56 protein-coding genes and 2 pseudogenes are annotated in these 54,118 nt (G+C 68.6%); 38 read left to right on the top strand and 20 right to left on the bottom strand.

Annotation, left to right across the window (positions count from 1 at the left end; genetic code table 11):
- Positions 1–378 precede the first annotated feature (378 nt).
- Together CVUC_RS18880 and CVUC_RS18875 are read left to right on the top strand one after the other, a co-directional pair.
- Entirely contained in the window at positions 379–2,094 is a 1,716-nt protein-coding gene (locus CVUC_RS18880) for a M20/M25/M40 family metallo-hydrolase (protein ID WP_096034034.1), read from the top strand.
- A gap of 197 nt (positions 2,095–2,291) precedes the next feature.
- Positions 2,292–2,942 carry a DUF998 domain-containing protein gene (locus tag CVUC_RS18875; RefSeq protein WP_096034035.1) on the top strand — a complete coding sequence of 217 codons (651 nt, stop codon included), beginning with the start codon at positions 2,292–2,294 and terminating at the stop codon, positions 2,940–2,942.
- 129 nt (positions 2,943–3,071) lie between these two features.
- Here CVUC_RS18875 and CVUC_RS18870 read toward each other — a convergent pair whose 3' ends face one another.
- The gene (locus CVUC_RS18870) at positions 3,072–5,285 is read right to left on the bottom strand and encodes a methyl-accepting chemotaxis protein (RefSeq protein WP_164468192.1); all 2,214 of its coding nucleotides are present in this window, start codon (positions 5,283–5,285) and stop codon (positions 3,072–3,074) included.
- A gap of 103 nt (positions 5,286–5,388) precedes the next feature.
- Between CVUC_RS18870 and CVUC_RS18865 the strand changes: the two genes are divergently transcribed.
- The 8 genes and pseudogenes from CVUC_RS18865 to CVUC_RS20615 form a co-directional block, all read left to right on the top strand.
- A complete protein-coding gene (locus CVUC_RS18865) occupies positions 5,389–6,051 on the top strand; it encodes a glutathione S-transferase (RefSeq protein ID WP_010920683.1) in 663 nt (220 codons plus the stop codon).
- Between the two features lie 102 nt (positions 6,052–6,153).
- The gene (locus tag CVUC_RS18860) at positions 6,154–6,816 is read left to right on the top strand and encodes a hypothetical protein (RefSeq protein WP_096034037.1); all 663 of its coding nucleotides are present in this window, start codon (positions 6,154–6,156) and stop codon (positions 6,814–6,816) included.
- On the top strand, positions 6,813–7,388 hold the full coding sequence (locus CVUC_RS18855) for an OmpA family protein (protein ID WP_096034038.1): 576 nt from the start codon (positions 6,813–6,815) through the stop codon (positions 7,386–7,388). The genes CVUC_RS18860 and CVUC_RS18855 overlap by 4 nt, the downstream gene beginning before the upstream one ends.
- Before the next feature lie 156 nt (positions 7,389–7,544).
- Positions 7,545–7,901 carry a hypothetical protein gene (locus CVUC_RS18850; RefSeq protein WP_164468193.1) on the top strand — a complete coding sequence of 119 codons (357 nt, stop codon included), beginning with the start codon at positions 7,545–7,547 and terminating at the stop codon, positions 7,899–7,901.
- Positions 7,898–9,502, top strand: coding sequence for a methyl-accepting chemotaxis protein (locus CVUC_RS18845; RefSeq protein ID WP_096034040.1), 1,605 nt, complete (start codon positions 7,898–7,900; stop codon positions 9,500–9,502). The genes CVUC_RS18850 and CVUC_RS18845 overlap by 4 nt, the downstream gene beginning before the upstream one ends.
- A gap of 154 nt (positions 9,503–9,656) precedes the next feature.
- Complete coding sequence (gene greA, locus CVUC_RS18840) at positions 9,657–10,130, top strand: transcription elongation factor GreA (protein ID WP_010920688.1); 474 nt, start codon at positions 9,657–9,659, stop codon at positions 10,128–10,130.
- Positions 10,131–10,243: 113 nt separating this feature from the next.
- Entirely contained in the window at positions 10,244–11,413 is a 1,170-nt protein-coding gene (locus CVUC_RS18835; RefSeq protein WP_096034041.1) for a mitochondrial fission ELM1 family protein, read from the top strand.
- 24 nt (positions 11,414–11,437) lie between these two features.
- Positions 11,438–11,563 (top strand): annotated as a pseudogene (locus CVUC_RS20615) (hypothetical protein); the annotation flags it as partial.
- A 37-nt stretch (positions 11,564–11,600) separates the two neighbouring features.
- Here the strand turns inward: CVUC_RS20615 and CVUC_RS18830 are convergent.
- A complete protein-coding gene (locus CVUC_RS18830) occupies positions 11,601–13,562 on the bottom strand; it encodes an ATP-binding protein (protein WP_096034042.1) in 1,962 nt (653 codons plus the stop codon).
- Between the two features lie 196 nt (positions 13,563–13,758).
- Between CVUC_RS18830 and CVUC_RS18825 the strand changes: the two genes are divergently transcribed.
- The 8 genes from CVUC_RS18825 to CVUC_RS18790 all read left to right on the top strand — a co-directional run bounded on the left by CVUC_RS18825 (position 13,759) and on the right by CVUC_RS18790 (position 20,955).
- Positions 13,759–14,475 (top strand): cytidylyltransferase domain-containing protein, encoded by a 717-nt coding sequence (locus tag CVUC_RS18825; protein WP_096034043.1) that lies wholly within the window; start codon positions 13,759–13,761, stop codon positions 14,473–14,475.
- On the top strand, positions 14,472–15,455 hold the full coding sequence (gene pseG / locus CVUC_RS18820; RefSeq protein ID WP_096034044.1) for a UDP-2,4-diacetamido-2,4,6-trideoxy-beta-L-altropyranose hydrolase: 984 nt from the start codon (positions 14,472–14,474) through the stop codon (positions 15,453–15,455). Before CVUC_RS18825 ends, pseG begins: the two co-directional genes overlap by 4 nt.
- Positions 15,456–15,745: 290 nt before the next feature.
- Positions 15,746–16,393, top strand: coding sequence for a class I SAM-dependent methyltransferase (locus CVUC_RS18815; protein WP_096034045.1), 648 nt, complete (start codon positions 15,746–15,748; stop codon positions 16,391–16,393).
- Positions 16,390–17,652, top strand: a complete 1,263-nt coding sequence (locus CVUC_RS18810) for a flagellin modification protein FlmF (RefSeq protein WP_096034046.1) — start codon at positions 16,390–16,392, stop codon at positions 17,650–17,652. The genes CVUC_RS18815 and CVUC_RS18810 overlap by 4 nt, the downstream gene beginning before the upstream one ends.
- Positions 17,649–18,356, top strand: a complete 708-nt coding sequence (locus tag CVUC_RS18805; RefSeq protein ID WP_096034047.1) for a WbqC family protein — start codon at positions 17,649–17,651, stop codon at positions 18,354–18,356. Before CVUC_RS18810 ends, CVUC_RS18805 begins: the two co-directional genes overlap by 4 nt.
- 256 nt (positions 18,357–18,612) lie before the next feature.
- On the top strand, positions 18,613–18,738 hold the full coding sequence (locus CVUC_RS18800) for a hypothetical protein (protein ID WP_010920699.1): 126 nt from the start codon (positions 18,613–18,615) through the stop codon (positions 18,736–18,738).
- Positions 18,735–19,703 carry a beta-1,6-N-acetylglucosaminyltransferase gene (locus tag CVUC_RS18795; protein ID WP_096034048.1) on the top strand — a complete coding sequence of 323 codons (969 nt, stop codon included), beginning with the start codon at positions 18,735–18,737 and terminating at the stop codon, positions 19,701–19,703. Before CVUC_RS18800 ends, CVUC_RS18795 begins: the two co-directional genes overlap by 4 nt.
- A gap of 400 nt (positions 19,704–20,103) precedes the next feature.
- Complete coding sequence (locus CVUC_RS18790; protein ID WP_096034050.1) at positions 20,104–20,955, top strand: SDR family NAD(P)-dependent oxidoreductase; 852 nt, start codon at positions 20,104–20,106, stop codon at positions 20,953–20,955.
- Position 20,956: 1 nt separating this feature from the next.
- Here the strand turns inward: CVUC_RS18790 and CVUC_RS18785 are convergent, their stop codons facing one another.
- From CVUC_RS18785 to CVUC_RS18775, 3 genes are read right to left on the bottom strand one after another with little or no spacing between them, the layout of a single operon-like run.
- Positions 20,957–21,730: a sulfite exporter TauE/SafE family protein gene (locus CVUC_RS18785; RefSeq protein WP_096034051.1), complete on the bottom strand. Its 774-nt coding sequence runs from the start codon at positions 21,728–21,730 to the stop codon at positions 20,957–20,959.
- A gap of 4 nt (positions 21,731–21,734) precedes the next feature.
- Positions 21,735–22,271, bottom strand: coding sequence for a rhodanese family protein (locus CVUC_RS18780; protein ID WP_096034052.1), 537 nt, complete (start codon positions 22,269–22,271; stop codon positions 21,735–21,737).
- Positions 22,237–22,599: an ArsR/SmtB family transcription factor gene (locus CVUC_RS18775; RefSeq protein WP_164468283.1), complete on the bottom strand. Its 363-nt coding sequence runs from the start codon at positions 22,597–22,599 to the stop codon at positions 22,237–22,239. Before CVUC_RS18775 ends, CVUC_RS18780 begins: the two co-directional genes overlap by 35 nt.
- Before the next feature lie 73 nt (positions 22,600–22,672).
- Between CVUC_RS18775 and CVUC_RS18770 the strand changes: the two genes are divergently transcribed.
- Positions 22,673–23,533 (top strand): MBL fold metallo-hydrolase, encoded by an 861-nt coding sequence (locus CVUC_RS18770; protein WP_096034054.1) that lies wholly within the window; start codon positions 22,673–22,675, stop codon positions 23,531–23,533.
- Here CVUC_RS18770 and pseI read toward each other — a convergent pair.
- On the bottom strand, positions 23,530–24,600 hold the full coding sequence (gene pseI, locus CVUC_RS18765; RefSeq protein WP_096034055.1) for a pseudaminic acid synthase: 1,071 nt from the start codon (positions 24,598–24,600) through the stop codon (positions 23,530–23,532). The genes CVUC_RS18770 and pseI overlap by 4 nt on opposite strands.
- Positions 24,601–24,723: 123 nt before the next feature.
- On the opposite strand from pseI, the gene CVUC_RS18760 reads away from it, so the two are divergent.
- Both CVUC_RS18760 and CVUC_RS18755 read left to right on the top strand, forming a co-directional pair.
- Positions 24,724–24,984 (top strand): hypothetical protein, encoded by a 261-nt coding sequence (locus CVUC_RS18760; RefSeq protein ID WP_096034056.1) that lies wholly within the window; start codon positions 24,724–24,726, stop codon positions 24,982–24,984.
- A complete protein-coding gene (locus CVUC_RS18755; protein ID WP_010920709.1) occupies positions 24,974–25,201 on the top strand; it encodes a type II toxin-antitoxin system HicB family antitoxin in 228 nt (75 codons plus the stop codon). Before CVUC_RS18760 ends, CVUC_RS18755 begins: the two co-directional genes overlap by 11 nt.
- A 64-nt stretch (positions 25,202–25,265) precedes the next feature.
- Here CVUC_RS18755 and CVUC_RS18750 read toward each other — a convergent pair whose 3' ends face one another.
- Together CVUC_RS18750 and CVUC_RS18745 are read right to left on the bottom strand one after the other, a co-directional pair.
- The gene (locus CVUC_RS18750) at positions 25,266–25,526 is read right to left on the bottom strand and encodes a hypothetical protein (protein WP_010920710.1); all 261 of its coding nucleotides are present in this window, start codon (positions 25,524–25,526) and stop codon (positions 25,266–25,268) included.
- Positions 25,527–25,652: 126 nt separating this feature from the next.
- Positions 25,653–25,841: a hypothetical protein gene (locus CVUC_RS18745; RefSeq protein WP_024265862.1), complete on the bottom strand. Its 189-nt coding sequence runs from the start codon at positions 25,839–25,841 to the stop codon at positions 25,653–25,655.
- Positions 25,842–25,901: 60 nt separating this feature from the next.
- On the opposite strand from CVUC_RS18745, the gene trxB reads away from it, so the two are divergent.
- Positions 25,902–26,909: a thioredoxin-disulfide reductase gene (trxB, locus tag CVUC_RS18740; RefSeq protein ID WP_096034057.1), complete on the top strand. Its 1,008-nt coding sequence runs from the start codon at positions 25,902–25,904 to the stop codon at positions 26,907–26,909.
- Positions 26,910–26,935: 26 nt separating this feature from the next.
- Here the strand turns inward: trxB and CVUC_RS18735 are convergent.
- From CVUC_RS18735 to CVUC_RS18725, 3 genes and pseudogenes are all read right to left on the bottom strand, one after another.
- Positions 26,936–27,049, bottom strand: a pseudogene (locus CVUC_RS18735) (peptidase); the annotation flags it as partial.
- Positions 27,046–28,287 (bottom strand): cell wall hydrolase, encoded by a 1,242-nt coding sequence (locus CVUC_RS18730; RefSeq protein WP_096034058.1) that lies wholly within the window; start codon positions 28,285–28,287, stop codon positions 27,046–27,048. The gene CVUC_RS18730 and the pseudogene CVUC_RS18735, both read right to left, overlap by 4 nt.
- Before the next feature lie 9 nt (positions 28,288–28,296).
- Positions 28,297–28,776 (bottom strand): Dps family protein, encoded by a 480-nt coding sequence (locus CVUC_RS18725; RefSeq protein WP_024265864.1) that lies wholly within the window; start codon positions 28,774–28,776, stop codon positions 28,297–28,299.
- 59 nt (positions 28,777–28,835) lie between these two features.
- Here CVUC_RS18725 and CVUC_RS18720 point away from each other — a divergent pair, with 59 nt between their 5' ends.
- Positions 28,836–31,235: a hybrid sensor histidine kinase/response regulator gene (locus tag CVUC_RS18720; RefSeq protein ID WP_164512743.1), complete on the top strand. Its 2,400-nt coding sequence runs from the start codon at positions 28,836–28,838 to the stop codon at positions 31,233–31,235.
- Between the two features lie 58 nt (positions 31,236–31,293).
- On the opposite strand, the gene CVUC_RS19970 is transcribed toward CVUC_RS18720, so the two are convergent.
- Both CVUC_RS19970 and CVUC_RS19965 read right to left on the bottom strand, forming a co-directional pair.
- Positions 31,294–31,629, bottom strand: a complete 336-nt coding sequence (locus tag CVUC_RS19970; RefSeq protein ID WP_164468194.1) for a hypothetical protein — start codon at positions 31,627–31,629, stop codon at positions 31,294–31,296.
- A complete protein-coding gene (locus tag CVUC_RS19965; RefSeq protein ID WP_164468195.1) occupies positions 31,626–32,042 on the bottom strand; it encodes a hypothetical protein in 417 nt (138 codons plus the stop codon). The genes CVUC_RS19970 and CVUC_RS19965 overlap by 4 nt, the downstream gene beginning before the upstream one ends.
- Positions 32,043–32,110: 68 nt before the next feature.
- Between CVUC_RS19965 and CVUC_RS18710 the strand changes: the two genes are divergently transcribed.
- Positions 32,111–32,665, top strand: a complete 555-nt coding sequence (locus CVUC_RS18710; protein WP_096034060.1) for a TetR/AcrR family transcriptional regulator — start codon at positions 32,111–32,113, stop codon at positions 32,663–32,665.
- Positions 32,666–32,707: 42 nt separating this feature from the next.
- Positions 32,708–33,079: a thiol-disulfide oxidoreductase DCC family protein gene (locus tag CVUC_RS18705; protein ID WP_096034061.1), complete on the top strand. Its 372-nt coding sequence runs from the start codon at positions 32,708–32,710 to the stop codon at positions 33,077–33,079.
- Position 33,080: 1 nt separating this feature from the next.
- Here CVUC_RS18705 and CVUC_RS18700 read toward each other — a convergent pair whose 3' ends face one another.
- Both CVUC_RS18700 and CVUC_RS18695 read right to left on the bottom strand, forming a co-directional pair.
- Complete coding sequence (locus CVUC_RS18700) at positions 33,081–34,109, bottom strand: AI-2E family transporter (protein WP_010920717.1); 1,029 nt, start codon at positions 34,107–34,109, stop codon at positions 33,081–33,083.
- Positions 34,110–34,184: 75 nt separating this feature from the next.
- The gene (locus CVUC_RS18695; protein WP_096034811.1) at positions 34,185–34,805 is read right to left on the bottom strand and encodes a TIGR02466 family protein; all 621 of its coding nucleotides are present in this window, start codon (positions 34,803–34,805) and stop codon (positions 34,185–34,187) included.
- Positions 34,806–34,866: 61 nt separating this feature from the next.
- Between CVUC_RS18695 and CVUC_RS18690 the strand changes: the two genes are divergently transcribed.
- From CVUC_RS18690 to uvrC, 3 genes are read left to right on the top strand one after another with little or no spacing between them, the layout of a single operon-like run.
- Positions 34,867–35,184: a FitA-like ribbon-helix-helix domain-containing protein gene (locus CVUC_RS18690; protein ID WP_125469939.1), complete on the top strand. Its 318-nt coding sequence runs from the start codon at positions 34,867–34,869 to the stop codon at positions 35,182–35,184.
- Positions 35,185–35,187: 3 nt separating this feature from the next.
- Positions 35,188–35,469, top strand: coding sequence for a type II toxin-antitoxin system RelE/ParE family toxin (locus tag CVUC_RS18685; protein ID WP_096034063.1), 282 nt, complete (start codon positions 35,188–35,190; stop codon positions 35,467–35,469).
- Between the two features lie 29 nt (positions 35,470–35,498).
- Positions 35,499–37,421, top strand: coding sequence for an excinuclease ABC subunit UvrC (uvrC, locus tag CVUC_RS18680; protein WP_096034064.1), 1,923 nt, complete (start codon positions 35,499–35,501; stop codon positions 37,419–37,421).
- Positions 37,422–37,571: 150 nt separating this feature from the next.
- On the opposite strand, the gene CVUC_RS18675 is transcribed toward uvrC, so the two are convergent.
- Positions 37,572–37,931, bottom strand: coding sequence for a CZB domain-containing protein (locus CVUC_RS18675; protein WP_096034812.1), 360 nt, complete (start codon positions 37,929–37,931; stop codon positions 37,572–37,574).
- Between the two features lie 232 nt (positions 37,932–38,163).
- On the opposite strand from CVUC_RS18675, the gene CVUC_RS18670 reads away from it, so the two are divergent.
- Together CVUC_RS18670 and CVUC_RS18665 are read left to right on the top strand one after the other, a co-directional pair.
- On the top strand, positions 38,164–38,733 hold the full coding sequence (locus CVUC_RS18670; RefSeq protein ID WP_010920723.1) for a sigma-70 family RNA polymerase sigma factor: 570 nt from the start codon (positions 38,164–38,166) through the stop codon (positions 38,731–38,733).
- A gap of 246 nt (positions 38,734–38,979) precedes the next feature.
- Complete coding sequence (locus CVUC_RS18665; protein WP_010920724.1) at positions 38,980–40,458, top strand: sensor histidine kinase; 1,479 nt, start codon at positions 38,980–38,982, stop codon at positions 40,456–40,458.
- A gap of 63 nt (positions 40,459–40,521) precedes the next feature.
- Here CVUC_RS18665 and CVUC_RS18660 read toward each other — a convergent pair whose 3' ends face one another.
- Entirely contained in the window at positions 40,522–41,706 is a 1,185-nt protein-coding gene (locus CVUC_RS18660) for an aminotransferase class V-fold PLP-dependent enzyme (protein WP_096034065.1), read from the bottom strand.
- The gene (locus tag CVUC_RS18655; RefSeq protein WP_010920726.1) at positions 41,682–42,473 is read right to left on the bottom strand and encodes a tryptophan 2,3-dioxygenase; all 792 of its coding nucleotides are present in this window, start codon (positions 42,471–42,473) and stop codon (positions 41,682–41,684) included. The genes CVUC_RS18660 and CVUC_RS18655 overlap by 25 nt, the downstream gene beginning before the upstream one ends.
- A gap of 103 nt (positions 42,474–42,576) precedes the next feature.
- Between CVUC_RS18655 and CVUC_RS18650 the strand changes: the two genes are divergently transcribed.
- From CVUC_RS18650 to CVUC_RS18630, 5 genes are all read left to right on the top strand, one after another.
- Complete coding sequence (locus CVUC_RS18650; protein WP_024265871.1) at positions 42,577–43,035, top strand: Lrp/AsnC family transcriptional regulator; 459 nt, start codon at positions 42,577–42,579, stop codon at positions 43,033–43,035.
- Between the two features lie 177 nt (positions 43,036–43,212).
- Positions 43,213–44,385 carry a carbohydrate porin gene (locus CVUC_RS18645; protein ID WP_096034067.1) on the top strand — a complete coding sequence of 391 codons (1,173 nt, stop codon included), beginning with the start codon at positions 43,213–43,215 and terminating at the stop codon, positions 44,383–44,385.
- Positions 44,386–44,428: 43 nt separating this feature from the next.
- On the top strand, positions 44,429–45,421 hold the full coding sequence (locus CVUC_RS18640) for a glycosyltransferase family 2 protein (RefSeq protein ID WP_096034068.1): 993 nt from the start codon (positions 44,429–44,431) through the stop codon (positions 45,419–45,421).
- On the top strand, positions 45,418–45,861 hold the full coding sequence (locus CVUC_RS18635; RefSeq protein WP_096034069.1) for a GtrA family protein: 444 nt from the start codon (positions 45,418–45,420) through the stop codon (positions 45,859–45,861). The genes CVUC_RS18640 and CVUC_RS18635 overlap by 4 nt, the downstream gene beginning before the upstream one ends.
- Positions 45,861–46,586, top strand: coding sequence for a class I SAM-dependent methyltransferase (locus CVUC_RS18630; RefSeq protein ID WP_010920731.1), 726 nt, complete (start codon positions 45,861–45,863; stop codon positions 46,584–46,586). Before CVUC_RS18635 ends, CVUC_RS18630 begins: the two co-directional genes overlap by 1 nt.
- A gap of 10 nt (positions 46,587–46,596) precedes the next feature.
- Here CVUC_RS18630 and CVUC_RS18625 read toward each other — a convergent pair whose 3' ends face one another.
- Entirely contained in the window at positions 46,597–48,516 is a 1,920-nt protein-coding gene (locus CVUC_RS18625; protein ID WP_024265872.1) for a hypothetical protein, read from the bottom strand.
- A gap of 127 nt (positions 48,517–48,643) precedes the next feature.
- Here CVUC_RS18625 and CVUC_RS18620 point away from each other — a divergent pair, with 127 nt between their 5' ends.
- The 3 genes from CVUC_RS18620 to CVUC_RS18610 all read left to right on the top strand — a co-directional run bounded on the left by CVUC_RS18620 (position 48,644) and on the right by CVUC_RS18610 (position 50,053).
- Positions 48,644–48,883 (top strand): hypothetical protein, encoded by a 240-nt coding sequence (locus tag CVUC_RS18620; RefSeq protein WP_096034070.1) that lies wholly within the window; start codon positions 48,644–48,646, stop codon positions 48,881–48,883.
- 66 nt (positions 48,884–48,949) lie between these two features.
- Positions 48,950–49,438, top strand: coding sequence for a bleomycin resistance protein (locus tag CVUC_RS18615; protein ID WP_012640613.1), 489 nt, complete (start codon positions 48,950–48,952; stop codon positions 49,436–49,438).
- A gap of 75 nt (positions 49,439–49,513) precedes the next feature.
- Complete coding sequence (locus tag CVUC_RS18610) at positions 49,514–50,053, top strand: hypothetical protein (protein ID WP_096034071.1); 540 nt, start codon at positions 49,514–49,516, stop codon at positions 50,051–50,053.
- Positions 50,054–50,401: 348 nt separating this feature from the next.
- Here CVUC_RS18610 and carB read toward each other — a convergent pair whose 3' ends face one another.
- Positions 50,402–53,701, bottom strand: a complete 3,300-nt coding sequence (gene carB, locus CVUC_RS18605; RefSeq protein WP_096034072.1) for a carbamoyl-phosphate synthase large subunit — start codon at positions 53,699–53,701, stop codon at positions 50,402–50,404.
- Positions 53,702–54,118 lie beyond the last annotated feature (417 nt).

The raw sequence follows: 54,118 nt of genomic DNA, 5'->3' as shown, positions 1-54,118 counted from the left end.
GACAGGTTGGGTTAAGCCCTGGCGAGGAGAGATGGTAAAATTCACGGCTCGGTCATGTTTTTTGCCACGCGTTAACCTCCAGGGCCTTGGATACGCCGCCGCAGAGGGGTGTGATCTGCCGCCGCCCGGGCCTCTGGCGGCCGGGGCGTGCGAGGCTTGCCGCGCGCGCGGAAGCGCCTGGCGATAACGCCGGTCTTCGCGCCAAAACCTGCCCAAGATTACAAAACGTTCAGACTCCCCCGTCTCGACAAGCTGTCACAGGCTCGACATGGTTCGCCGCCGTCGCGGACTTGGGGGTCTGCGGTGCGGGGATTGGGGCGGTCGCGCCTCCAACACCAAACATAATTTTGGCTACACGCCCGAGGAGCGTCTCAAGTCATGTCGTTTATGCGTCGCGCCGCGCTCGCCAGCGCCGCCCTGCTCTTGGTCGCGCAGCCGGTCCTGGCGGCCACGCCGCCCAAGCCGGTCGCCGTCCAGAAGGTGGCCCCGAAGGCGGTCAAGAAGGCCGCGCCGGTTTCGGACTTCACGCCGTCGGCCGACATCATCAAGACGCACATGGCCTTCCTGGCCGACGACCTGCTGGAAGGTCGCGAAGCCGGCACGCGCGGCTATGACATCGCCGCCAAGTACGTGGCCGCTCAGTACGCCCTGCTGGGCGTCAAGCCGGCCGGCGACAACGGAACCTATCAACAGCGCGTGCCGCTGATCTCGTTCCGCCCGGCCGGCGAGGGCGCCATGACGGTGACCGGCGCCGACGGCCAGACCGTGGCCCTGACCTTCGGCGAAGACTTCCTGCCCACGCCCCAGGCCCAGGCCGCCGACCTGACGGTGGAAGCGCCGGTCGTGTTCGTGGGCTATGGCGTGGTCGACGCCACCCGCAACCGCGACGACTATGCGGGCCTGGACGTGAAGGGCAAGATCGTCGTCATGCTGGGCGGCGCCCCGGCCTCGATCCAGACCGAGGAACGTGCCCACCTCAGCAGCCCCAACACCAAGCGCGCCGAGGCCGAAAAGCGCGGCGCGATCGGCGTGATCACCCTGTCGACGCCCAGCGGTGAAAAGCGTCGCCCGTTCAAGGCGGGCGTGGCCGGCATGAAGAGCTGGCGCGTGGTGTGGCGCAACGCCCAGGACGTCGGCGCCATCCGTGCGGCGGGCACGCCGTCGCTGGCCTCGCTGAGCCAGGCCGGCGCGGCCAAGCTGTTCGCCGGCGCGGCGGGCTCGCTGGAAACCGCCATGGCCGAGGCCGAAAAGCCGGAAGGCGCGGTCAAGGGCTTCGACCTGGCCACCAAGGTCAAGATCGAACTCAAGACCGAGATCCAAAAGAGCGAGAGCAGCAACGTCGTCGGCATGATCGAGGGTTCGGACCCGACCCTGAAGGCTCAGACGATCATCCTGTCGGCGCACCTGGACCACATCGGGATCAAGCCGAACGCCAAGCCGGGCGAAGACGCCATCAACAACGGCGCGCTGGACAACGCCTCGGGCATCGCCACCCTGCTGGAGGTCGCGCGCGGCTTCAAGAACAGCAAGGTGCGCCCCAAGCGCTCGATCGTGCTGCTGGCCGTGACCGCCGAGGAAAAGGGCCTGGTGGGCTCGGACTACTTCGCCGTCCACCCGACCGTGAAGAAGGCCGACATCGCGGCCAATGTGAACCTGGACATGCCGGTCCTGCTGTACCCGTTCAGCGACGTGATCGCGTTCGGCTCGGATCGCTCGACGATCGGCGAGGTGGTCAAGCACGCCGCCGGCCGCGTGGGCATCGGCGTCTCCCCCGACCCGCTGCCGGAAGAAGGCTTGTTCACCCGCTCGGACCACTACCGCTTCGTCGAGCAGGGCGTGCCGTCGGTGTTCCTGATGACGGGCTTCCAGAACGGCGGCGAGAAGGCCTTCACGACGTTCCTGAAGACCAACTATCACAACCCCGCCGACGACCTGAAGCAGCCGATCGACTACGCGGCCGCCGCGCGCTTTGCGCTGGTCAACTACGAGATCGCCCGCGAACTGGCCAACACCCCGGTGCGTCCGACCTGGAAGAAGGGCGACTTCTTCGGCGGCGCCTTCGCCCCGGCCGGCCACCCGTCGGCGGCGAAGTAGGCATTTGGTGTGTCATCCCGGAAGCCTCGCAGAGGCTATCCGGGACCCAGGGGTTGCAAGAGCGCTGTGCCCGCCGCCCCTGGGTCCCGGCTCTCCCCCCGGCTTTCGCCGGGGTCCGGCCGGGATGACACGGTGTTTTGGTGGACGAGCTGGATTGACCCCGCCGCCGCCCCGCGCGATTTCTAGTCGCCTCTTCAATCAGGACTGATCTGTTGACCGCCCGCACCGGCGCCTACCTGAAGATCGGCGTGATCGCGCCGGCCCTGATGGTGGCCGACGTGTGGCTGGCCCAGCAGCTGTTCCCCGGCTTCGACGCGGGCGCGCAGTTCATCAGCGAACTGGGCGGACCCGAGGCGCCGATGCCAGAGATCTTCAACTACGGCATGGTCATCGCCGGGATCGCGGGTCTGTTCGCCGGCGCGGGCTTCGCCCATGCGCTGGAGCACGCCGGCGGCCGGCGGGTGGTGTCGGCCTTTGCGGGCCTGTTCGTGGCCCTGACGGGTCTGGGCGCGATCTTCGCCGGCATCTTCCACTGGCCTGATCCGATGCACCGCGCCTGCGGGGTGGGGCTGGGCATCCAGTTCGCCCCGCTGTTCGCCGCCTGGGCGCTGTGGGGTAAGCCCGACTATCGGCGTCTCGCCCAGTTCTCGCTGGGCTGGTTCTTCGGCCTTCTGCTGGTCTTCGCCCTGCTGACCGGGGTGTGGAACGTGCGCACCGGCTACGATGTCGGCTACTGGCAGCGCGGGCACGCGTTCCTGGGCCTGCTCTGGCTGGCCATCGCCGCCTGGACGCTCGAAAGAGGCTGGCGCGCGGCGGTGATGAGCGAGATCGAAACCGCCTCGGCCTGAGGCGGCGTTCGCGCCTTAGAGCCTGTCTGGTTTAGATGGAACCATCTAAACAAGATAAACAGGCTCTAAAATCAAATACTTAGAGCCCTTTCAAGCGCTTTAGATGATTCCATCTAAAGCTAAAGGGCTCTAGGCCGCCCGCCGCGCCGCGCCGCGGCCCAGGCGGAACCGCCCGACCAGCGACATCAGCCGCGCCCCCTGCCCCGCCAGGGCCTCGTCGGCCGCGCGGGCCTTCTGGACCATGGTCAGGTTCTCCTGGGTGAAGCGCTCGATCTCCGAGACCTCGGTGTTGACGGCGGTCAGGTCGCGGGCCTGGTCGCGGAGCGACTCGGCGATCCGGCTAGCGGCGGCGTCGATGCCGACGATCCGGCCCGCCACCCCGTGCAGGGCCGCGCCCGTGCGTTCCACCAGCGCCACGCCGGCCTCGACGCGGGCGCCGGACTCGCTGATCAACCCCTTGATCTGGCGCGCGGAGTCGGCCGAGCGCTGGGCCAGGGCCCGGACCTCTTGCGCCACCACGGCAAAGCCCCGTCCCGCCTCGCCCGCGCGCGCGGCCTCGACCCCGGCGTTCAGGGCCAGCAGGTTGGTCTGGAAGGCGATCTCGTCGATCAGGCCGACAATGTCGCCGATGCGACGCGAGGAGGCGTCGATCTGGCCCATGGTCTGGGCGGCCTCGCCCACCACCGCGCCGCCCTGGTCGGCCTCGCCCCGGGCCGAGGCCACCAGGCGTCGGGTCTCGTCGGCGTCGGCGGCCGCGCCGCCCATGGCGCCGGTCACCGCGTTCAGCGAGCCGGCGGCCCGCTCCAGGCCCTGCGCCTGACGCTGGGTGCGGCGCGCCAGTTCGCTGGAGCTCAGCGACAGCGTGTCAGCGGCCGAGCCGATGGCGTCGGCGGCCTCGGCGATCTCGCCGATCGCCTGCTCCAGACTTTCGACCGCGGTGTTGAAGTCGCGGCGCAGCGGCTCATAGACCGGCGCGAACGGACCGGCGATGCGGCGCGACAGGTCCCCCGCCGCCACGGCCGCCAGGGCCTCGCCGACCTGGCTGACCACGTCGGTCTGCTCGTCGATCGACAGGGTCAGGGCGGCGGCGCGGTCGCGGTCGGCGTCAGCCGCCCGGCGCAGGCTGTCCTGCTCGTCGCGCAGGGCCTGGGCGCGGGCCAGTTCGACCCGCAGGGTCTCCAGCGCCCGGGCGATTGAGCCGATCTCGTCGGCGCGTTCGGTCTCGGCCACCGCGCGGTCATAGCGGTTTTCGGCCAGGCCCTTCACCGTTTCGCGCAGGGCCAGCAGCGGGCGGGCGATAACCGTGCGCGAGACCACCGCCAGCACGCCGAGCGCCGCAGCCAGCAGCAAGAGCCCCCCGACCGCCAGGCCCAGGGCCAGACGATGCGCCGGCGCCAGCAGGGCCGCCTCGCTGACGTCGACGACCATGGCCCAGGTCGCGCCCGAGGCCAGGCGCACCGGCGCGACCAGGCGTTGGGCGGTCCGGCCGTTCAGCGTCACGCCCGACACCACGGCGGGCTTGCCGTCGGCCATCACCTGGCGAACCACGTCCAGGCCGGGGTCAGCATAGGGCTTCATACGCAGCGCCACGTCCGGGTGCGACACCCACAGACCGCCCGGCGAGACCAGCATGGCGCGGCCGTCATTGAAGGGCTTGAGCGCGCTCAGCCGCGCGGCGATGTCGTCCAGGGCCAGGTCCGCGCCCATCACGCCGATCACCCGGCCGTCCGCGATCACCGGATGGGTGATCGAGGTCATCAGGACCTGCTTCTGGCCGCCGCCGTCGGCGACATTGTCGGAATAGGGCTCCATCACGGCCGGGCGGCCGCTGTTGAAGCTGGTCTTGTAGAAGTCCTCGCCGAACTCGCCGTCCTCGCCGCCCGAGATCGCCAGCCCCTGCCCCTCGCGCACCCAGTAGCCGATAAAGCGGCCGCTGGCGGTCGAGCCCAGCGCGGTCTTGCCGGCGAAGGCGGCGTCGTCGCCCAGCACATTCGGCTCGAACATCAGCCAGCCGCCCAGCATGGCGTCGGCGGCGTGGGAGACCGGCTTGAGCTGGGCCATATAGACCGCGCGGTCCCGCTGGCCCGCCTCATAGCTGGCCGCGAACAGCGCCGCTGAGGATCGCACCACCGCGTCGGCGGCGTCGAGGTCGTTCTTGACGCCCTGGGCGCTCTCGCCGGTCATGCTGGCGGCGTAGCGCTCGGCCAGGTCTCGAACAGCGTCATTGCTGCTCCAGGCGATCAGCAGCGAGGCTGCGATCAACAGCGCGCCAAGGGCCCCGCCCCCGGCCGCCATCAGTTTCCCCGCCAGAGATAACCGCTTGAACGCACCGGCCATCTTCACGCCCCCAAACTCTACTGTGGCGAGAGAAGGCATGGTAAATCTTGCTGAACCTTGAACGTCGGGCCATCGTTCAGGGGCGCAGGATAAAAAAGGCTCGCCCTAGATGATCATTGTTCACCATCTTAACAATTCGCGGAGTCAGCGGGTGCTTTGGCTCCTCGAAGAGCTGGGCCTGCCCTACGAGATCAAGCGCTATCAGCGCGACGCCAAGACCATGCTGGCGCCGCCGGAGCTCCGGGCGATCCACCCGCTGGGCAAGTCGCCGGTGATCACCGACGGCGACACGGTGCTGGCCGAGACCGGCGCCATCGTCGAGTACATCATCGCCATGTACGGCGGGGGCCGACTGACGCCGACGGCCGGCACGCCCGAGCGCCTGCGCTACACCTACTGGCTGCACTATGCCGAGGGCTCGGCCATGCCGCCGCTGTTGATGAAGCTGGTGTTCACGGCCCTGCCCGCCCGCGCGCCCGGCCTGATGCGCGGCGTGGTCAAGTCGATCGCCGCTCGGGCCCTGAAGGGCTTCGTCGATCCGCAGCTGAAGGCCCATATGGACTACTGGGAGGCCGAGCTTGCCAAGTCGACCTGGTTCGCCGGCGCGGAGCTGACCGGCGCCGACATCATGATGAGCTTCCCGCTCGAAACCGCCGCCCAGCGCGCCGGGGCCGCCGAGCGGCCAAGGATCAAGGCGTTCCTCGAGCGTATCCACGCCCGCCCCGCCTATCAGCGCGCCCTCCAGCGCGGGGGACCGTACGACTACGCCTGACGCCTGGCCGAGGGCGGGCTGAGCTCAGAAGCAGGCACGACACAGAGTTGCACGGCGCCGAAATTCCCATAACATCGTTCTTCGCGATCGCGCGGGGGCACGATGGATTTCGAGAAAGCGCTCAGCTTCGCGGAGAAGTACTCGCGAGAGTACTTGCTCTATCTGCTCGACTTCTTCCGCCGCAAGCGTGGCGATCTGCGGACAGATGTCGAGCAGCCCGAAGGCAAGATCGTCGTCTATGCGATGATCAGCGCCTCGATCGGCCTGTTTCTCAGCTACAAATTCGTGTCCGGTGTGGACCTTACCGCCCAGGCCTTCTTCATCGAGCTGTTCGTGAAGTTCGCCTACTGGCTGGCGATCGCCCTATTTCTCCACCTGATCCTGCTGGTGACGCGAGCCCAGGCGGCGTTCATGACGGCCTTGCTGGTCACCTTGACCGTAATGCCCGTCGCCTACGCCCTGGGCGGCTATGCCGCGTATCTGATGAACAAGCTGTCGTGGTTCTGGGTCGACCTCGACGCCAACGCCAAGGCCCCGAGCAACGACGCCAATTTCGGCGCCGTGCTCACCCAGCACGACTACGCCTATTTCGGCGCCGTGCTCACCCAGCTGGTCATCGCCTTCATCTATTTTCCCCGCTTGCTCAGCCGCGACGGCGCCTTGGCGCGGTGGCGGGTGGCGGTCGCGTCGGTGGGCGTGTCGCTGTTCATCATCATGGTGCAGCTGGTCGCGCTGGCGGGCCAGATTGAAAGGCACAAGGTATGAAACCCCTCCTCATCACGCTCACTGCCGTGCTGATGGCGGCGACCTTTCCAAGTTCCGCAAGGGCCGAGACCGGGTTTCAGAAGCTGGGCCGATGCTTCGCTGACCTAGTCGCCTGCTTAACGCCGCCGCGACGACCGCCGCCAGCGCCGCCGCCCGCACCGGATAACATCCCGCCGCCGCAACCCCTTCCACCAGCTCCGCTGCCTCCGCCGCCTCCGGCGCCTCCACCGGCGTATGAGGCGCGCGAGTTCATCGTGTACTTCCCGTTCGACAGCGCCGTGTTGGACGAATCTGGCCAGATCGTCCTGGTCGCAGCAGCCAACTACGCCAAGTCTGGCAACGCGACGCGGATCGTGGTTGTCGGCCATGCCGACACCGCAGGACCCGACGCCTATAACATCGGGCTCTCCGAACGCCGCGCCAAGGCCACTGCCGACACGCTGGTCAATCTGGGGATCTCGGCCTCGACCATTGCCGTGGATTGGAAGGGCGAAAGCGCACCCGCCGTGGCCACCGGCGATGGCGTATCCGAGCCGCTGAACCGTCGCGTGACGATCAGCCCCAACTTCTGACGCCCGAACTCTGCGCGCAGGTCCAGCGGTGAAAGCCCCTGGACCTGCGACCAAGCGCCTCCTTTCTACGAAATTAACCGTCCGAAAAGAGTGGCCACCCATAACATCCACATGGACTGTGCGGTTAATCCGTCGGTCCGGTGGAGATCGCGCCCTGTGAGCACGCCAGTCCCAAGGACCCGCCGTTTCGCTGCGGTCGTCGGGCCGCTCGCGTTCTCAACCCTGGGCATCATTCTGAGCCTTTTCGCGGCGGTGGCTGTCGACGCCCAGCCGCGCACACCCGGCCGCGTGGCGGCGGTGTTCCCGCCCTGGTGGGACGACGCACGCGTAGTCGCCAGCGCCGGAACCGCCGGCGACATCGCCGGGGCCGGCGGCGCGTCCTTCATCGTCATCCTGCGCGGCGACCCCGCCACGCTGAACCAGCGCGCCCGGACCGCCGGCGCGTGGCTGTTACTGGATCCCGCCCTCGCCGGCGCGTGCGCGCGTCCGGCTTCGGAGCCTGTATCGTCATGAACGTCACCTTCTCCAACCTCGACGCCCAACGCCAGATCGGCGGCAAGCTGATCATCGCCCTCGCCTGGCTGCTGATCCCGATCGTGCTGGGCGCGCGCCTGGCCGTGCAGGCGCCCATCCTGGGGCTCTCGATCGCCGCGGTGCTGGTCGCCACGGGCGCGACCCTGGCCTGGAAGTTCGCCGGCGGGGGATCTGGCGGACGCGCCATGGTGGGGGTCGCGCTGATGGCGCAGGTCTCGCTGCTGGTCGCGGCCCTGGGCGGTCACGCCTGGCAGGCCGACATGCACATGGCCTATTTCGCGGCCCTGGCCCTGCTGGTCGTCTATTGCGACTGGGTGGTGATCGCCGCCGCCGCCGCGACGGTGGCCGTGCATCACCTGGGCCTGTCCTATCTGGCGCCCAGCCTGGTGTTTCCGGGCTCGGCCAATCTGGGGCGGGTCATCGTCCACGCGGTGATCCTGATCGTCGAGGCCGCCGCCCTGATCGCCGTCGCCGCCAGCGTCAACAACATGTTCGCCATCGCCAATACGGCCCGGTCCAAGGCCGAGGACGCCGTGGGCGAGGCGCGCGCGGCCAATGACGCGGCCGAGGACGCCCGCCGCTCGGAGGAAGAGACCCGCGCCCGCAACGCCGCCGCCCGCGAGCGCGAGGAAGCCCAGCGCGACAACGCCATCGCCGCCCTCGGCCAGGGGCTGTCGCACCTGGCGCGGGGCGACCTGACCCTGCGCCTGACCGATCGCTTCGCCGAGGCCTATGAGCCCCTGCGCGCCGACTTCAACACCGCCGCCGGCAAGCTGGCCGACGCGCTTTCGGTGATCGAGCAACGCGTCAGCGGCGTGCGCGCCGGCGCCGACCAGATCGCCGACGCCGCCCTCAACCTGTCGCGCCGCACCGAGCGTCAGGCCGCCAGCCTGGAAGAGACCGCCGCAGCGATGGACGAAATCACCGCCACCGTCGGCCAGACCGCAACGGGCGCCAACAAGGCCGCCGACGTCGTCAGCCGCGCGCGCGAGGACGCCCGCCGCTCGGGCGAGGTGGTCGAGCAGGCGGTGTCGGCCATGACCGGCATCGAGGAGTCCTCGCAGTCGATCAGCCAGATCATCAGCGTGATCGACGAAATCGCCTTCCAGACCAACCTCCTGGCCCTGAACGCCGGTGTCGAGGCCGCCCGCGCGGGCGAGGCCGGCCGGGGCTTCGCGGTCGTGGCGCAGGAGGTCCGCGCCCTGGCCCAGCGTTCGGCCGAGGCCGCCAAGGAGATCCGCGCCCTGATCTCCAACTCGACCCAGCAGGTCGAGACGGGCGTCAACCTGGTGGGCCGCACCGGCGAGGCGCTGGAGCGCATCGTCGCCCAGATCGCCGAGATCGACGGCCTGGTCCGCACCATCGCCGCCTCGGCCCAGGAACAGGCCAGCGGCCTGGCCCAGATCAACGGCGCGGTGAACCAGATGGATCAGGTGCTGCAGGAGAACGCCGGCATGGTCGAAGAGACCTCGGCCGCCACCCAGACCCTCAACACCGACGCCGCCCAGCTGGCCGATCTGGTGCGCCAGTTCGACCTGCCGCGAGGCCATATCGAGCTGTCCCAGCGGCGGGTCGCCTAGGACGCGGCGCGGCGCCCTTTCGCGCCGCGCCGTCGGATGCTCAAGCTTGGCCCCCTTGCGTTACCGGAACCGGGCGCCTATCCTCCCAGCCCCCGGTTGTGCGCGCCCGCGACTGGAAGATCTTCCTCCCAAGGCGTCCGAGCTAAAATCCGCAATGGAAAAAGTGCCGATGACCGTCGCGGGGTACCAGACCCTCGACGAAGAACTGAAGCGTTTGAAGACCGTCGAACGACCGGCCGTAATCGCCGCGATCGCCGAGGCGCGCTCGCATGGCGACCTGTCGGAAAACGCCGAGTATCATGCCGCCAAGGAGCGTCAGGGCTGGATCGAAGGCCAGATCGCCGAGATCGAGGACAAGATCGCCCGCGCCCAGGTCATCGACGTGACGAAGCTCTCGGGCAAGCAGGTCAAGTTCGGCGCCACCGTCTCGGTGGTCGACGAGGACACCGAGGAAGAGGCGCGCTACCAGATCGTGGGCGACCACGAGGCCGACGTGAAGTCGGGCCGCATCTCGCTGTCCTCGCCGCTGTCGCGCGCGATGATCGGCAAGGAAGTCGGCGAAGTGGTCGAGGTCAACACGCCCGGCGGCGTCAAGGCCTATGAGATCCTCAAGGTGGAGTGGCTGTAAGGCGGTTTCCCGCCTCAGCAACGCCACAAGTTGGGTTCAACGGAGCGAGGCCGCTAGCTTAGCGGCCTTGTTTCGTTTGCTGTTCGCCCTTTCGTGCTTCCGGGACCGATGATTTGACTAAGGCCAACCCGCCCCCGTCGAAGACCTCGCCGCTCAAGGTGTGGGCGGTGTCGGACGGTCGCGCCGGTATCGAGGCCCAGGTCGTGGGCCTGGCCGAAGCCATTTCGCGCCTCGCGCCCTGCGAGGTCACGGTCAAGCGGGTGGGCTGGCAGGGAAACATCGGCCGCCTGCCCTGGTGGCTGAACCTCTTGCCCAAGCGCTGGCTGACGCCGGAAAGCGGCCTGCCCGCCGGTCGCAATCCCGACGACTGGCCCGACCTGTGGATCGCCGCCGGCCGCGCCACCCTGCCCCTGTCGATCCGCGCCAAGCGCTGGTCGGGCGGCAAGAGCTTCGTGGTCCAGATCCAGGACCCGCGCGTGCCGCCGCACATGTTCGACCTCGTGATCCCGCCCAAGCACGACCGGATGTCGGGCGACAACATCCTGCCGATCACCGGCTCGCCGCACCGGGTGACGCAGCAGCGCCTAGCCGCCGAGTACGAGGCCTTCCAGGATCTGATCGAGCCCCTACCCCGGCCGCGCGTGGCGGTGCTGGTGGGCGGCAAGTCCAAGGCGTTCGACCTCTCCAGCGAGCGGGCGGCCCAGATCGCCCATTCGATCCAGATCCCGCTGGAGCAGGACGGCGGCAGCCTCTTGATGACCTTCTCACGCCGCACGCCCGAGACGGCCCGCGCCCTGATGACCGCCCGCCTGCGCCACCTGCCCGGCGTGGTCTGGAACGGCGAGGGCCCCAACCCCTATTTCGCCTTCCTGGCGGCCGCCGACTACATCCTCGTCACCGAGGACTCGACCAATATGGCCACCGAGGCCGCCTCGACCGGCAAGCCGGTGTTCGTGCTGAAGATGGACGGCTCCAGCCTGAAGTTCCGCCTGTTCCACGAGGAGTTGGAACGCCAGGGCGCGGCCCGCCCCTATGGCGGCGCCTTCCACGGCTGGACCTACGAGCCCGTCAACGAAACCGACCGCGCCGCACGCGAGGTGCTGGCCAGGATCGGGGTGGAGGTCGCCGAGCCGGTCGCAGAGCCCGAACCGGCCCCGGTGGAGCAGGCGAAGGCGAAGGCGAAACCCAAGCCCAAGGCGCGCCCCGGCGCCGAGGCCAAGGCGCCGACCGAACCCGCCGCGCCGAAGGTTCGCAAGCCGCGCGCGGCCAAGCCGAAGGCCTGATTTTCTTGTCAGGTCGCGGAGGCGCCCTCGCCCTTCGACAAGCTCAGGGTGAGGACGACTGTTGATCCCGGCTCACTCAAAATCCTCATCCTGAGCCTGTCGAAGGACGAGGATTTCCGCGCCGCATCACGCTTGATTTCAACGCCCTAAGGCAAAGGGAAAGCCGCATTGGGGTGAGGGAGAGACCCTAGCCCTCGCCGCCCGGACGGGTCTCCAGCGCGGCGCCGAGCGTGGCGAACAGGCCCTGGATGCTGACGGGCTTGGCCAGGTGCAGGTCCGCGCCGGCCTCCAGGCAGGCGCGCACCTGATGGGGCATGGCGTTGGCGGTCAGCGAGATGATCGGCGTGCGGCGCGCCTGCGCCTCGCGTTCGCGCCGGCGGATTTCGGCGATGGCGGCCAGGCCGTCCATGACCGGCATCTGGGTGTCCATCAGCACCACGTCATAGGCGTGCTTCTCGAAGGCTTCGACGGCGGCCTGGCCGTCCTCGGCCACCGTGACGTCGGCGGCGTCCGCCAGCATCAGGCCGATCACCTTCTGGTTGGTGGGATGGTCCTCGGCAAGCAGCACCCGCAGGCGGCGATCCAGCGCCAGCTCGCCGGCCGGATCGGCGGACGCCGCCGGCGTGCGCTGACCATCGGCCAGGAACAGGGCCTCGAAGACGAAGGTGGCCCCCTCGCCCGGATGGGCCACGCAGGAGATCTCGCCGTCCATCAGCCGAGCCAGGCGCCGGGCGATCGGCAGGCCAAGCCCGGTGCCGCCGACCTTGCGCGTCACCGAACCATCGGCCTGCTGGAAGCGCTCGAACAACCGGTCGGCGCTGTCCTCGTCAAACCCCTCGCCGGTGTCCTGGACGCTGACGGTCAGGTCGATCCGCCCGTCTTCGGCGACAAGGGTCCGGGCCTCGATGATCACCGAGCCGGCGGTCGTGAACTTGACGGCGTTGCTGGTCAGGTTGGCCACGATCTGGCGCACCCGCAGGGCGTCGCCCAGGACATGGTCGTGGAAGTCGTCGGCGAAGGTCAGCCGGAAGACCAGCCCCTTGCTCTCGGCGACGGCCTTGAACACGGCGACCGCCGCGGTGATCGCCTCGCGCAGGTCCAGAGGGTCGCGCGACAGCTCAAGCCCCCCGGCCTCGATCTTGGACAGGTCGAGAATGTCGCTGAGCAGCAGGTTCAGCGCCCGGCCGGAATTGAGGATCACCTCCATCATCTCGCGCTGGGCGTCGTCCAGGGCGGTGCGGCTCAGCACCTCGGCCATGCCGATCACGCCGTTCAGGGGCGTGCGGATTTCGTGGCTCATATTGGCCAGAAACTCGCTCTTGGCGACGCTGCCCGCCTCGGCCTTCTGCAAGGCCTCGGCCAGGGCCGCAGCGCCGGCCTTGCGCTCGGTGATGTCCTCGCAGATCACCAGCAGGTGGCGGCGGCCGTCCTCGCCCGGGATGGCGATCTTGCGGGTCTGCAACCAGCGGCGACCATTGTGGGGCGTATCCAGCGGCTCTTCGTCGATGGTGACCAGCTTCCCGCTTGCGATCACCCGGCGGTCGTCGGCGGCGAAAGCGTCGGCCTGCTCCTTGGGAAAGAAGTCGTAGTCGCTCTTGCCCAGGAGCTCGGCGCGCGGCACGCCCAGCTGATTCTCGGCGGCCCGATTGACCAGCAGGAAGGCGCCCGTATCGCCGTCCTTGACGAACAGCATGGCCGGCGTGTTCTCGACAATGGTGTCCAGAAAGCTGCGGGCCGCCAGGGCCTGGGCCTCGCGGCGACGCAGGTTGGTGAGGTTGGCGCAGGTGGTGATCAGCCCGCCGGCGGGCGTGCGCCGGCTCTCGAACCGCAGATACTCGCCGAACTCTTGGCGAATCTCTTCGATACGATCCAGCTTGCGCCGGCCCAGCTGGTGGGCGAGCCAGGCCGCGCGATCGCCATTGGCCTCGGGAAAGCGCCCCGCCGCCAGGCCCGCCAGCAGCAGGCTCTCGAACGTGGCCCCCACCGCCAGGGTGACGCCCCACTTGGACCACAGTTCGCCGTACCGGGCGTTCCAGATGACGCAGCGATCCTCGGCGTCGAACAGCGCAAAGCCTTCCGGCGCGGCTTCGAACGCCTCTTGCAGCGCGGTGTCGACGGCGTGTGTGTCCACAAGAGTAGCGGCGTTCATGAAGCCTCACGGAGTGTGCGACCGGCTTAAAAAGCGCACAAAGGAGCTTAACGAGGTTGAACGCAGCGCCTTGAAGCGGACGATGCGGCGATTTGTCCCGCGCCGACGCCCCACCGCACACGCCGCACGCATCGCGCCCGCCACGGCCAAACGGCTCGCCCTTGCCAGCGCCCCCGAACCCGCGCGAAATCAGCGGATGATCCTCGCCATTCTTCAGGCCCGCATGAGCTCCACCCGCTTGCCGGGCAAGGTGCTGATGCCGATCCAGCGCCAGCCGATGATCGTGCGGCAGATCGAGCGGGTGGCCCGCTCCAAGCGTATCGACAAGCTGGTGGTCGCCACCTCCGACCGGCCCGAGGACGACGCCATCGAAGCGGCCGTCCGCCGCGAGGGGATCGCGGTGTTTCGCGGCTCGCTCGACAATGTGCAACAGCGCTTCATCGGCGCGCTGGACGCCCATCCGGCCGACCACGTGGTGCGCCTGACCGCCGACTGCCCGCTGGCTGATCCCACCCTGATCGACGCCACGATCGACCTGTGCCTGTCGAAAGGCGCGGACTACGTCAGCAACACCCCCGAAGGCCACGCCCACCCCAAGGGCACCGATGTCGAGGTGATGACCGCCGCAGCCCTGCGCCGCGCCGCCGCCGAGGCGACCACCAAAGAAGCCTTCGAGCACGTCACCTGGGACCTCTGGAACCAACCCGAGCGCTGGACCTGCGCCTGGCTGCCGTGCTTTCCCGACCAGGGCGCGGTGCGCTGGACGGTCGACCGGCCCGACGACTACGCCTTCGTCGCGGCGGTCTATGACGCCCTCTATCCGACGAACCGCGCCTTCACCTCCGACGACATCCGCGCCTTCGTCGCCGGCCGGCCGGACCTCTTGGACTACGGCGGCGACCGGCGGGCATGAGCTTGCGCATCGTCTTCGTCTGCGCGGCGGGCCCCAGCGTCGGCGGGGGCCACGTGATGCGGTCCCTGACCCTGGCGCGGGCGCTGGCGGCGCGCGGGGCGGCGTGCGCGTTCCTCGGCACGCCCGAGGTCGCGGCGGTGCTCGACGCCTTCGGCCCCGACATGGCCCGCACGGAGACGACCGAGCCCTTCGACGCCGTGGTCTTCGACAGCTACGCGCTGACGGCCGACGACCACCGCAGGATCGCGGCGGGCCGCCCGACCCTGGTCATCGACGATCTGGCCGACCGGCCGCTGGCCGCCGATCTGGTGCTGGACGCAGGGCCCGCGCGGCGGGCCGAAGACTATGCGGGCCTCGTCCCCGCTCACGCCCGCCTACTGCTGGGTCCGAACCACGCGCCGGTGCGCCCGGCCTTCGTCGCACTGCGCGAGGCCGCCCTCGCCCGCCGCGCGCAGCAAGGTCCGGTGCGGCGGATCCTGGTGTCGCTGGGCATGACCGATGTGGGCGGTATCACCGGCCGGGTGGTGGCGCTGCTGGCGCCGATCCTGGGCGACATCACGCTGGATCTCGTCGTCGGCGCCGGCGCGCCCAGCCTGCCGGCCCTGCGCGCCCTGGCCGCAAAGGACCCGCGCCTTGTGCTGCACATCGACGCCCAGGACATGCCGGTCCTGGTGCTGGCGGCGGACCTGGCCATCGGGGCCGGCGGCTCCACCACCTGGGAGCGCTGCGTCCTGGCCCTGCCGGCCCTGACCCTGATCCTGGCCGACAACCAAATCGCCGCCGCCCGCGCGCTGGAGGCGGCCGGCGTGACCCCGTGCCTGGACGTGAACGCGGCGGACTTCGAGGCGGCCTTTGCGGCGTTGGCGCAGGCGCTGATCGGTGACACGGGCCGCCGCGCGGCGTTGTCGGCGGCCAGCGCGGGCGTGTGCGACGGGCGGGGGGCTGAGCGAGTGGCGGAGGCGTTTTTGGGCGTGCTTTAAGCGTAAAGCAGCTCTCATCGCCCCACCCGGTGTCATCCCGGAAAGCGCGCAGCGCTTATCCGGGACCCAGGGGGTGACAAAGCGCCGTGCGGCGGCCCCTGGGTCCCGGCTCTACAGCCCGCAAGCGGGCTTCCGGCCGGGATGACACGGTAATGTTGTTGGGCTGCGTAGGCGCCGTCCTCAGCCCGAGCTTGTCGAGGGGCGCTTGCTCACCTGCGACAACCCGCCTCGCACCACACCCTCATCGTTAACAGGTTGTTCGCTGCTTCGGCCCGATTCTCCGGGCCACCATGCGCGCCCTGCCCGACATCCGCGGTCTGAAATATCCGGACGAGTTCATCGCCCGGCACTTCTTCAAGCGTGGCCTGCACCAGCGCACCGGCCGGGTGGTCGAGCTGGGCGGCGGGACGGGCAACAATCTGTCGCTCTACGCCGCCTATGGCTGGGACCTGACCAATGTCGACTATTCGGCCGCCGCCCTGGCCGATTGCCGCTGGAACCTGGGGGACGATGTCACCCTGATCGAGGCCGATCTTTCCAAGGGCCTGCCTGACCTCCCCGGCGCGCCGATCGACGTGCTGCTGATCCCCAACCTGCTGTGCTACCTGACCAGCGCCCAGGCCACGGCGGTGCTGACCGCCGCGCGGGCGCGCCTGGCGCCCCGCGCCGAGGTCTTTGTCCGCACGCGCCTGATCGACGACTTCCGATGCGGCAAGGGCGTCGAGGAAGAGCCGAACGGCTGGCGCCTGGCCACGCCCGAGACCGGCGAGGCGGGGCTGTTCAACCTGTTCTACACCGAGGACGGCCTGGTGCGCCGCCTCGTCGACGAGCTGGGCCTCGTCGATCCCGTCGCCCTGAAGGTGGCGTTCGACAACATCCAGAACGGCGTGTTCGTCTCGCCCAACAGCGACCTCGTGGTCTGGGGCGCGACGGCGTGAGCGGCCCCCGACGCATCCGGATCATCGGCGGCGGCCTGACCGGCGTGCTGGCGGCCTTCGAGGCCCATCGTATGGGCTGGCGCGACATCGTCCTGCAGGAACGCTTCGAGGCCCTGGGCGGCGTCGCCCGGCCCAAGCTGATCCACGGCCGCGAGATGCGCGACGGCTGCGTCTATTTCGGCGGCGAGACCGATCCGATCGTCCAGACCCTGAGCGCCCACGGCGCGCGGTTTGAGACCTTCGACAACCGCTTCGGCTCGATGAGCGCCGACTTTGCGGGCCGCCGCGTCTTCACCTGGGACTTCGGCGGGCCGGCGGTCGACTGCCCGGCCTACAAGGTCAAGGCCCCCGCCGACGACAGCCTGGCCGCGCGCCTGGCCGCCTATCCGCCCGAGATCGCCGCCACGCTGGAGGACTATGTCCGCTGGCACCTGGGCGCTGATCCGGCGCTGGTGCACGGCGATGCGGTGATCCCTATGGCCATCAACCGGGTGTTCCCGGCCGCCGCCGACCTGACCGCCCTGGCCCGCGCCAAGGCGACCGATCCGTGGACGGATGAACTCTACGCCATCCCCCGCGCCCTGTCGGGCCGCACCGCCAACCTGGTGGCCAGCCTGCCGGAAGGCGGCTTCGCCAAGCTGTTCGACGGGCTGCAAGCGGCCCTGACCAAGCTGGGCGTCAAGGTCGAGACCAACTGCCTGGTCCCGCCGCGCCAGTTGATGGCCGAGACGGCCGCCGACGAGACCATCGTCTGGGCCGCCAACCCGACGCCGCTGTTCAAGCCGATGGGTCTGGCGACGCCCGCGCTCGTGAAGAAGAGCTTCTTCACCTATGTCTTCGAGGTCGAGGCGTTCGACGGCCCCTGCCCGGTCTATGTCCAGAACTTCACCGCCCAGGGCGCGACCTTCCGCGCCTATCTCTACGAGAGCGGCGGCGCGAAACTGGTGGTGGCCGAGTGCGTGCGCGAGGCGGATCTGAAAACCCTGCCCGGCGAGCTGCGGACCCTGTTGTCAGGCTTTGGCGCTGCGACCCTGGGCCCGATGGTCCATGCCGACGCCCAGCCGCGCTGGATCTATCATTCGCTGGAGGCGATCGCGGGCCTCAAGGCCCTGCGCGCCGAGCTGGCCGCCCGTTTTGGCGACCGCTTCATCCCCGGCGCCTGGGAGCCCTACGCCAAGGCCGCCAAGCTGGCCGAGGTCAACGCCGCCCTGGCCCGCGCCCGCGACCTCGCCGCGCCCGCCGTCGCCAAAGCCGGATGACCGCCGCGTCGCCTCCCCGGACGGCGGCGATCATGCAGCCGACCTATCTGCCCTACCTCGGCTATTTCCAGCTGATGGCGGCGGCGTCGGTTTTCGTGTGCCTGGACGACGTACAGTTCGCCCGCCGCTCGTGGCAGTCGCGCAACCGCATCCTGACCGCCCAGGGCGAGCTGATGCTGACCGTGCCGGTGAAGAAGCACGACCGCGACACGCCGATCCACGCCATCCAGATCGACGACAGCCAGCCCTGGCGCGACAAGCACCTGGCCGCCATCCGCCACGCCTATGGCAAGCGGCCGTTCTTCGCCGAAGGCTGGGCCTTCATCTCCGAGCAGCTGGCCCGCGAGCGCGACGGGGGCCTGGCCGACCTGACCTGCGGCCTCACCCAAGCCGCAGCGGCGCAGCTGGGGATCACGCCGGATTTCGTCCGCGCCTCGGACCTGAAGGCGCCCGGCGCGCGGTCCGAGCACTTGCTGGCCATCTGCCGCGCGGTCGAGGCGCAGGCGTACGTCTCGCCGATGGGCTCGGCCGACTACATGGAAGAAGACGGCGTCTTCGAGGCCGCCGGCTTCCCGGCGCGGTTCCAGCCGTTTCGGATGGTGGAATACCCGCAGGCAACCGAACCGTTCACGCCCTATATGGGCTTTGTCGACGCCCTGATTAATGTCGGCTGGGCCGGGATGCGGGCGCTGGTGGCGCCCTAGCTCGATTTCGCACCGCAGCGTCGCCCGACGTGATAGGCTGACGGTGAGGCGTTACGAACCGCCCCCGACCAAACACCTCCCGGCCCCTTCCCCTATGATCGCGGATCGCGGCCAAGGCTCCCCGCCTCCGGGGAGCGCTTCCTGACTGCCCGAAATCGACCCTCACGTCCCCTGGCCGGACGCGCGGCGACGCGCCGCTTCCTATCGCGGAGCGCCGCGCGCGCGCGTTCGCCGCTCCAGCAGAAATGACCCGCCGATGAAAACCTATCCGGGCACGCGCCCCTCCGGCCCAAAGGGCCTGAACGATCCCCGCTCGACCGGCGGTCAGCCGCCCCGGCCCCGCCCGATCGATCCCGACGCCCTTCGGGGGACCAAGACTTGAGCCGGCCGCCCGCGATCGACACGCGCCCCGCCTCCGCCCCGCCCGCCGTTCCCGCCCAGCGGCCTGGCGATGTGATCGCCTATCTGGTGCTGGTTCACCGCTATCCTGCGCAGTTCAAACGGCTGTTTCGGGCCATCCACGATCCCGACAACTACTATCTGGTCCATGTCGACAAGAACTCTGGTCCGGCGCTGCAGGCCGAGATCCGCGACTTCCTGGCCGCCTATCCCAACGCCGCCGTGCTGGAGAGCAAGAAGGCCCTGTGGGGCGGCTACAGCCTGGTCGACGCCGAGCTGCGCGGCATGGAGACGCTGCTGGAGATGGGCCGGGACTGGGATTTCTTCATCAACCTGTCGGGCCAGGACTTTCCGCTGATGACCCAGAAGCGCATCCGCGCCTTCCTGGCGCAAAATCGCGGCCGCGAGTTCATCCGCGTGCTCGATCAGGCCCGCATGCGGCCCGACACCATGGGCCGGGTGCTGCAGCATGTGGTCGAGCTGAAGGGCCGCATCGTCGACACCCTGGTCACGCGCCTCTTCCTGGACGGGGCCACCCCCTATATCGGCACCCAGTGGAAGATCGTCAGCCGCGCCTTCTGTGACTTCGTCTGCCACGACCCGTCGGTCGACCGCTACAAGGCCTTCTACCGCAACACCTTCATCGCCGATGAGGGCTTCTTCCAGACCGTGATGATGAACACCGCCGTGCACGGCGAAATCATCAATGACGACAAGCGGTTGATTGACTGGATCCCCGACGGCGACATCAAGCTGAGGCCCCGCACCTTCGTGGCCGCCGACGCCGCCCAGCTGACCGCCGGCGCCGACCTCTTCGCCCGCAAGTTCGACATGCAGGAGGACAGCGAGATCCTCGACCTCCTGGAAGCCCATCTGCGCACCCAGGACGCGGCCAATGTGGCCGTAACGCCGGAGATGATCGGGGCGCGGCTTCTGGAGGAGGCTTGACGGGCATGGACTGGGGCGGGCGCAGGCTGGAGCGGTCTTGATCTTCGCCACGCCGCCTATCGGCGCCGCGCCACCTCCCCCGTTTCACGGGTGAGGAGGAATGCCCCCCCTCCTGCCCCGCAAAGCGGGGGAGGTGGATCGCTGCGGATACGCAGCGAGACGGAGGGGGCGTTGAGAGTCAAAGGTCCGCTTTCCACCCGGAGCGGACAGCTCGCAAAATCCTCCCCCCAGGGGGGAGGAGGCCGAAGGCCGGAGGGGGAAGCACCGCCGAGCCGGCCTCTTCCCCCTCCGTCGGCTTCGCCGACACCTCCCCCGCTAGGGGGAGGATTGGTGCGCCATCCCCCCTAGCGAACACTGTTCAGATCGCCCATCTTCCCCGCAACAGGGGAGAAAACCGCACATGGCTCAGTCAAAATCCGTCGTGATCACCGGGGTCTCCACCGGCATCGGCCATGCGGCGACCAAGGTGTTGATCGGCAAGGGCTTTCACGTCTTCGGCAGCGTCCGCAAGGCCGCCGACGGCGAGCGGCTGAAAGCCGAGTTCGGCGACGCCTTCACACCGCTGATCTTCGACGTCGTCGACGAGGCCGCCGTGCGTGCGGGCGCGCGGCAGGTCGAGGCGGCGCTGGGCGGGGCGACCCTGGCGGGCCTCGTGAACAACGCCGGGATCGCGGTGGCCGGGCCGCTGCTCTATCTGCCGGTCGAGGAGTTCCGCTATCAGCTGGAGGTCAACCTGACCGGGGTGCTGAACGCCACCCAGGCCTTCGCGCCGCTGCTGGGGGCGGGCGACGCGCGCCGGGGCCCGCCGGGGCGGGTGGTCAACATCTCGTCGGTGGGCGGCCGCAACGCCAATCCGTTCATGGGCCCCTACTGCACGACCAAGTTCGGCCTGGAGGGCTTTTCGGAGTCGCTGCGCCGCGAGCTTTTGCCGTTCGGCGTGGATGTGGTGGTGGTGGCGCCGGGCGCGGTGGCCACGCCGATCTGGGACAAGGCCGACCAGGTGGACGTGACCCGCTACGCCAACACCCCCTACGCCAAGGCGCTGGAGCGGATGCGCGGGTTCATGCTGAGCCTTGGCAAATCAGGCCTGCCGCCCGAGCGGATCGGCGAGACCATCGCCACCGCCCTGACCGCGCCGGCGCCCAAGGTCCGCTATGTGGTCTCGCCCTCGCCGATGCAGGTGCTGATGACCGAGATCCTGCCCAAGCGGACGATCGACAAGGCCACGGGCAAGCGGCTGGGCTTGATCTAGCTCAGGCTCCTCCCAGGGCGCGCCAGGCGACATAGCCCGCCGTGGCGACGATCATCACGGCGAACAGGCGCCGCGCCAGCAGGGCGCGGGCGGCCAGGCGCGGTGCGAGCTTGGCGCCGATCGCCACGCCGGCGGCGCCGCCGGCGATCAGGGCCAGGAACAGCCGGCCGTCCACCAGGCCCGAGGCCGCGTAGCTGAGGCTGGTGGCCGCGCCGAACATCGTGACAGAGACCAGCGACGAGGCCGCCGCATTGGCCAGGGTCATGCCGGTGGCCGCCATCAGGCCCGGCGCAATCAGAAAGCCGCCGCCGATGCCGAAGAAGCCCGCGGCCAGGCCCGTGGCCGCGCCGACCGGCACCAGCCGCATCGCCTTGGCCGGATCGATCTGCACGTCGGGATCACCGGGCGAGCCGGGCGCGCGGAACATCGACAGCCCCACCGCCGCCATGGCCAGGGCGAACCAGACCAGCAGATGCTGGCCGTTGACCGCCTTGGCCAGGTGCGCGCCAAGCAACGACCCGACGAGGCCCGGCGCGCCGAAGGTCAGGGCGCAGGGCCACTTGACCCGCCCGGCCTTGGCCTGGGCGAGGAGCCCCACGGCGGCGTTGACCGCCACAGCGGCCGCCGAGGTGCCGATCGCCACGTGCGGGTCGCGCACGCCGACGACGTACAGCAGCAGGGGCGTGGCCAGCACCGATCCGCCGCCGCCGAACAGGGTCAGCAGCAGCGCGACCAGCGCGCCGCTCAGGGCGGCGGTCAGCAGCGAGATGTCCATGGCCTCACGCCACCGCCGGCCGGTTCCACGGGGCCAGGGCCAAGAGTCGGGCCATGCCGCAGAAACCGGTGGCGCCCGCAAAGGTCAGGCCCGCGCCGACGAAGCCGGCGAGCCCGAAGAACAGCGGCGAAACCAGCAGACCCAGCGCGACGCCGATCAGAACCAGCACTCCGGCCCCGATCTGCACCTGGCGCATCATCTCCAGCGGCGCCTTGGCGTTGTGGTCGACCGGCAGGCCGGCGGCGTCCCAGGCGTCGAGACCGCCCTCGACCACATAGGCGCGCCCGCCGCAGACCTGGGCCAGGCGCTGGCCGTTGGCACCGGTGCGCATGCCGGTGCGGCAGGTGAAGATCACCTCGCGGGCGTCGGGCAGGCCTAGCCCCTGGCTTTCGAGGGTGGACAGCGGACGCGACAGCGCGCCGCGCGCACGGCGGCGGGCGAACTCGTCGGGCTCGCGGATGTCGACCAGCACGGCCCGGCCATCGGCCAGGCGTTGGGCGGCGTCGTCAGGTGTCAGCGGAGTGGTCGTTTGCGGGGTCATGAGAGGCGCTTTCGGCTGGAGGGCAAAAGATCTCGGCGAGGGTCGCCACCACCTTCAAGGCGGCGGGGTCGGCGATCCGGTACCAAACGGTCGTGGCCTCGCGGCGCGCGGCCACGACGCCCTCGTCCCGCAGCACCGCAAGGTGCTGGGAGAGCGCCGATTGCGACAGGCCGACAAGGGGCTGGATCTGCCCCACCGACCGTTCGCCCTCGGCGAGCTGGCAAAGGATCATCAACCGCCGCTCGTTGCTCAGGGCGCGCAGAAGCTTGGCGGCTTCAGCGGCGCTGGCCTCGAACTGGCTGACAGGGAAACGCGTGAGATCGAACATAAGCGCCATATATTAGCTTGTACTAAATTAGCAAGTCCTTATATGAAGGCCGTGCTGCAGAAAGGCTCTGACCATGCGACCCGACGTTCAAGCGTTTTTCGACACCGCGACCTTCACCGCCAGCTATCTGGTGGTTGATCCGGCCACCAAGACCGCGGCGATCATCGACCCGGTGCTGGATTTCGAACCCAAGGCGGGCAAGCTCTCCACCACCTCGGCCGACGCCCTGCTGGCGGCCGTGCGCGACCAGGGCCTGCATCTGGCCTATGTGCTGGAGACCCACGCCCACGCCGATCACCTGTCGGCCGCCGACCTGATCCGCCGCCAGACCGGCGCGAAGATCGTCATCGGCGCGAAGATCATCGAGGTCCAGAAGGCCTTCATTCCCGTGTTCGAGGCCGATGTGACCGCCGATGGCGGGGTGTTCGACGTGCTGATGGAGGAAGGCGACGTCCTGCCGCTGGGCCAACTGTCGATCGCGGCGCTGCACACGCCGGGCCATACGCCGGCCTGCCTGACCTACCGGATCGGCGACGCCGCCTTTGTCGGCGACACCCTGTTCATGCCCGACTACGGCACCGCCCGCGCCGATTTCCCCGGCGGCGACGCGCGCACGCTGTATCGCTCGATCCAGAAGGTGCTGGCCCTGCCCGACGAGACCCGGATCTTCGTGGGCCACGACTATCTGCCCGCCGGCCGCGACACGTTCCACTGGGAAACGACGGTGGCCGAGGAGCGGGCCCGCAACATCCATGTGGGCGGCGGCGCCCAGGAGGACGACTTCGTGGCCATGCGCCAGGCCCGCGACGCGACGCTCGCCGCGCCGACCCTGATCCTGCCGTCGCTGCAGGTGAACATCCGCGCCGGCGCCCTGCCCGACCCGACGGCGGCGGGGAACGTCTTCCTGCGCCTGCCGGTGACCTGGGCGGCTTAACCCACCATCGACCAGTCCAGCGGCTCGCCGCGGGCGAGGTCGCGGGTGGCCTTGCCGGTCAGCACCTTGTCGAGATCGGCGGGCGGCAGGCCGTTGCCGGGGCGGACCGAGCGGACATTGGCCCGCGTCAGGGGCTCGCCGGCCTTGACGTCGGCGGTGACGTACAGCGAGCGGCGGAAGAGCAAGGACGTGGCCTCCGAGCCCAGCACGTCATAGTGCGCGCGGCCCAGCGCCGCCCAGGCGTTCTTGGTGTCGTCCACCAGGGCCTTGAACTCGGCGGGCTCCAGGCTGAAGGCCGCATCGGGGCCGCCGTCGGCGCGGGCCAGGGTGAAGTGCTTTTCGACCGCGCAGGCGCCCAGGCTGACCGCCGCCACCGAGGCGGCCGTGCCCGGCGTGTGGTCCGACAGGCCGATCGGGCAGCCGAAACGCGCGGCCATATCCGGGACAGTACGAACGTTCGCGTCAGCGAAGGTGGCCGGATAGCTGGACACGCAGTGCAGCAGCAGCACGCCCGGCGCGCCGGCGGTCAGGGCCGTATCGAGCGCCGTCTGCATCTCGGTCAGGTTGGCCATGCCGGTCGAGATGATCAGCGGCTTGCCCTTGGCGGCGGCGTACTTGATCAGCGGCAGGTCGACGGCCTCGAACGAAGCGATCTTGAAGGCCGGCGCGCCCAGGCTGTCGAGCAGGTCGACGGCGGTCTCGTCAAAGGGGCTGGAGAAGATCGTCACGCCGCGCTGGCGGGCGCGCTCGAAGATGGCGGCATGCCATTCGAACGGGGTATGGGCCTCTTCGTAGAGCTCATAGAGCGTCCGGCCGTCCCACAGCCCGCCGTGGATCTTGAACTCGGGCCGGTCGACATCCAGCGTGATGGTGTCGGCGGTGTAGGTCTGGATCTTGATCGCGTCGCAGCCGGTGTCGGCGGCGGCGTCGACCATGGCCAGGCAGCGCTCGAGGCTGCCGTTATGGTTCCCCGACAGCTCGCAGATCACATAGGGCGAATGGTCGGCGCCGATCTTGCGGCCATTTATCTCGATAGAAGGCGGGATTTCGGTGGAGGGGGCGGACATGGGGGCGCTCGCTTTTATCCCCAGAACATTAACCTCGAAATCGTAGACGAGACGTCAACCGAAATACAATCTAGGGAAGTTTTGGAAGGCCGATACGATTTCAGCGCAAGGCGCGGAGGTTCATTGTCGAAGGGCGACAAGCTTTTGCAGGCGATGATGCGCAATCCCGCAGGCGATTGGCGCATTTCCAACGTCGAGGTCGTCTGCAGACAATACGGCCTAAGCTGCAGCCCGCCCACAGGCGGTGGCTCACACTATCGGGTTTCTCACCCTAAACTCTTTGAAATTCTTACCATTCCAGCGCGCCGCCCGATCAAGCCGATATACATCAAGCAGCTGGTAGCCTATATTGAGAGAATAGTGAGGCCAGCGAATGATCCGTAGGCGCAACTACAGAATCGTTCTCAAGACGCTGTCTGTCGAAGACGGCGGCGGCTACCTTGCGACGGTTCCAGATCTGCCTGGGTGCATGTCGGACGGCGCGACCGAGGCTGAGGTTCTCACGAACATTGAGGACGCGATCGCCCAATGGATCGATCACGCCCTGTCTGAGGGCCGCAAGATTCCAGAGCCCGATAGGCACTATCGGTACGGGACTTAAGCGCCCCGTCCCTTCACGCTGAGATCGGCGCTTCCGTTCAATTCGGGATTCCGCCGACGTGCCGTCAATCGCAGCCGCCACCGCCGCCGTCTGCGCTGCAGTCGCCGCCAGAGGTGCTGGAGCCGCCGTCGGCGACCACGCCGCCGTCGCCGTTGTTCTTGGCCTTCTTTTCCGCCGCCGTGCTGGCCGCATGAGCCATGGCGCCGAGGCCGCCGCCAAACGCGACGCCCAGGCCAAGGCCCAGGGCCAGATTGTCGAGCGCGACACCCAGGGCGACGCCAATCGCGATCCCCGCGCCCATGCCGATCGGCAAGCCCGCCTTCATACCATACCCCTCAATCCGCCGACCCTTTGGGTCAAGACGGAACCCTCTAAAGCTACAGGGCTCTAAGTGTTTGATCTTAGAGCCTGTTTATGGGGCTTAGATGATTCCATCTAAACCCGATAGGCTCTACTCGATGATCGGCTCGCCGCGCGGTCGCGCGTCGTATTCCTTCTTGCCCTGCCAGGCCGAATAGCCGGCGACCATCACGAACATGGTCACCAGACCCAGGCCCACCAGCACGTCGCCGAACCAGACATTGGCCAGGCCCGCGAACAGGGCGACGATACCCACGCCCAGTAGAACGCCGAGCTTCATCAGGTTTTCCTCCCGTGGCTTATGTCGCCACTGCGGAGAATCCACACTATATCTCCGCCCATGTCCACGACCCCTCCCCGCGAAACCCGCTGCCTGATCATCGGATCGGGTCCCGCCGGCTATACCGCCGCCATCTACGCCGCCCGCGCGCTGCTGAAGCCCGTGCTGATCGCCGGCATCCAGCCCGGCGGCCAGCTGACCATCACGACCGATGTCGAGAACTATCCGGGCTTCGCCGACGTCATCCAGGGTCCCTGGCTGATGGACCAGATGCGCGCCCAGGCTGAGCATGTCGGCACCGAGTTCGTCAGCGACATCGTCACCAGCGTCGACCTGTCCAAGCGCCCGTTCGCCGTGAAGACCGACAGCGGCCAGGACTGGATCGCCGAGACGATCATCATCGCCACCGGCGCCCAGGCCAAGTGGCTGGGCCTGGAAAGCGAAGCTAAGTTCCAGGGCTTTGGCGTCAGCGCCTGCGCCACCTGCGACGGCTTCTTCTATCGCAACAAAGACGTCATCGTGGTCGGCGGCGGCAACACCGCCGTGGAAGAGGCCCTGTTCCTGACCAGCTTCGCCAGCAAGGTCACCCTGGTGCACCGCAAGGACGAGCTGCGCGCCGAGAAGATCCTGCAGGAGCGCCTGCTGGCCCATCCGAAGATCGAGGTGATCTGGGACAGCGTCATCGACGAGGTCCTGGGCCAGACCGACCCCATGGGCGTCACCGGCGCGCGCCTGAAGAACGTCAAGACCGGCGAGACCCAAGAGGTCGCCGCCGACGGGGTGTTCATCGCCATCGGCCACGCGCCGTCGTCGGAGCTGTTCGCCGGCCAGCTGGAAACCGGGTCCGGCGGCTATCTGAAGGTCAAGCCGGGCACGGCCGCGACCGCGATCGAGGGTGTCTACGCGGCCGGCGACGTCACCGACGATGTCTACCGCCAGGCCGTCACCGCCGCCGGCATGGGCTGCATGGCCGCCCTGGAAGCCGTGCGCTTCCTGGCCGAAGAAGACCACAAGGCCGCCCACCACCCGATCAGCCACGCCGAGGCCAACAAGATCGGGGTTTGGTGAGGGTTTAAGCCGCAAATCCTCCCCCCCCCCCCGCGGGGGAGGTGTCGGCTCGAAGAGACGACGGAGGGGGAAGAGGCAGGGCCAGCAGCACTTCCCCCTCCGGCCTTCGGCCACCTCCCCCGCTGGGGGGAGGATTTCAATTCAACGGATTGAGCAGACTCGGCGGCCGGGGCTTGGGCTTTGGCGGCGGAGGCGGCGGCGCGGGCGGGGGCTCGGCCGTGGGCGGCTGCGGGCCTGAGACGGCTTCCAGCGCCTTGTTGATCCGCGCGATCTCGTCGGCGGTCGGAATCCGGCGGCCGGCCACCGTGCCCTGCACCGTCACCCGCTCGCCGGTCGGCGAGTTGGCGTCCGGCACGGCCACCAGCTTGGCGTCGGGCAGGACCAGGTTCGAGACCCCCAGCATCTGGGCCGCCGCTCCGGTGGCGACCGGCGTCGCGGCGGCCGGCGTCGTCTGGGCGGCCAGCACCTCGGGCGGGGCGGCCTCCAAGGTGCGCGGATCGGCGGCCATCAGGATGTCGGCGCTGACCGTCTCATTGCCCGAGTAACGCCCGCGGAACGCCTGCAAGGTCCCGGACGGACCGGTCCAGCGATAGAAGATATGCTGGCCAAACTGCCTCAGCTTGACCAGGGTCGGGGCCCAGTACGGCGAGACATAGTCGGCGTGATAGTGGGTGGCCACGCCCACCGGCTTGAACACAAAGCCGCTCAGGGCCCGCTTGGCCACGGCCTGGGCGTTGGCCCAGATCGCCGGCACCGGCTCGCGCGCCAGCGAGCCGTCGCAGGCGAAGCTGAACTGGCAGCCGGTGGTCCGCGCCGCGCCTTCGTAGATCACCCCGCAGATCGACTTGGGATAGCCGGGATGGCGCATGCGGTTGATCACCGTCTGGGCCACGGCCATCTGCCCCTCGCCGGGCTCGAACCCCGCCTCGTAATAGACCGCCTGGGTCAGGCACTGCAGCGCCCTGGCGCGCGCGTCGGCCGATCCGGTCAGGACGAACGGCTTGGCGACCTCAAGCTCCCCGCCGATCGTCGGGCGCAGCGAATTGATCAGCCGCGCCGCGTCGAAATCAGGATCGCGGTCGCCCAGACGCGGGATATCGTCGAGGCGGATCACCTCCCAGCCCGGCACGCGCCCCCAATAATCCGTATGCGGAAGAGGATCATGGCGCCGCGCCAGGGCCAGCATGGCCGGGTCCATATTGGCGACATAGCGCTTGAGCCCGCGTTCGCTGAAGCTGGCGGTGACGCGCATCAAGCCGGCGTCCCGACCCGTTCCGGCCGGCACGTAGTAGGTGGCGCACGCTGAAAGACCGCCCACCACCCCGAGGGCGGCGACGGCCTGCCACGTTTTCCGTTGGATCCGAGCCCCCGCCCGCACTCGGGATGGCTACTTTAGGCCGAGCGTGGAGCGCAGCATCCAGGCGTGCTTCTCGTGAGCCTGCAGGCGCTGGGTCAGAAGATCGGCGGTGGCTTCGTCGCCGGCCTCGTCGGCGATGGGCATGGCGTCCCGCAGGGTGCGGATCACGGTCTCGTTGTCGGCCTTCAGCTCGCCGATCATGCCTTCCCAGTCCTGCTCGGGATCGCCGTCCTTGAGGCTGGAGAGGTTACCGAAGGCGGCGTAGCCCTGCGGCGCCAGTTCGCCCAGGGCGCGGATGCGCTCGGCGATCGCGTCCAGCGCGGCCCATTCCTCCTGGTACTGCCCTTCGAGCAGCACGTGCAGCGACTGGAAGTTCGGCCCGCGAACATTCCAGTGATAGCCATGCGTCTTCAGATACAGAGCGTAGCTGTCGGCGAGCACCTTGTTGAGCGAAGCGGCGATATCGGTGCGCTGTTTCGCGGTCAGCCCGGTGTTCAAAGCGGCGGCCATCATGATCTCCCGTGTTGCGCGTCTTAGGTAAGCGTGTCCATCCTCTTGGCAAGACATCTTTGCCGGGAGCGGGGATGGAGAAGAAAGACAATCCAATCCGCGCCGTTGACGACCAAGGACGTATCCACGCGCTGATTAGCGCCTGGCTCATCCCTCCGGTTCCGCCACCAGCGTGGCTGTGCGCGATCGCGTCGATCATCGGTGTGGCCATGGCCATCCTGATGCGCGTCGGCCTGCTGGGCCTGAGCAGCGGCGTCGGGGCGACCCAGCCCTTTTTCCCCGCCATCATGCTGGTGACGCTCTATGCCGGATGGCGCTGGGGGATGATCCCCACGGTCGCCGGCGTCGTCTTCAGCTGGTGGCTGTGGGGCGGACGTCATGATGAGCCGCTGAACAGCGACGAACTGTCGAGCATCGTCATCTATCTGATCTGCGGCCTGATGGTCGCAGCGGTCGCCGAAGGGCTGCGCGGCGCCATGCGGGGCCTGGCTGCGGCGCGCGCCCAACGCGCCAATGTCGAGGCCAGGCTGCGGGTCACCCAGGCGGCCGCCGGGGTGGGGCCCTGGGACTACGACCTCGCCACCGGCGAGCTCTACCTGTCGCCGGCGGCGCGACGGAACCTAGGCGTCCCAGAGAACGCCGACATCCTGCTGAGCGACCTGCCGCGCTTTGTTCATCCCGACGATCGCGCGATGACCGAAGCCGTCGTCTTCGGCGCGCTGAACGGCCTGACCGACTACGAGGTCGAGTATCGTCTGGCCGACACCAGCCAGGGCGAGCGCTGGGTGCACGGGCGCGGCGAGGTCATGCGCGACGACGCCGGCCAGCCGGTGCGGATGATCGGCCTGAACTTCGACGTCACCAACCGCCGCCGCGCCGAGGCCGAGGTGCGCGAGAGCGAGGCGCGGTTCCGGGCCCTGGCCGACAGCGCGCCCGCCCCCATGTGGGTGACCCGGTCCGACGGCGTCCGGCAGTTTGTCAACAACGCCTATGTCGCCTTCGTCGGCGTCGACTATGACAGCGCCCTGACCCTGGACTGGCGAACCCGCATCTTTCCGGAGGACCTGCCGCGCATCCTCAAGGAGCAGGTCGCGGGCGAGACCTCCCGCCGGCCCTTCAGCCTCGAGGCGCGCTACCGCCGCGCCGATGGCGAATGGCGCTGGCTGAAGTCATTCTCGCAGCCGCGCTACGATCCGTCGGGCGCGTTCGCCGGCTTTATCGGCATGGCCTTCGACACCACCGAGGCCAAGCAGGCCGAAGCCAAGCTGACCGGCCTGAACGAACTGCTGGAAGAGCGGGTGACGGCCGCCCTCGCCGAACGCGACGCGGCCCAGGCCGCCCTGCTGCAGTCGCAGAAGCTGGAGGCGATCGGCCAGCTGACCGGCGGCGTGGCGCACGACTTCAACAACCTTTTGACGGTGATCATCGGCGCGTTGGACGTGGTCGAGCGTCACCCAGACGACGCGCGCCGGCGCGAGCGCATGATCGGCGCGGCCCTGGCGGCGGCCAAGCGCGGCGAGAAGCTGACCCAGCACCTGCTGGCCTTCGCCCGCCGCCAGCCCTTGAAGCCGGAGATCTGCCGCGTCGACGGCCTGATCGCCGAAAGCGAAGGCCTGCTGAAGCGGGCGCTGGGCGACGCCTATACCTTCCATCTGCGCCTGGGCGCGGGGGTTCGCAGCGCCCGCATCGACGCAGGCCAGTTCGAGGCCGCGCTGCTGAACCTGGTGGTCAACGCCCGCGACGCCACCCCGCCCGGCGGCGAGGTGAGCATCGAGTCCCGTCCGGTCACCCTGGATCGCAAGGAAGGCGATCTGGAGCCCGGCCAATATCTGCGCGTGGCCGTGCGCGACACGGGGACGGGCATGGACGCGGCGACCATCGCCCGGGCCGTCGAGCCGTTCTTCACCACCAAGCCGCCCGGCGAGGGCACCGGGCTTGGCCTGTCGCAGGTCTATGGGTTCGCGCGCCAGAGCGGCGGGTCGGTGCTGATCGAGAGCACGCCGGGCCAAGGGGCCACCGTCGCCCTGCTGCTGCCCGTCAGCGCGGGGGACGCCGCCAGCGAAAGCCTGCCGCGCGTCGACCATATCCGCGCCCAGACGCCGTCGCGGGTGCTGCTGGTCGAGGACGACCCGCAGGTCGCCGAGCTGGTCGACGCGATGCTGAACGACCTTGGCCACTCGGTCGTGCGCGCCGGCGGGGTCGACGAGGCCCTCTCACGCCTGGAGCAGGACGACGGCATCCAGCTGGTGCTCAGCGACGTGATCATGCCGGGCGGCAAGAGCGGCGTGGACCTGGCCGAGGCGCTGGCCGCCAGCCGTCCGGGCCTGCCGGTGGTGCTGTGCTCGGGCTATACGGGCGGCGACCAAGGCCGGGCGCGGGCGGGCGGCTGGCCGTTCATCAGCAAGCCGTTCTCGCTGGAGACCCTGGCCCAGGCCCTGGCCCAGGCGCGGCCGCACTGACGGTTCAGCCCGGATCCGCCTGAAATCCTCATCCTGAGCTTGTCGAAGGACGAGGATGTCAGGCGCGATCGCCCAACAGCACCTGGCGAATGTCGCCCTTGCTCCGTGACAGGGCGATCAGCAGATAGATCGACAAGAACAGCATCCCGCCGAACACCGCCAGCACGCCCAGGCCCAGGGCGGCGGGGCGGAAGCGGCCACGCCACGACACCCACAGGCCCGAGAGCAACAGAAAGCAGAAGAAATCCAGATTGAACTGCCCCGGCCAGCCCATGGCCGCCATGTCGCCGAAGAAGATCGGGACGAGGTTCCAGCCGTGGTTGGCGATGGTGACGCTGGTATAGCCGACGATGACGACCAGACAGGTCAGCAGGAACAGGCGAAACGGGATCATCGGACGGTCTCCTTCGACAGCGTGGTGAGGCGGGCCTCGAGGAACAGGCAGCGGGCGGTCATGGCCAACAGGCCGATCGAGCCGCTGGCCAGCACGGCCAGCATCCAGGGGATCGGCCGCATCCCCACGGCCCGGGCGCGCGGCAGCAGCAGCGCGGTGGCGGTTCCCGCCGCCAGCAGTAGATCACACCAGATCTGCGCGCCCCACGGCCCGCGCAGGTGCTCGTTCCAGAAGCCGAGCGGCCCGGCCTTGGCGACGACATCGACGGTCAGGGCCAGGAAGATCACCGACAGGGTCGCGGGGATCATCCAACTCCGCGGGCCGAGCTTGGGCTGCAGCGCCATGATGAGAAAGGCGGCCAGCAAGCCCAGGGCTGCGCCGGCGGGCAGGATGGCGTACACGGACTGGGGCATGGGAACCTCATGTAGCGTTCGCTACATGACTAGCGTATTGTAGCGGTCGCTACAACTGGAAAGGCGGCATGAACGTTCGGGACGAACAGCGCGAGCGGGTGATCACAGCCCTGGCCGAGCACTTGCTTTCCACGGGCCTGTCGCAAGCCAGCCTGCGCCAGCTGGCGGCGGCGGCCGGGGTCAGCGACCGGATGCTGCTGTACTATTTCGCCGACAAGGCCGAGGTCCTGGCCCTGGCGATGCAGAGCCTGGCCGGCGGCATGGCCGCTCAGCTCGAGACCGCCCTTCCCGCCGACCAGCGCCTGTCGCAGGCCGCCCTGACCGCCAAGGCCGCGCGCCTGGTGGTGGATCCGGTCTTCAGGCCGTTCATGCGGCTGTGGATCGAGGCCATCGCCGCGGCCGCGCGCGAGGAGCCGCCGTTCGCCGAGATCGCGCGCCAGATCGGCGAAGGGTTCCTGGTCTGGATCGAGGCGCGCCTGGACCCAGCCCAGGTTCCCGATCCGCCCGGCGCGGCGGCGACGATCCTGGCCCTGCTGGACGGCCTGGCCCTGCTGGAGGTCTGCGGCGGCGAGGACCGGGTCCAGAGGGCCGTGGCCGCGCTGGAGGCCGCAGGTCTGGGGTAGAGGCCGCTTTCGCTCAGACGCGCGCGGGCCCATATCTCGACCATGGCCACCGCGACCGCCCAAGACCCGCGCCTGACCGTCTGGTTTGACGGCGCCTGCCCCTTGTGCCTGCGCGAGATCGCCCTGATGCGTCGCCTGGATCGCCGGGGCGCGATCCGGTTCCTGGACGTCACGGACGGCGAGACCACCTGCCCCATCGATCGCGCCGAACTTCTGGCCCGCTTCCACGCCCGCGAGGACGGCCAGCTCTTGTCCGGCGCGGCGGCCTTCGCGGCCATGTGGCGCGCGATCCCGGTGCTGCGGCCCTTCGGCGTGATCGCCCGCGCGCCATGGGCTCTGAAGATCCTGGAAGCGCTCTATGTCCGCTTCCTGCGGGTGCGCCCGCGCCTGCAGCGGCTGGCGGCCCGTCGATAGCCTATTCCGCCGGCTCCATCGGCGTCGGGTCGCCGTCGTGCGAGATCAGGACGGCCAGCCACCGCAGATCGTCGTACTGGGCCAGGGCGTACATCAAGGCCAGGGTCAGCGGGATGGCCAGGAAGGCGCCCGGCACGCCCCACAGAACGGTCCACATACCCACCGCGATCAGACTGGCCGCCGGATCGATGTTCTGGCTGTCGGCCTGCATCTTGGGCAGGACCAGATTGCCGACGATCGACGACACCACCTGGATGCCGACGAAGATCGCGATCGCCGGCGTCAGGGTGGGAAACTGCAGCAAGGCGAACAGGGTGGGACCCACGCTGCCGGCCAGCACGCCCAGCACCGGCAGGTAGGCGAAGAGGAAGATCACCAGGCTCCAGAACAGGGCGCTCTCCAGCCCCACGGCCCTCATCACCACCCAAGACCCGAAGGCGATCATCAAGCCGGTGATCGACTGGACATACATGTAGCGCTCGACGCCCGAGAAGCTGCGCTCCAGCACCATGGCCAGGCCCTGGCCGCCGCGCGAGGCGACGATCTGATCGATGCGCTTCTCGATCATCGGCTTGGACAACAACAGGAAGAACAGGAAGATGAGGGTCAGGCCCAGGCCCGCCGAGGCGTTCTGCACGCTGGTCAGAAGCCCGTCCGCCAGGGGGCCCAACTCGACCTTCTGAGCCAGGGCCGCCAAGCTCATCACGCCACCTCCCGGAAGATGGATCAGCGCCAGGAGTTGGTCGATCCGGGCCATCATGGCCGGCATACGCTCGACGATGCGCGCCCCGCCTCCGATCACCACGGCCATGCTGGCCACGATGATCCCGCCGACGATCACGGCCGTGATCGCGAACACCATCCACGGCCGCGCCTTGGGCAAGAGCCGCACGACCCGGTCGCTGAGCGACGTGATCAGGATGGCCAGGACCAATGCGAGGGTGAACGGCCAGAGCACGGCGCTGAACACGTACAGCAGGCCCGCCGCCACGGCGAAGTTCACCAGGAACGAAGCGCCCGTCTTGCTCACTTGGCCCCCACGCGGAAATCCAGGGCGGACCTCGCCCTCAACGAGGGGGCTCTAGCATTTCCGCAAGGGAAAGCGCTACCGCCAGGCGTAGTTGAAGCTGACGCTGATCCGCTGCTCGTCGGCCTGGTTGGGCGTCACCTCGTGGCGCAGCCAGCTCTCCCACATCAGGATCGCGCCGGGCGAGGGCTTCACATAGACGAACGGCTGCAGGCTCTCAGGCGCGTTCGCCTCGCGGGTCGGGGCGGCCATCATCATCGGCAGGCGCGGATCCTCGAACTTGATGGCCGAGGCGCCCGGCGGGATGGTCACATAGACCGTGCCGGAGATGACGCTGTGGGGGTGGATGTGGCCGGTGTGCTGGCCGCCGGGCTCCAGGATGTTGATCCAGAAGCTGTCCATCACCAGCTTGCCCGCGCCCAGATCGAAGCACAGGTCCTTGGCGAAGGCGGCCGCGTGCTTGTCGAGCTTTTTCTTCAGCTCGGCGAACAGGCTGTCGCGCATCGGCAGGTCGTTCAGCGAGGCGTAGGAGGTATAGCCCAGATACCCCTTGCTATAGGCCCAGGCCTGACCGGCCTCGTCCTCCTCGGCGATGGCGACGCAGGCGTCGTGCAGGTCGTCGATGAAGGCGTCGAAGCCCTTCTCGCCGGCGAGAGAGGCTTCATAGAGCGGGGTGACGAACAGGCTGCGCGGGGTCATGGGGCGCGTCATAGCGCCGGCGGGCGTTGACGACAAATCACAGATGGAACATCATGAGAACATGGCTGACGGTGACCTCATCCTGAAAATCGATCCGGAACTCGCCGAGCGGCTGAGGGCTCGCGCCGAAGCCGCGGGCCAGAGCGTGGAGGCGTATGCTCGAGACGTCCTCGGGCGCGACGCCGAGCAATCGGGCGTCGCGGAACGAGAACCGCGTTGGGACGCCCCCTTGGCGCGCTCTCCTGAAGACGACCTCGACCAGGATTCCGAGGCCTATGCCGACTATCTCGACCGGATCTGCGACGAGGCCGAGCGGACCGGTGGCGTGCCTTTCGAGGTCTTTCGAGAGCGCCTGCGCAATCTCGGCCAGCGCCGCTAGTTCATGTATCGGGTCGTCGTCACCCCGGCGGCCATGGCCGATGTCGACCATCTGGAAGATTGGCTGCTGGCGAAGGACGCGCGCTACGCGCTCGATCTCAGCGATGCGCTCGGCGCCGCCGTGGATCGGCTCCTCGACTATCCCCAGCGCGCGCCGTTGAGCCGCGATGGCCGCTATCGCGAGTTTTACGTCGCCTTCCACTCGAACCAGTACGTGATCCAGTACCGCGTGCGCGGTGACCGCGTGGTGATCGCCCGCATCCGACACAGCCTTGAACGTCGCTGAACGCCCCGGACTCGCCTATATCTGCCCCCGTGACCGACACTCCCTCCGCCTCCGACGCTGAAGCCCTTCCCCGCCAAGCGGCTCCCCTTTGGGGCGCCGCCCTGATCAAGGACGAGGTCACGCGCCTGCCTGATGCGCCCGGCGTCTATCGCATGATCGGCGAGGCCGATGAGGTGCTGTACGTCGGCAAGGCCAAGAGCCTGAAGAAGCGCGTCGTCCAGTACGCCCAAGGCCGCTTCCACACCAACCGCATCGCCAACATGGTCGACGCCACGCGGGCCATGGAGTTCATCACCACCCGCACCGAAGCCGACGCCCTGCTGCTTGAGATCAACCTGATCAAGCAGCTCAAGCCCCGCTTCAACGTGCTGCTGCGCGACGACAAGAGCTTTCCCGAGATCGTCATCCGCCGCGATCACGACGCCCCGCAACTGCGGAAACATCGCGGCGCCCACACGATCAAGGGCGACTATTTCGGACCCTTCGCCAGCGCCTGGGCGGTGAACCGCACGCTGAACACCCTGCAGAAGGCGTTCCTGCTGCGCTCGTGCAGCGACAGCGTCTATGACAGCCGCGACCGGCCTTGCATGCTCTACCAGATCAAGCGCTGCGCGGCCCCCTGCACCGGCCTGATCGGCAAGGACGACTATCAGGCCCTCGTCGACCAGGCCGAGGCGTTCCTGCGAGGCAAGTCCCGCGCGGTCATGGCCACCATGGCCAAGGCGATGGAAGAGGCCGCCGAGGACCTGGAGTTCGAGCGCGCCGCCAGACTCCGCGATCGGATCCGCGCCCTCTCGGCCGTGGCCCAGGAGACCCAGATCAACCCCGAAACGGTCGAGGAGGCCGACGTCGTGGCCCTGCACGTCGAGGGCGGCCAGGCCTGCGTGCAGGTGTTCTTCTTCCGGGCCGGCCAGAACTGGGGCAACCGCGCCTACTTCCCCCGCATCACCGGCGCGGCGGATGAGAGCGAAGAGGAAGGCGTCACCGAGGAGCAGCGGATCATCACCGCGTTCCTGGGCCAGTTCTATGACGACAAGCCGATCCCCCGCCTGATCCTGGCCAATGTCCAGCCGGCCGAGAGCGAGCTGCTGTCTGAAGCCTTCGCCCTGAAGAGCGGCCGCAAGGTCGAGATCGCCGTGCCCAAGCGCGGCGAGAAGGCCGATCTCGTTCAGCACGCCCTGACCAACGCGCGCGAAGCCCTTGGGCGAAAAATGGCCGAAGGCTCGGCCCAGACCAAGCTGCTGGCCGGGGTGGCCGAGGCCTTCAAGCTGGACGCGCCGCCCGAACGGATCGAGGTCTATGACAACAGCCACATCCAGGGCACGAACGCCGTCGGCGGCATGATCGTGGCCGGCCCCGAAGGCTTCATGAAGGGCCAGTACCGCAAGTTCAACATCAAGAGCACCGAGCTCACCCCCGGCGACGACTACGGCATGATGAAGGAGGTGCTGCGCCGCCGCTTCGCGCGCCTCGTCAAGGAAGAGGAAGAGGGCGACGACGCCAATCGGCCCGACCTCGTCCTCGTCGACGGCGGCCAGGGCCAGCTGGACGCGGCGATCGAGATCATGGCCGATCTGGGCGTCGACGATATCGCCGTGGTGGGCGTCGCCAAGGGTCCCGACCGCGACGCCGGGCTGGAGCGGTTCTTCATCCCCGGCCAGACCCCGTTCATGCTCGAGCCCAAGTCGCCGGTTCTGTATTACCTGCAGCGGCTGCGCGACGAGGCCCACCGCTTTGCGATCGGCGCCCACCGCACCCGCCGCAGCATGGACCTGAAGAAGAACCCGCTCGACGAGATCGAAGGCGTGGGTCCGGGCCGCAAGAAGGCCCTGCTGCACGCCTTCGGCTCGGCCAAGGGCGTGGGCCGGGCCAGCGTCGAGGACCTCGTCAAGGTCGACGGCGTCAGCCAGGCCCTGGCCGAGCGGATCTTCGGGTTTTTCCGGAAGGGGTGAGGCCTCCCCTCACCCCGTGTCATCCCGGCCGCAGCGCGTAGCGCGGAGAGCCGGGACCCAGGGGGTGAAGGATCGCCGTGCGCGCCGCCCCTGGGTCCCGGATCGCCCCTACGGGTCGTCCGGGATGACATGGGATTTTGGGCTGAGCCCTTAAGCCGCCACGCTCGCCGCAGCCTTCATCCGCCGGAAGGCCGCGTTCAGGTTGGCCAGGGCGTGGGCGAAGGGCGTGCCGTTGCGCAGCGCGCGCTGGGCCTCGACGGTGGCGCCGCGCTGAGCCAGCTCGGCCACCTCGCCCGCCCGCAGGTGGAACTCGCGGTGGGCTTCCAGCAGGTTCAGGAACGCGTGGTTCCCCGCCCAGCGGCGCGAGCCCTCGCCATGCAGCCAGCAGCCGGTGGGGCACAGTCGGTCGGACTTCAGCTCGCGAGCGTCGAACGACCGTTGCTCGGAAATCGCCGCGCCGAGCGTCTCGCGGATCAGGGTGTGTTGGTGTGCGTGTTCAAGGAAATCCATGGCCAAACCTTCCGGTTCAAACATGGGTGAGTTTTTGAGATAACTTGGTTTCCGAACGGTTGCCGAACCCGCCGCCTATCCACAACTTGAGGGCGGTTTTCCCCGGTTTGGGGAGGACGGGGCGCCGGAAGGACGACGCTCTCCCCGGCCGCCATTTGACCCTCCCCTCCCCTCCCCCCAGGGAACCTTCGCCGCTGCGGGCCGTTGTTAAGGTCGCCGAGGAGGCGCCCAGATGGACCAGCAGACTCAGAAGAGCTTCGAACGTGACCTGATCGCCTTGATCCCCCACCTGCGGGCCTTCGCCCGCTCGCTGTGCGGCAATGCGGCGATGGCCGATGATCTGGCGCAGGAGGCCGTGGCCAAGGCCTGGGCCAGCCGGGGCAGTTTCACCATGGGCACCAACATGAAGGCCTGGACCTTCATGATCCTGCGCAACCAGTTCTATTCCGACAAGCGCCGCAGCTGGCGCTCGGTGGCGCTGGATCAGGAGATGGCCGAGCGCACCCTGGTGGCCAACACCAATTTCGACAGCGCCATCGCCCTGGACGACCTGCGTCAGGCCATGTTGATGCTGCCCGAGAACCAGCGCGAGGCGCTGATCCTGATCGGGGCCGGCGGCTTCTCGTACGAAGAGGCGGCCCGGATGATCGGGGTGGCCATCGGCACGGTGAAGAGCCGCGTCAGCCGCGCCCGCGCCGAGCTGGTCCAGCTGTTCGAGACCGGCCACTACCCCCGCGACGGCAAGCCCGCGGGCCAGGCCATGGCCTCGATGCTGCGCGATCTGGAACGGTTGGCGGCATAAAGCCCTTTAGCTTTGGAGGGAGCCATCCAGAGCGTTCAAAAAGGGCTCTAGATGTTTGATCCTAGAGCCTGCTCACCCCGTTGAGAGGGTTGCGTCCAAACGGGGCGGGCTCTGGACGCCTCCGTTTCGGCGACAGCCCTCCCCGGTCACCGTGTGACGATTGATCTTCCCCCCACGCCCCGGCGGCGATAGGGTTTCCGTCACGGGGGCTCGCAGGGTGAGACGGCCGCCGGGAGGGCGAACTCCATGCAGGCGGCTGGAGGGTACGTTTTCGTCTTCACGCTGATGGGCGTTGCGCCCGTCGCCCTCAGCGCGCCCGCGTTTCTGACCCTCTATCGCTACAATGCCGGCGCGCCGCACTTCCGAGACTGGGGCGTGGCCTACGCCGCCCTGACCGGAGCGATCGGGTTTGGCGCGCTCAGCCTCTGGGAGCCCGGCCCGGTCCTCCTGCCGGTAGTGGCCAGCCAGACCCTGTCACTGGTGTGTCTGGGCCTGTTCTACTATTTCCATGCCGTCGGGAGCCTTCGTTATGTGAAGGCGGCGATGGTCGAGTCGCTGGCCGCCATGGTCTCGGTCGCCGCCCTGGCCCTGATCGTCATCTTCAACGCCGTGTCCCCCGACTACGGTCTGATGATGTCGTCGATCGTCCAGCTGCTGGTCTATTTCTGGGAAGGCGCGATCCTGCGCCGCGAAGGCCTGCTGGGTCGCGCCTTCTTCTACGCCTGTATCGGCCGGGGCCTGCTGTCGGTCTGGCGCCCTTTGGCCATCGCGGACTTCGACAGCCTGTTCCTGTACACCACCCTGGCCCTGGCCTTAACCTCGGCCTCGACCCTGCTGGTCATGTTGCTGGCGATCGAGCGCGAGCATGGCCAGCTGGAGGCCGCCAACCAGCGCCTGATCCTGCAGAACGCCCTGATCGGCCGCCAGGCGGCGACGCTGCAGCAGGTGGCGGTGGACCTCAGCCGCGAGCAGCTGCGCGCCGCCCAGGCGGAGAACGCCCGTCGCGACTTTCTCAGCGGGATCAATCACGAGTTCCGCACGCCCCTGAACGCGGTGCTGGGCTTCGCCTCGGTCATCATGGGCGCCAAGAACACGCCCGCCAATGTGCGGCAGTTCGCCGGCGGCATCCACGAGGCCGGCGAGCGCATCCTGGCGCACTTCGAACAGATCCAGACCGTCAAGGCGCTGGAGCAGGCGCCGGCATGGACGCCGGAAGCCATTGAGGTTCCTGACCTCCTGGCCTCGATCAGAACCTTCGCCGAGAACCATCCGCTGGCGGACGGAATCGATCTGCGGATCGAGGACAGCGGCGAGGTGCTGGCCGTCCATGCCGATCGCGCCAATCTGGAGAACGCCTTGCGCCAGATCGTGGACAATGCGGTGCTCTACACGCCGCCGGGCCAGCCGGTCATCGTCGCCTGCCGACGGGGCGCGGCCGACGCGGCCGTCATCGAGGTGATGGATCGCGGGCCGGGCTTTGACCCCAATGTCGACTTTGAAAAGCCCGTGCCGTTCACGCGGGGCAGCTCCCATGCGGGCCTGAACAAGCCGGGCCTGGGCCTTGGCCTGTTCATCGCCCGCAACCTGCTGGAAGCCAGCGGGGTGACGCTGGAGCGGCGCGATCATCCCGAGGGCGGGACGATCATCACCCTGGCCCTGCCGGCGGCCATCGCCGAAGCGCCGCCAGACAAGCCGGCCAGGACGTCACGCAAAAAGACCGCCTGACGTTCCAAGCCTCTGAAACAACGCTTTTTCCGATCGGATCGGTGGGTCAGGCGAGAGCAGAGCCTAGAGCCCCGCGCACACCCCGCAGAACGCCGCGATATCCCCCTCGTCGTGATAGACCGACAGCCCCACCCGCAGCACGTCGTCACGCACGTCGACCACCACGCCCTTGTCGGCCAAGGCGTGCTTCCAGGCGTTGGCCTGCGGATGGCGCAAGGCGATGAAGCGGGCTTGCGGGCCGTTCCCAGGCGGGTTGAGCACCACCGCCTCACGCAGCGGTCCGGCCTGGCCCGCCGCGATTCTGTCCAGCAAGCTGACCTGAAGGCCGCGCACATGGGCCGCGACGCCGGCCGTGGTCAGGCCCTCGGCCTCGATCATCGCGCCCGCCGCCACGAAGCGATAGAGGCCGGTGGGGTCGAAGGTGGCGCCCAGGAACCGGCCGGCGTCGGTGACATAGCCGACCCCGCCGGGCGGGCCTTCCAGGTCGCCGAACTCGGCGTACCAGCCGGTCAGCACCGGGCGCGGCCCAAAGCCCGCCGGGGCGTGCAGGAAGGCGCAGCCCTCCCCCGCCATCGCATATTTATAGCCGCCCGAGACGTAGAACAGCCGATCGGCCAGCGCCGACAGGTCGGTGGGGATGGCGCGAAAGCCGTGATAGCCGTCGACCACCACCCAGGGGCCGTCGGGGCGCGCGCGGTCCGCCAGCTCCCAGACGCGGTCGAAGACAAGGCCGGTCTTGAAGAACACGTGGCTGACAAAGATCAGGTCATGCTCGCCCGTCCGCGCGGCGGCCAGGAACCGCTCGGCGAATTCGGGCGCCTCGGCGTCGATCAGGGTCAGGGTGATTTCGCCGGACTCGACCCAGCGCTGGGCCTGGCGGCGGAACGAATGGAACTCGCCGTTGGTCGACAGCACCCGCAGGGGCCTTGGCCGCGTCATCGCCGAGACCAGGGTGGCCAGGAGCAGGTGGGTGTTGGGCGCAAAGACGATCGTGTCGCTGGACGGCAGGTTCAGCTCGCGCGCGACCAGGGCTTGGGCGGCCGGATAGACCTGGCCCAGGGCCTTGTCCCACTTGTGGTCGGCCAGGACGGCGGCGTCCTCCCAGGCCTCAATCTGAGCGGCCAGGGTGGCGTCGGGCCACAGGTGGTGGCTGTGGGCGGCCATATGCAGGCGGCCCGGCGCCGCGGCCAGGGCGCGCGAGAACAGGTCCTTGCGCGCGGCCATCAGAGCTTGGTCCTCAGCGACCACAGCTCGGGGAAGGCGCGGCGGCGAAGCGTGCTGGCCAGATAGCCGACCCCGTCGGTGCCGCCGGTGCCCGGACGCCCGCCGATGATCCGCTCGACGGTCAGCACGTGCTTGTGGCGCCAGGTGACCAGGGCGTCGTCCAGATCAACGAGCTTCTCGGCCAACTGATAGAGCTCCCAGTAACGCTTGGGGTCGCGATAGACCTCCAGCCACGCGGCCTCGACCTCGGGTGAGGGAACATAGGTCTGGCTGAAGTCACGGTGCAAGGCGGCGTCGGGCACGGTCAGGCCATGGCGCGGCAACTGGGCGATGGCCACGTCGTACAGGCTGGGCGACTCCAGGGCGCTCTTCAGCATGGCCAGGGCCTCGGGCCGCTCGGTGTGGAACTTCAGGAAGCTCTGGTCCTTCAGGCCCAGCAGGTATTCCAGGGCCCGGAACTGGTGCGACTGGAAGCCCGAGCTCGTGCCCAGATCATCGCGGAAGCTCAGGTAATCGGCCGGCGTCATGGTGGCCAGGATGTCCCACGACAGGGTCATCACCGTCTGGATCCGCGAGACCCGCGCCAGGGCCTTGTAGGCCGGCTCGACATCGCCGCCGGCGATCAGCTTCAGGGCCAGGGCGACCTCGTGGAGGATCTCCTTGAGCCACAGCTCCTTGGTCTGGTGGATGACGATGAACAACAGTTCGTCGTGCCGGTCGCTCAGCGGCTTCTGGGCCGAGAGCAGTTCGTCGAGCGCGAGGTATCGCGCGTAGGTCATGTCTTGCGCCATGCGGAAACCTTAGGCGGCGTCGCTCGGCACATTGTCCTCGTTTGCGCGACGAGGGTCGAGCGCGTTAGAACATCGTTCTGGAAATCTGGAGCCTGACAGAACGATGGCCGCCCTCAGCCGCATGGATCTTTCCATCCTCCGCATCTTGGAGGCCGACGCCCGCATCTCGTTCGCCGCCCTGGCCGAGCGGGTGGGCCTGTCGAAGTCGCCGTGCTGGTCGCGCGTGCAGGCGCTGGAGAAGCAGGGCGTCATCACCGGCTACCACGCCCGCCTCGACGCCAAGGCGCTGGGCAAGGGGCTGAGCGTCTACGCCCTGGCCACCGTGGAGTTCGCCCGCTACGAGGCCTTCGAAGCCGCCGTGCTGCGCCATCCGGCGATCACCGACTGCCACTCCACGGCCGGGGCCGGCGACTATCTGCTGCGGATCGTCGCCGCCGATGTCGAGGACCTCGACCACCTGCTGCGCAAGGAGCTGAGCCAGATGCCCGGCGTGCAGCGCTACACCACCACCGTCTGCATGAAGGCGATCAAGGAAGGCGGGCTGGTGACGGCGGGGCTCTAGCCGTCCGAATCCGCGTGCTCGCCGAGGCCCGCCCATCGCGCCGGGACGTGCGGCAGCGTGCCGCCCTCACAAGAGTCAATGTAAGCACTTGTTAAACCTGATTTTTTACCACGCCTAAGCGCGACTGTAGGACACTGACCGCCTCGAAAGACCCAGAAGGGGTCCCAAGGGTGGATCATGACCAACGGCCGTAACCTCTTCGCCGCATGCGGCGCCCTGGCCCTGCTGGCGGCCGGCGTTGCGACCCCGGCCCTGGCTGACGACGCCCTGACCCTGAAGGTCGACTACATGGCCGACGTGGCCGGCGTCGTGCGTGGCGGAACCGCCCACAAGGCCCGCGTGCTCGACAATCTGAAGGTCTCGGCCGATGTCGACCTGGAGAAGGCCCTGGGCTGGTCGGGCGCGACCTTCCGCATGTCGGCCCTGAACAATTCCGGCGCCATGCCCAATAACGACGCCGGCTCGCTGCAGGGCGTCAACAATATCGAGGTCTCCAAACAGCGCGCACGCCTGTTCGAGGCCTTTATCGAGCAGAGCTTCGGCGACGGCCAGGGCTCGGCCCTCGTGGGCCTGTATGACGTCAACAGCGAGTTCTACGCCAATGAGAGCGCGGGCCTGCTGATCGCGCCGGCCTTCGGCATCGGCTCGGAGCTGGCGGCCACCGGCCCCAACGGCCCGTCGATCTTCCCCTCCACCGCCCTGTCGGCGCGCCTGCGCTGGACCACCAAAAGCGGCGGCTATGTGCAGGGCGCGGTGATCAACGCCCATGCCGGCGTGCCCGGCGATCCGGGCGGCGCGGATTTCAGTTTTGATCACGGCGTGCTGGCGATCGGCGAGGCGGGCTGGAGCGGCGCCGGCAAGCTGGCGGTCGGCGGCTGGGCCTATTCCAAGCGCCAGGACGACTGGCGCGACGTCACCGCTGTGGGCGATCCCGTCCCGCGCCGGGCCTACGGCGCCTATGTGCTGGCCGAACGCCGGATCAAGGGCGGCGAGGATGAGCCGGGCCGGATCACCGCCTTCGCCCGCGCCGGGGTTTCCGACGGCGTCACCAGCCCCTTCCGGGGCGGCTGGCAGGCCGGCATCCTGATCGAGCAGCCGGTCGCGAGCCGTCCGGCCAGCCAGGCCTCGTTCGGGATCAACCAGGCGTTCCTGTCGCGCCGCGAGCGGGCCAACGGCTGGGACGCGGGGCTGGACACCGGCCGCACCGAGACGGCGCTGGAGGCCACCTATGCCGACACCTTCGGCCCCATCACCCTGCAACCGGACCTGCAGTACGTGATCCGGCCGTCCGGGAACCGCGACGCGCGCAACGCCGTGGTGGCCACCCTGCGAGTGAAGGTCGGCTTCTAGCTTCCTCTTCCCCCTGGGCGCGCAACACGGCTAAACCAGCATTATGGTTGAGCTCGTCGCGCCCCCCATATCGCCCATCCCCGTCACCACGCGCTCGCGCGTGGGCAAGACGCTGTCGATCGTGGCCCCCTGCTACAACGAGCAGGAGGTGCTGGACCTGTTCTTCGACCGGATCGACGCCGAGATGGCCAGGCTGGGCGTCGCCTACGAGGTCGTCTGCGTCAATGACGGCAGCCGCGACCACACCCTGGCGGTGCTGCTGCGCCGCCATCAGCGCGACCCGCGCATCAAGGTCATCAACCTGGCCCGCAACTTCGGCAAGGAGACCGCCCTGTCGGCGGGGCTGGACGCGGCGACCGGCGACATGATCGTGCCGATCGACTGCGACCTGCAGGATCCGCCCGAGCTGATCGGCCAGTTCCTGGAGGCCTGGGAGGCCGGCGCCGATGTGGCCTATGGCGTCCGCGTCGACCGCACGTCCGACGGCTTGCTCAAGCGGGCCACGGCCCAGGGCTTCTACCGGGCGTTCAACAAGCTGTCCGACGTCGACCTGCCCTACAACGCCGGTGACTACCGGCTGATGGACCGGCGGGTGGTCGAGGTGCTCAAACAGCTGCCCGAGCGCAACCGCTTCATGAAGGGCCTGTTCGCCTGGGTCGGCTTCAACCAGGTGGCCGTGCCCTATGTGCGGCCCGAGCGCGCGGCGGGCACGACCTCGTTCCGCTACTGGAAACTGTGGAACTTCGCCCTGGACGGCATCACCTCGTTCAGCAGCGTGCCGATCCGCATCTGGAGCTATGTGGGCCTGATCGCGGGCGTGCTGGCCTGCGGCGTGGCGGGGATGATCGTGGTGCGCACCCTGCTCTTCGGCCGCGACGTGCCCGGCTATCCGTCGCTGATGGTGGTGATCCTGATGAGCTTTGGCCTGCAGATGCTGGCCATCGGCTCGCTGGGCGAATATGTCGCCCGCATCTATCAGGAAGTGAAGAACCGGCCGCTCTATGTGGTGATGGACCGCTACGGGTTCGACGCGTGAGCGTCAGCACCCTCCTGACCCCCGCGCGGCGGGACTTTCTGGTGTCGGCCCTGCGCTACGGGGTGGCGGGCGTGTTCAACACCCTGGTCGGGTTTTCGATCATCCTGGCCCTGGACCTGGGCCTGGGCCTGGCTCCGCACCTGGCCAACGCCATCGGCTATGCGATCGGCGTCTGTGTCAGCTTCGTGCTGAGCAAGGTCTTTGTCTTCAAGGCCCGCCAGACCGCGCGCGCGGCCCCGCTGCGCTACGCCGTCGCCGTCGCCGCCGCCTTCGCCCTGAACCAGGGCGTGCTGACCCTGGCCACGCGGGTCCTGCCCGAGGGCGCGCTGTGGAGCACGACGGCGCAGGGGCTGGCGATCGCCAGCTATACGGCCGCGCTCTTTCTGCTCAGCCACTTCTGGGTCTTTGCCCACACGCCGAATTCCGGCAAGGACGCCTGATGGACCGCCTGATCTACGACCGCATCCGCGACCTGGAAGCCGACCACTGGTGGTTCGTGGGACGACGCCAGATCCTGCGCGGCCTGCTGCGGCGTATCGGAACGCCCGCCGGGGCGAAGATCCTGGAGGTCGGCTGCGGCGCCGGCGGCAACGTGCCGCTGCTGCGCGACTTCGGCGCGGTCACCGCCCTGGAGCCCGATGACGAGTCCCGCGCCTACGCCAGCCAGCGGCTGGGGCTTGCGGTCGACACCGGCCTGCTGCCCGACGGCCTGCCCTATGCGCCGGAGAGCTTCGACCTGGTCTGCGCCTTTGACGTGGTCGAGCATGTCGATGACGACGCCGCCTCGGTCCAGGCCCTGGCGAGGCTGGTCAAGCCCGGCGGCGCGATCCTGACCACGGTGCCGGCCTATCAGTGGATGTGGAGCCACCACGACGTGCTGCACCACCACAAGCGGCGCTATCGCCTGCCGGCTTATCGCGCGCTGTTCGAGGCGGCGGGGCTGACCATCGAGACGGCCACCTATTTCAACACCCTGCTGTTCCCGCTGGCGGCCGCGCAGCGCACCGTCAAGCGCCTGCTGGACGACAAGAGCGCCGACGACGCCATGCCGCCCAAAGCGCTGAACAAGGCCCTGGCGACCGTGTTCGCGCTGGAGACGCCGCTGGCGACGGGTCCTGGCCTGCCGTTCGGCCTGTCGATCGCGGTGATCGCGCGCAAGGCCTGAAGCTGAAGGATCAGGGGGCTGCGGATACGATCCGCATCGCCTCCAGCCCCGCGCCCATCAGGCGGTTGTCCGCGCCCAGGCCCAGCGAGGCCGGCGTCTGGGGATCCTTGGTGTCAAACACCACGCGCACCACGCCGCTCCGCAGCGTCTCGGCCGGCAGCAGCAGCCGGTAGTCGTGGCGGATCGCGTTCTGGCGGTTGAAGGTGAAGGTTTCCGACGCTCCTCCGGCCGAAACAGTCACCGTGCGCGTCGAGGTCTTGAGCGGCAGGAAGGCGAAGGTCGCCACCTCCAGCACCGCGCCCGGCAGGCTGGCTTGCGCCTCAGACAGCCGCATCTCGACCACGGCTTGGCGCCCGTCGGCCCAGACGCCGCCCGCCTCCGGCGCGCTCCAGCCGGTGCGCAGCGCGCTGACGCCCGATCCGCCGGCCTTGAACAGCAGCGACGGCGGCTCGACGCAGGAACCGACCACCACCACGACCAGGCCCAGCGGCGCGCCGGAGCGGCAGCCGGGCTTGTCATAGGCGTCACCGGCCAGGGTGACGATATAGGGCACGTCGCCCGGACGGTTGGGCCGCCCGTCATCCAGCAGGCTCAGCACGTTGCCGCCGTGGGCCGACTGCAGCATGCCGATCGTGCCCATATAGGTCGCCACGGCGGGAACCTGGCTGGCCGAGAACATCACCTGCTCGCCATGCAGGCCGCGCGTCAGCCGCACCTCGCGAACGTCGCGCAGCACCGCAGTGACCTGGGGCACCTCATAGACGCTGGGGCGCAGGAACACGGCCAGCATCACCAGCAGCTGGGCCGCCAGGGCCGGGACCACGCCCAGGCGCGCGCTCCAGCCGGACTTCTCCTCGAACGCCGCGCCGCGCACGCCCAGCACCGTCATCCCCCACAGCGGGATCACAAAGACCAGCAGCGTGCAGACGCCGAAACCATGCTTGAGCACGGCGTATTCCGAGCCCTCGCCGCGCAGGGCGTAGAGGGCGTACTGGGCCAGCATCGACACGCCGGCGCCGGCGCCCAATGCAGCCAGCAGCACGGCCGCGCGCGTCGGGCCGGCGTCCTCCTCGACAGCGGCCGGCGGACGTAGGGCCTCGATGAGGAAGATCCAGGCCGACAGAACCACCAGCAGGGCCGACAGGCCCGCCAGACCGTTCAGGGTCATCGGAATGGCGAAATGGATGCTGCCGTTGTTCACGGCCATCCAGCGCATGCTCCAGAAGAACGGATTGCCCACAAGGCCGGCGGCGATCAGCAAAAGGCCGCCCAAGCCGATCCAGTCGATCCGGCGGGCGTGGATCATGTCGCGCAGCACCGCCAGGCCCAGCATGGCCATCAGCGCGCCGCACAGGCGCAGGGTCGGCACCAGGTGGAAACAGCCGCACAGCAGCACCATGGCCGCGCCATAGGCCGCGAACATCGGCCGCGAGCGCGCCAGCACGACCGCGCCGCCGGCCACGCCCAGCGCCGCCACCGCCTCGCCGACCATCTGCGGATAGAAGAAGTTGCGGACCAGCTCGGCGCCGATCACGCCGCGCAGGGCATAGACATTGATCAGAGCCAGAGCCGCGCAGATCGCCAGATAGGTCAGCGACACGCGCCGCGCCTGATCGAACAGCACCAGCCAGGCCACGCCCGCCGACAGGACCCCGGCCATCAGCAGGGCGTTGATCTCCGACCACCCCAGGGTCGCGAACAGGCCCGCGAACCGGTGGCTGAGCTTGGGATAGGCGACCATCTCGGCCATCCACTCGTGCCCGACGGCCGGCACCAGGAACGCGCGCCGCACCACCTCCATCACCTGCAGGTGGTAGGAGGCGTCGACAGACAGCGACAGCATCCGGTTCGTCGATAGCACCGCCGCCAAGACAAGGCACCACAGCACGATCGCGCCCGCGCGAACCCAAGCCGTCTTGTTCCCGAACATCCGAGTTACGCCCCGATCGATTCCACGTCGCCCCACGCGCGGACCCCGATTACTAGCAGCAAAGTCGTCGCTGAAAAGCCCGCGCCTCAGGGTTGCGCAAGAGCCCCAAGGCCCCACATCCCAAGGCATGACCGAAGCCAAGGCCACACTGATCCTGCTTGCGGTGGCGGTCCTGCTGATCCCCTTGGGCGTCTGGGCGATCCGGGCGGCCAAACGCTCGCGCAGGGCGCTGGCGCCGCTGGCCGGGATGGTTGCGCTGCTCGGCTTCTTCCTCACTGCGGATCCGCCGCCGCCCCCGCCGGCCGAGACCGCGACGCCCCGGCCCGACGCTGAGGACGAGGACGACAGCGGCGAGCCGAAGGACTGAAGCCGACTTCCGCTAGAGCCCTTTAGCTTTAGATGGAATCATCTAAAGCGTTTGAAAGGGCTCAAAATGTTTGATTTTAGAGCCTTGTTATCGCGTCGAAACGATTCCGTTTTGACGCGCAAGGCTCTGGCGCGCAGGTCTGGCTTGCGCCAGGCTGCGCCTCAGGGAGGCCGCGCCATGACCAACTTCATCCAGGTGACGCCGTTCCTGCACGTGCCGGACCTGGAGGCGGCGCTCGTGTTCTTCGTCGATCTGCTGGGCTTTGAGGTCCCCTATCGCCAACCCGGCTATGCCTATGTCCACCGCGAGACCGTGGGGTTTCGCCTGTTGCAGGCCGACGAGGCGACGGTCACGCCCAGGGGCGCGGGCGGCTTCGCCTACTATATCGACGTGCGCGATGTGGACGCCGTGGTCGCCGAGCTGACCCCGCGCCTGGCCGCCCTGCCGCCGGAGGACGTCCACGGGCCGGTGGACCAGTCCTATGGCCAGCGCGAGTTCATGATCCGCGCGCCCGACGGCGGGCTGCTGGTGTTCGGCCAGGCGATCGACGATTAATTACGATTGTAATTAATTTAGCCTTGTAAAATCCGTAAGCCCCGCCACTCTCCCGCCGATGGGGAGGGACACGACATGGCCGCCTTGGATTTTGGAGCCCGGCGCCGACAGACCTCGGCGGCGGCCCTGGTGTTCTCAAGCATCGCCGTCATCGGCGCCCTGGGGGCGGTCGTGGTGACCGGCTTCGACGTGGCCCGGTTCGAACGCGACAACGCCACCCTGCCGCCGCCCTCGCCGGAACAGGCCGCGCGCTATGCGCCGCTGGCCCGGACCAACTGGCGGATCGCCCACGCCAATCTCGAGGCCCGGCTCAAACAGGCCAGCCCCCTGGAGCTGGGCGCGGTGTGGTCCACCCGCACGGGCCGCATCTGCGGCCTCGTCAACGGCCGGGGCAGCTTTGGCGGGCTCACGGCCATGGCGCGGTTCTACACCGTGGACCAGCAGCCGGTGTTCCACCGCGACATCGACCACCTGAGCTTCCAGCACGCGTGGTTCCAGTGCCGGCGCGACCCCTATGTGATGCTGAACCAGGGCACGATGGAGCCGGGCTTCTGCGGCACCGAGCTTGGCCGCCGGCGGTGCTATGCGGTGAAGAACGGGGTGCGGGTGGAGTGAGCGAAAGCGCCCCCTCCACCGCTTCGCGGTCCCCCTCCCCCGTTGCACGGGGGAGGATGGTATTCCTCCTCACCCGCATCGCGGGGGAGGTGGCGCGCGGCGCAGCCGCGTGACGGAGGGGGCGCTCCTTCGGCAGGTGAGTGCGTGCGCTGTGTCAGGGCGCGCAACGCAGCTTGAGGCCACGTCCCCTTCTCCCCTTGTGGGAGAAGGTGTCGCTGAAGGCGACGGATGAGGGGTCGCGCAAACGCAAACCGCCGCGACAGCGGTGAAGCTGTCGCGGCGGCTCTGATCTTCAACCCCTCATCCGGCCCTGACGGGCCACCTTCTCCCACAAGGGGAGAAGGCGTTCTACTCCGCCGCGTAGCTTTGCAGCGGGCGCACGTCCAGGGCCTCGGCCGGGGCGCCGGCGATGGCTTGGGCGGCGGCCAGGGCGCCGGCCGAGGTCGTGTAGTACGGCACCTTCATCATCAGGGCCGTGCGGCGGATCTCGAAGCTGTCTTCCAGGGCCTGCTTGCCTTCGGTGGTGTTGAACACCAGCTGCACGCCGCCGTTCTTCATCACGTCGACGATGTGCGGACGGCCTTCCAGCACCTTCTTCACATGCTCGACCTGGACGCCTTGGGCCGCCAGATAGGCCTGCGTGCCCTCGGTCGACAGCACCTTGAAGCCGGCCGCTTGCAGCAGGCGGACGGGCTCGACGATCCAGGGCTTGTCGCTTTCCTTGACCGAGACGAAGGCCGTGCCCTTGGTCGGCAGCTTGACGCCGCCGCCCAGCTGGCTCTTGGCGAAGGCGCGGGCGAAGGCCGGGCCCATGCCGGTCTCGCCGTCGCGCTTCCAGTCCAGGCCCATGACCTCGCCGGTCGAGCGCATTTCCGGGCCCAGCACCGTGTCGACGCCGGCGAAGCGGGCGAACGGGAAGACCGCTTCCTTGACCGCGATGTGGTCGTAGGGGACGTCCTTCAGGCCAAAGCTGGCCAAGCTCTCGCCGGCCATGATCTTGGCGGCGATGGCGGCCACCGGCTGCCCAATCGTCTTGGCCACGAACGGCACGGTGCGCGAGGCGCGCGGGTTGACTTCCAGCACATAGATGCGCGGGTTGTCGCTGTGCGGCTCTTCGATGGCGAACTGTACGTTCATCAGGCCGCGGACGTTGAGCGCCAGAGCCATCTGCACCGTCTGGCGCTTCAGCTCCTCGACGGTCTCGGCCTTCAGCGAGAAGGGCGGCATCGAGCACGCCGAGTCGCCCGAGTGGACGCCGGCTTCCTCGATGTGCTCCAGCACGCCGGCCACGAACACGTCCTTGCCGTCGCACAGGGCGTCGACGTCGACCTCGGTGGCGCGGCTCAGATAGTGATCCAGAAGGATCGGGTGCTCGAGCGAGATCTCGCCGGCCCCGGCGATGTAGCGCTCCATGGCCTCGTGATCGCGGATGATCTCCATGCCCCGGCCGCCCAGCACGTAGGACGGACGCATCACGAACGGGAAGCCGATCTTGTCACCCTCGGCGCGCGCTTCGTCCCAGGTGCGGGCGATGGCGTTTTCCGGCTGGGCGATGTTGAGGCCGTTCAGCAGTTGCTGGAAGCGCTCGCGGTCTTCGGCCAGGTCGATGGCGTCGGGGCTGGTGCCCAGGATCGGCACGCCGGCCTCTTCCAGAGCGTGGGCCAGCTTCAGCGGGGTCTGGCCGCCGAACTGCACGATGACACCGGCCAACGTGCCCTTGCTCATTTCGACATGCAGCAACTCCAGCACGTCCTCAGCCGTCAGCGGCTCGAAGTACAGGCGGTCGGAGGTGTCGTAGTCGGTCGAGACGGTCTCGGGGTTGCAGTTGACCATGATCGACTCCACGCCGATCTGGTCCAGCGCAAAGGCCGCGTGGCAGCAGCAGTAGTCGAACTCGATGCCCTGGCCGATCCGGTTGGGACCACCGCCCAGGATCACGGCCTTCTTGGCGGCCGACGGGTCGCTCTCGCACTCGGGGATCTGGCCCAGAGCCCCGAACTCGTAGGTCGAGTACATGTAGGGCGTGGAGGCCAGGAACTCGCCGGCGCAGCTGTCGATACGCTTGAACACCGGGCGCACGTTCAGGGCCTGACGCGCGGCGCGCACGGCCTTTTCGGTGGAACCGGTCAGCTTGGCCAGGCGCGCGTCCGAGAAGCCTTGCGCCTTCAGCTCGCGGAAGCCTTGGGCGGTCTGCGGCAGGCCGCCGGCCTTCACCCAGCCTTCCTGGCGGACGATCTCGGCGATCTGGCGCAGGAACCAGGGCTCATAGCTGCAAGCCGCGTTGACCTCGTCCACGGTCAGGCCGTGACGGAAGGCCTGGGCGATGACGCGCAGGCGGTCGGGGGTGGGCACGCCCAGGGCGCGGATCACCGCTTCCTTGCCGTTGTCGGGATCATCGGCGCCGGCGATCTCGACCTCGTCAAAGCCCGACAGGCCGGTCTCCAGGCCGCGCAGCGCCTTCTGGACGCTTTCCTTGAAGGTGCGGCCGATGGCCATGACCTCGCCGACCGACTTCATGGCCGTGGTCAGCAGGGGCTCCGAACCCGGATACTTCTCGAAGGCGAAGCGCGGGATCTTGGTGACGACATAGTCGATGCTGGGCTCGAACGAGGCCGGGGTCGCGCCGCCGGTGATGTCGTTCTTCAGCTCGTCCAGGGTGTAGCCGACGGCCAGGCGCGCGGCGACCTTGGCGATCGGGAAGCCGGTGGCCTTCGACGCCAGGGCCGAGCTGCGCGACACGCGCGGGTTCATCTCGATGACGACCATGCGACCGTCGGCCGGATTGACGGCGAACTGCACGTTCGAGCCGCCGGTCTCCACGCCGATCTCGCGCAGCACGGCGATCGAGGCCGCGCGCATCCACTGATATTCCTTGTCCGTCAGGGTCAGGGCCGGGGCGACGGTGATCGAGTCGCCGGTGTGGACGCCCATCGGGTCGATGTTCTCGATCGAGCAGACGATGATGCAGTTGTCCGCCTTGTCGCGGACGACCTCCATCTCGTACTCCTTCCAGCCTAGGACGCTCTCTTCGACCAGCACCTCGGTGGTCGGCGAGAGGTCGAGGCCGCGCTCGACGATCTCTTTGAATTCCTCGACATTGTAGGCGATGCCGCCGCCGGTGCCGGCCAGGGTGAAGGACGGGCGGATGATCGCCGGCAGGCCGACGAACTCAAGGCCTTCCATCGCTTCTTCCAGCGTGTGGCAGGCGCGCGAGCGGGGCGATTCCAGGCCCAGCTTGTCCATGGCGTCGCGGAACTTCTGACGGTCCTCGGCCTTGTCGATGACCTCGGCCTTGGCGCCGATCATCTCGACGCCGAACTTGGCCAGGGTGCCGTCGGCTTCCAGAGCCAGCGCCGTGTTCAGAGCGGTCTGGCCGCCCATGGTCGGCAGAAGGGCGTCGGGGCGCTCCTTCTCGATGATCTTGGCGACCATCTCCGGCGTGATCGGCTCGATATAGGTCGCATCGGCCACGTCCGGATCGGTCATGATCGTGGCGGGGTTGGAGTTGACCAGAATGATCCGGTAGCCCTCGGCCCGCAGCGCCTTACAGGCCTGAACGCCCGAATAGTCGAACTCGCAGGCCTGACCGATGACGATCGGCCCCGCGCCGATGATCAGGATCGAGGAGATGTCTGTTCTCTTGGGCATGGCTAACTCGCGCAAAGACACGGTCGCGCACAACCACGCGCCCGCTGTCGACCATCTTGCAGGTTAAGGCGCCCGTGTAGAGACGGAGTCGGTTTGGCGCAACCCCGCATGTTGGCGCAGGGTTAAGGGGGCGTCGCTGGGCTGGTGCGCGCGACGCTCGCAGGAGCCTCGGAGCGGACCTTGGCGTCGTCGGAGAGGGGTGGGTTGCGGCCACAAGGAGTCCCTCTCTCATGGAGAGAGGGAGGGGCCCGCGCCGCAGGCGTGGGAGGGAGAGTGGGTAGGCGAAGCCCGTAGACGATTCTGACGCTGTGCTGATCTATGTGCCGGCACGCCGGCTGACGGCGTAACCACTCACCCTCCCAAGCTTCGCTTGGGCCCCTCCCTCTCTCTAAGAGAGAGGGTTTTTGCGCGACGTCC

This window comes from Caulobacter vibrioides (assembly GCF_002858865.1).
GTDB classification, from domain to species: domain Bacteria; phylum Pseudomonadota; class Alphaproteobacteria; order Caulobacterales; family Caulobacteraceae; genus Caulobacter; species Caulobacter vibrioides.
This window is presented reverse-complemented; position numbering and strand designations above follow the sequence as displayed.

What these genes read in the sequence shown, in the direction of transcription:
- CVUC_RS18790 (WP_096034050.1), top strand. Translation starts at nt 20,104, where the DNA reads ATGGCTCAGTCAAAATCCGTCGTGATCACCGGGGTCTCCACCGGCATC.
- CVUC_RS18825 (WP_096034043.1), top strand. Translation starts at nt 13,759, where the DNA reads ATGATCCTCGCCATTCTTCAGGCCCGCATGAGCTCCACCCGCTTGCCG.
- CVUC_RS18750 (WP_010920710.1), bottom strand. Translation starts at nt 25,526, where the DNA reads ATGAAGGCGGGCTTGCCGATCGGCATGGGCGCGGGGATCGCGATTGGC.
- carB (WP_096034072.1), bottom strand. Translation starts at nt 53,701, where the DNA reads ATGCCCAAGAGAACAGACATCTCCTCGATCCTGATCATCGGCGCGGGG.
- CVUC_RS18855 (WP_096034038.1), top strand. Translation starts at nt 6,813, where the DNA reads ATGAAACCCCTCCTCATCACGCTCACTGCCGTGCTGATGGCGGCGACC.
- CVUC_RS18665 (WP_010920724.1), top strand. Translation starts at nt 38,980, where the DNA reads ATGCAGGCGGCTGGAGGGTACGTTTTCGTCTTCACGCTGATGGGCGTT.
- CVUC_RS18670 (WP_010920723.1), top strand. Translation starts at nt 38,164, where the DNA reads ATGGACCAGCAGACTCAGAAGAGCTTCGAACGTGACCTGATCGCCTTG.
- pseI (WP_096034055.1), bottom strand. Translation starts at nt 24,600, where the DNA reads ATGTCCGCCCCCTCCACCGAAATCCCGCCTTCTATCGAGATAAATGGC.
- CVUC_RS18675 (WP_096034812.1), bottom strand. Translation starts at nt 37,931, where the DNA reads ATGGATTTCCTTGAACACGCACACCAACACACCCTGATCCGCGAGACG.
- CVUC_RS18695 (WP_096034811.1), bottom strand. Translation starts at nt 34,805, where the DNA reads ATGACCCCGCGCAGCCTGTTCGTCACCCCGCTCTATGAAGCCTCTCTC.
- CVUC_RS18815 (WP_096034045.1), top strand. Translation starts at nt 15,746, where the DNA reads ATGCGCGCCCTGCCCGACATCCGCGGTCTGAAATATCCGGACGAGTTC.
- CVUC_RS18830 (WP_096034042.1), bottom strand. Translation starts at nt 13,562, where the DNA reads ATGAACGCCGCTACTCTTGTGGACACACACGCCGTCGACACCGCGCTG.
- CVUC_RS18785 (WP_096034051.1), bottom strand. Translation starts at nt 21,730, where the DNA reads ATGGACATCTCGCTGCTGACCGCCGCCCTGAGCGGCGCGCTGGTCGCG.
- CVUC_RS18860 (WP_096034037.1), top strand. Translation starts at nt 6,154, where the DNA reads ATGGATTTCGAGAAAGCGCTCAGCTTCGCGGAGAAGTACTCGCGAGAG.
- trxB (WP_096034057.1), top strand. Translation starts at nt 25,902, where the DNA reads ATGTCCACGACCCCTCCCCGCGAAACCCGCTGCCTGATCATCGGATCG.
- CVUC_RS18755 (WP_010920709.1), top strand. Translation starts at nt 24,974, where the DNA reads ATGATCCGTAGGCGCAACTACAGAATCGTTCTCAAGACGCTGTCTGTC.
- CVUC_RS18775 (WP_164468283.1), bottom strand. Translation starts at nt 22,599, where the DNA reads ATGTTCGATCTCACGCGTTTCCCTGTCAGCCAGTTCGAGGCCAGCGCC.
- CVUC_RS19970 (WP_164468194.1), bottom strand. Translation starts at nt 31,629, where the DNA reads ATGATCCCGTTTCGCCTGTTCCTGCTGACCTGTCTGGTCGTCATCGTC.
- CVUC_RS18845 (WP_096034040.1), top strand. Translation starts at nt 7,898, where the DNA reads ATGAACGTCACCTTCTCCAACCTCGACGCCCAACGCCAGATCGGCGGC.
- CVUC_RS19965 (WP_164468195.1), bottom strand. Translation starts at nt 32,042, where the DNA reads ATGCCCCAGTCCGTGTACGCCATCCTGCCCGCCGGCGCAGCCCTGGGC.
- pseG (WP_096034044.1), top strand. Translation starts at nt 14,472, where the DNA reads ATGAGCTTGCGCATCGTCTTCGTCTGCGCGGCGGGCCCCAGCGTCGGC.
- CVUC_RS18865 (WP_010920683.1), top strand. Translation starts at nt 5,389, where the DNA reads ATGATCATTGTTCACCATCTTAACAATTCGCGGAGTCAGCGGGTGCTT.
- greA (WP_010920688.1), top strand. Translation starts at nt 9,657, where the DNA reads ATGGAAAAAGTGCCGATGACCGTCGCGGGGTACCAGACCCTCGACGAA.
- CVUC_RS18800 (WP_010920699.1), top strand. Translation starts at nt 18,613, where the DNA reads ATGAAAACCTATCCGGGCACGCGCCCCTCCGGCCCAAAGGGCCTGAAC.
- CVUC_RS18625 (WP_024265872.1), bottom strand. Translation starts at nt 48,516, where the DNA reads ATGTTCGGGAACAAGACGGCTTGGGTTCGCGCGGGCGCGATCGTGCTG.
- CVUC_RS18725 (WP_024265864.1), bottom strand. Translation starts at nt 28,776, where the DNA reads ATGGCCGCCGCTTTGAACACCGGGCTGACCGCGAAACAGCGCACCGAT.
- CVUC_RS18770 (WP_096034054.1), top strand. Translation starts at nt 22,673, where the DNA reads ATGCGACCCGACGTTCAAGCGTTTTTCGACACCGCGACCTTCACCGCC.
- CVUC_RS18650 (WP_024265871.1), top strand. Translation starts at nt 42,577, where the DNA reads ATGGCCGCCCTCAGCCGCATGGATCTTTCCATCCTCCGCATCTTGGAG.
- CVUC_RS18705 (WP_096034061.1), top strand. Translation starts at nt 32,708, where the DNA reads ATGGCCACCGCGACCGCCCAAGACCCGCGCCTGACCGTCTGGTTTGAC.
- CVUC_RS18630 (WP_010920731.1), top strand. Translation starts at nt 45,861, where the DNA reads ATGGACCGCCTGATCTACGACCGCATCCGCGACCTGGAAGCCGACCAC.
- CVUC_RS18880 (WP_096034034.1), top strand. Translation starts at nt 379, where the DNA reads ATGTCGTTTATGCGTCGCGCCGCGCTCGCCAGCGCCGCCCTGCTCTTG.
- CVUC_RS18690 (WP_125469939.1), top strand. Translation starts at nt 34,867, where the DNA reads ATGGCTGACGGTGACCTCATCCTGAAAATCGATCCGGAACTCGCCGAG.
- CVUC_RS18655 (WP_010920726.1), bottom strand. Translation starts at nt 42,473, where the DNA reads ATGGCGCAAGACATGACCTACGCGCGATACCTCGCGCTCGACGAACTG.
- CVUC_RS18685 (WP_096034063.1), top strand. Translation starts at nt 35,188, where the DNA reads ATGTATCGGGTCGTCGTCACCCCGGCGGCCATGGCCGATGTCGACCAT.
- CVUC_RS18610 (WP_096034071.1), top strand. Translation starts at nt 49,514, where the DNA reads ATGGCCGCCTTGGATTTTGGAGCCCGGCGCCGACAGACCTCGGCGGCG.
- CVUC_RS18640 (WP_096034068.1), top strand. Translation starts at nt 44,429, where the DNA reads ATGGTTGAGCTCGTCGCGCCCCCCATATCGCCCATCCCCGTCACCACG.
- CVUC_RS18780 (WP_096034052.1), bottom strand. Translation starts at nt 22,271, where the DNA reads ATGACCCCGCAAACGACCACTCCGCTGACACCTGACGACGCCGCCCAA.
- CVUC_RS18710 (WP_096034060.1), top strand. Translation starts at nt 32,111, where the DNA reads ATGAACGTTCGGGACGAACAGCGCGAGCGGGTGATCACAGCCCTGGCC.
- CVUC_RS18805 (WP_096034047.1), top strand. Translation starts at nt 17,649, where the DNA reads ATGACCGCCGCGTCGCCTCCCCGGACGGCGGCGATCATGCAGCCGACC.
- CVUC_RS18615 (WP_012640613.1), top strand. Translation starts at nt 48,950, where the DNA reads ATGTTTGATTTTAGAGCCTTGTTATCGCGTCGAAACGATTCCGTTTTG.
- CVUC_RS18620 (WP_096034070.1), top strand. Translation starts at nt 48,644, where the DNA reads ATGACCGAAGCCAAGGCCACACTGATCCTGCTTGCGGTGGCGGTCCTG.
- CVUC_RS18745 (WP_024265862.1), bottom strand. Translation starts at nt 25,841, where the DNA reads ATGAAGCTCGGCGTTCTACTGGGCGTGGGTATCGTCGCCCTGTTCGCG.
- CVUC_RS18645 (WP_096034067.1), top strand. Translation starts at nt 43,213, where the DNA reads ATGACCAACGGCCGTAACCTCTTCGCCGCATGCGGCGCCCTGGCCCTG.